Genomic DNA, 50,447 nt, shown 5'->3' with positions numbered 1-50,447 from the left:
CAACCTCGGACTCCACCACACCAGCACAGGATGGGCCCTGCCCAAGGCGTGAAAACGCCACGACCAGAACCCAAGATTTTCATCAGGCTTCTAGGGCATGTTTGAGAAGTCGGGTGGGTGATGTCCCGCAGCTGATGAGCAGGTCGAGCGCGACGGCTCAGCGGCAAGCGTGGCAAGACGGACGGCCTGCCTCATCCTGGTTGGCTGTGGCTGGTCGTCCGGCGCCGCCAGGCGCCGCCGATCAGTCGTCGCGCCCCGCCCGACTTCTCAAACATGCCCTAGCATGACCGGATGATCGAGGTCCGGTTGGCCGTCCCGGCGGACGGGGACGCGCTCGGGCGGATTCACTCCGCTTCCTGGGCGGTCGCCTACGCTCCCTTTTTCGATCCCGAGTTCGCCGCACGGGGCGTGGAAGACCGGCTGGGGCGTTGGCACGACCGGATCGCCGACGAGGACGGCACCTTGCTCATCGCCTCCGTCGACGGCCGACCGCTCGCCCTGTCCTACTGCGTACCGTCGCCGACCCGGCCGGGATTCGCGGAGATCTTCAGCTTCTACAGCCACCCGGACGGCTGGGGCACCGGAGTGGCCGCCGAACTGATGACCCACACTTTGCGCCACCTGCAAGAACGCGGATTCACCCACGTCCATCTGTGGACGCTGCGGGACACCCCGCAGTCCCGCCGGTTCTACAGCAAGTCCGGGTTCGCCGAGACCGGCGCCGTGACCACGCACGACTTCGGCGACGGGAACCCCCTGGAGCAGGTCGAATATCAGCGGGCCTGCTCCTGACACCCGCCGCGAGACGATCTTTCGCACCCGCGCCGGAGTGTGATCGAATCAAGCGGCATGAGGGGATTCATCACCGATCCGACCGGCCGTGCCGGGCTGCGCCTGAGTGTTGACGTACCCGAACCGACGCAGAAGCCGAACGAGGCTTTGGTGCAGGTGCGCGCGTTCGCCGTGAACAACGACGAGGCCACCTTGATCTCCCGCCGGCCGGACGGCTGGCGCCCCGGCCAGGACGTCGCCGGGGTCGTGGTCCGGGCGGCCGCCGACGGCAGCGGCCCGGCGCCGGGCGTCCGGGTGGCCTGCTACCTGGACCAGGAGGGCTGGGCCGAGCGGGTCGCGGTACCGACCCACTGCGTCGCCGAACTCGACGACGCGGTGTCCTTCGAGCAGGCCGCCGCGCTGCCCGTCGCCGGGCTCACCGCGCTGCGGGCGCTGCGGGTCGGCGGCGCGGTCCTGGGCCGTCAGGTGCTGGTCACCGGGGCCACCGGCGGGGTCGGGCAGTTCGCGGTGCAGCTCGCGGTGGCCGCCGGCGCGACGGTGACCGCGCTGGTCAGCGGCCCGGAACGGATCGAGGACGCGCGGGCGCTCGGCGCGCACCGGGTCGTGACGTCGCTGGACGACGCCTCGCTCGGGCCGTTCCATCTGGTGCTGGAGGGTGTCGGCGGCGACGTGCTGGCCGCGGCGGTGCGGCACGTGGTCCCCGGCGGGCACGTGGCCTGGTTCGGCAACCCGGGGCGGCGCACCACCGAGATCAGCCTCGCCGACTTCTACGCGCAGGGCTGGAACGCGCACATCGTCGGCTTCATCAGCCCGCACCCCGAACAGACCAAGGGCGAGGACCTGGCGATCCTGGCGGACCTGGTCGCCGACGGCCGCCTGAGGCCGCGGATCGGCCTGGTGCTGGACTGGGAGCGGACCCCCGAAGTGTTCGAGCAGATGGCTGCCCGGGCGTTCCGCGGCAAGGCAGTGCTGACCCTAGACAGCAAACCCACCAGCGTTGGGTAGAACGGGATCACCTATGAACTCTCATCAGGCCCAGCAAGAAGGCACTCGGCAGGACGGCATCTGGCTCAGGTTCCTGTCCGGCCCGGACGTCGAGGAACTGGGCATCGGCCAGGCGGAGATCATCGACGCCGTCGAGAACGTCGTCGCCGCGCACGGCCGCGGCGAGACCGTGTTCGAGCCGCGCACGCACCTCGTCCCGAACAACGGCGGCGTCGGGCACTTCAACGTCCTGCGCGGGCACGTCTCCACCCTCGGCGAGCACGGCGTCAGCGGGGTGAAGGTGGTCGGCGACTTCGTGCCGAACTTCCAGCTCGGGCTGCCCAGCGAGCTGGCGCTGCTCACCCTCTACGACCCCACCAACGGCATCCCGCGCGCCATCATCGACGCCACCTTCATCACCGAGGCCCGCACCGGCGCCATGACCGCGGTCGGCGCCCGGCACCTGGCCCGCCCCGATGCCCGCGTCCTCGGCCACGTCGGCGCGCGCGGCACCGCGTTCTCCAACGTCACGATGCTCGACTCGCTGTTCGACCTCGACGAGATCCGGGTGACGAGCCGGCGTCCGGAATCGCGCGAGGCCTTCGCCGACCAACTGCGCGCGGCCACCGCCACGCCGGTGCGCGTCGTGGACAGCGCCGCCGAGGCCTTCGACGGCGCGGACATCCTGGTCGAGGCCACGCGGCTCACCGAGCCGTCGCCGCTGCTGCATCCCGGGCTGGTGAAACGGGGGGCGTTCGTCGTGCCGTACGGAACGGTCAGCGCCGTCTCGGAGGACTTGCTGGACGTGATGGACAAGGTCGTCGTCGACGACTGGCGCGAGGCCCGGTCCGGGCGGTTCGGCGCGCTGCGGCACCACGTGGACAGCGGGAAGCTGTCCGAGCGGACGCTTCACGCCGAGCTCGGCGCGGTGGTTTCGGGGCAGAAGCCCGGACGGGAGAGTCCGGAGGAGCGGATTCTGCTGTGGCACCGCGGGCTGTCCATTCTCGACGTCGCGGTCGGTCAGCTGATTCTGGACCGGGCTCAGCAGGCTGATGTCGGCACGATGTTGCGGTATCGGTGACATGACGCGCTATCGCCTCGACATCGGGTCGGCTGCGGACCTCGGAGCAGCTGCGGTCCTGCGGATCGCCCGGGCAGGTGCTGTGCCAGGGCTGTCGGCGGAGCTGACCGAACGGATCGCCGCACGGCGGGTCCGAGTTCGGCGCGCGCTGAAGTCCGGGGACCCGGTGTACGGCGTCAACACCGGGATGGGAGCGCTCAGCGAACGTCGGCTCGGCGAGGCGGAACAGGCGCGGCATCAGGAAGCGTTGATGCTCGCGCGGTCTGCGGGCGGCGCGCCGTGGCTGACGAGGGAGGAGACGCGCGCGGTCCTCGCAGTGCGGCTGCGGACGTTCCTCAACAACGACAGCGGTGTCAGCGCGGCGCTGTGCGAGCAGCTGGCCGCGATGCTCGCGCACGATGTCCTTCCGGCGATTCCGCGCAGCGGCCTGGGCAGCGCCGGCGAGATCCTGGCGCTGGCGCACCTGGCCGCGCCGATCAGTGGTCGGGGCATGGTTCTGGCCGATTCGGGGCCGGTCCCGGCTGAGACGGCGCTCGCGGCTGCCGGTCTCGCGCCGCTGCGGCTGGGTCCCAAGGAGGGCGTGGCCCTGATTCAGGGCGTGCCGGTGACGACGGCTTTGGCGATCATGCGCGCCGAGGATGCACGTGCGCTGCTGCGTCAGAGCTTGGCGATCGTGGCTGCGGAGTTCGCTTTGACCGGCGCGGCGTACGACGCGATCGATCCTGTGCTGGCGCGGGGAGACGAAGTACTGCGGCGGGTGAGCGCGGAGCTGTTCACGCTGGCCGGTACGCAGGCAACGCCGCGTGCGCTGCAACCGCCGGTGTCGTTCCGGGTCTCCGGCCAGGTGCTGGCCCACCTGGACCGCGCGGTGACGATGCTGGATGCGGCCGTCTCGCGCGCGCTGGAAGGCATCACCGACTCCCCGGCGTACGTGGAGCAGGAAGACGGCTCCGGCCGTTTCCTGGGCACGGCGGGCTTCCACGGTTACGACCTCGCGGCACACCTGCACATCCTGACGGTGGCCGTGATCGGGGCCGCGGAGCTCGGGGCGACGCGGCTGCACCGGATGCTCGATCCCAAGACCAGCGGCCTGAACGCACAGCTCTCCCCCGACCCCGGCCCGCACACCGGGCTGTCGCCGGTGCACAAGCGCGCGGTCGGTGTGGTCCACGCGCTGCGGCGGCTCGCCGTGCCCTCCACTGTCGGAACGATGGAGACGTCGGCGGGGCAGGAGGACGCGCAGACGTTCTCGGTGGAGGCCGCGGAGGACTGCCGACTGGCCGGCGAGGGGTTGCGCGAGGTGCTGGCATGCGAGTTGCTGGCCGTGCATCAAGCCCAGGGCTTGGGCGCGCGGCTCCCGCATGATGCGGAGCGGTTGGCCGGGGCGCTGGACGCAGCGGCGGCCGTGCTGCCGTCCGGGACCGAGGACCGGTTCTTCGGGCAGGACGTCACGAGGTTGGTGGAGCTGCTGGCGCAGGGCTGGCCGGGCTACAGCTTCTCAGGGCTGGACGAAGTGGTAGCCGGCTTCGAGGAGTTGCGGCAGGAACCTCTGTAACGCGGCGACTGTTTGGGAGCGGTCGCCGCCGCCGTCGTGTTCCAGGATGATCGAGCCGGTTTTGGTGTGGCTAAGGACGTTCTGGACGATGTGATCGGTGCCAGGGCGTGACCAGTCGCGCGGGTCGACGGACCAGTCCAGGGGGCGCAAGCCCAGCTTGGCGCAGACCTGGAAGACGGTCGGCGACCAGTTGCCGCCGGGGGCCCGGAATAGGACCGGCTGCTTAGCGCCGCCTTTGGTGATGGCGTCGTTGGTCCGCTCTATTTCCGCGGTCACGTGCGCGGCGGTCATCTTGGACAGGTTCGGATGAGTCCAGGTGTGGTTCGCCACCAGGTGACCCGCGGCGCTGACCTCTGCAACCAGCGACGCGTGCTTGTCGGCGCTCTCACCGATCATGCAGAAGGTCGCCGGGATCTTGTACTGCGCCAGCAGCGCCAACACCTGCGGGGTGTATTTGGAGCTGGGGCCGTCGTCGATGGTCAGGGCTATCGCCTTGTCACCCTCGTGCACATAGAACTGCGGATGCCCCGCCGCCGGCGGCGCATCGGAGGTGTGGCCGCCGGGCGCAGTGTTGGAAACGTCGGACCCGCTGGGGTCCTGCCCCGGGAACGGCGCCCCGCCCATCGCGCTGCTCGGATGAGACGTCGGGCCCCCGCCGGAGGTGGCACTGGACCCGGTCGGCGTCGTGGCGCCGGGCGCCGTGGAGCCGCCGGGTTTCGTCGCACCGGCCAACCCCGTAGCAGCCGCCGTGGCGCCCTTGGACGCACAGCCGCCCAGCAACATCACCCCACCGAAGCCCAACAGCAACCGCCGCGACATCCCGCCGCCAAACGGAAGCCGGGCATCGCCGGGGAGCTGCAGAGGATCACGACCCGATGCGTTCATGCCAATGGGACGCGCCGGCCCCGCAGCGGGTTGAGTTCGATGAGGACTTTCTTTGACACCCCACCTCCGCCTACGACGCGGACGGCGACCGGATCTCCCAGACCACCGCGACCGGCGAGTCCATCAAGTGGACCTACGACCCGGACGGCCGGATAGCCTCGTCCATCGATCCACGCGGCACCGGCGGCACCCCGGCCGCCTACGGCTACGACGCGGCCGGGAACCCCACCACCGTCACCGCCCCGCTCGGCGGCGTGCGGTCGACCGTCTTCGACGGCGACAACCGTCAGACCTCGACGACCGACCTGGCCGGCGAGGCCACCGCCTACACCTACGACGCCGACGGCAACCAGACCGCCGCCGGAGCCACCACCTTCACCTATGACGCCTTCGGCACCCAGACTGTCAACGCACTGACGAGCACCGCCCCGGTCCAGCCGTTCGGCTACACCGGCGCCCTCACCAAACCTGCCCTCACCGGCAAAAGCGGCGCCTGGGGCACCTTCTTCGACACCTACGTCCCGGTCCGCCCCGACTACCGGCTCTACCACATCGCCGACCTGCTGCGGCAAGAAGGCTGCCCGCAGCTCGCCGGGCAGATCGCCATCGACGGCATCAGTGGCCTGACCGGCTGGGAACGCGACGCGGCGGCTGTCGACGCGGCCGCAGCCGACAACAGCGCGACGGCGCCCGCGGCCGGTTCCAATCCGGCTATCGCACTGCTGGGCAAGTACCAAGACATCAAGGACTACATCGCTGCCGGACCGCCGGGAGCCTTCGACGCGGACTTCCTCAACTTCCAAGGAAACGCGAAGAAGGGAACCGCCGGAGTCGGATCATGGAACTGGACACGCAACAAGCGCTACATCGACGACGCCTTGACCGCCAGCAAGGAAGTGCGATTGGTGACCGATCCGAACACTCACATCTACGAAAAGGGAAACGTTTATCAGCGCGAGCTTAAGTATCTCAAGGACAACGGCTACGGATGGGTTCCAGTAGACGACCATTGGGTAGTTGTCGGGGTCCGACCTTGAGGAGGCGGGCACAATGAGCAAGCGGGCATCTGGCTCCGTGGGGAAAGAGTTCGCCGGTCAGGTCGCACAGGCCTTCGCCGGAGTGGCCGAGGAGTTCGGGTTGGAGGGGCCCGAGGAGAGTGACGTCGTCCTTCCCAGCGTCTTGTTCTCCATCGGAGTCCTGAAATACGAGATCGTCCACGACTCGCACAGCCATTCGGTCGAGACCCGGGTCGCCTTCGAACTGGAGGCATCCCGCCTGACCGTCGGGCTGGGAAATCTGGTGCCCGCCGCGGGCCTGGGACCTGCCGAACAAGTCAAAGACAGCGCCCATACGGTATGGAACATGATGCGTTCACTGGATACCCAGGTCGACTTCGTCAAAAGACTTCACCCACTTCTCGTTTCCGATGGCGCCCAAGATCTGATCCGCAAAGCCGGCGCCCGAGAATGGCGCCGGCGGTGACAACACGGGTGACGAGGCGGGTGTCGGGTCAAGGCGTCGCGCGTACGTCAGCACCCTGATCAAGCGCCTCGGCCCGCTGCCGTGACCGCGGCCCGCGTTCCGCACGGCCGGCAGGACGCGGGTCTGTCGTGTGGTGCCCGAGGCGTCACGCTCCGTCAGTACCGACCGTTAGAGTTTGTCTCCTCCCGCCTGCGCCCGGAGCCGCCCTGATGACCGCTGCCGACACCACCGCGGATGACACCCGAACCGACGCCAGCACGCCCGAAACCCAGCCCGCCTCGCGCCTCGGGCGTATCAAAGCCCTGTTCTCCCCGGACGCGGTCCCGCGGCACGAGGTCGACGACCTCGCCGCCGACCCCTACGTCGCGACCTGGACGCGCGGCTACGCCGAGGTCGCGGCAGCCAGTTTCTGGAGCAACGCACGCCGGATGCCGGAGCTGCTGCGGCTGACGCTGCGCACCGCGGCCGAGGTGTCGCGGTGGCGGGTGGTCACGCTGGTGGTGCTGCAGGCGTTCTCCGGGGTGTTCCAGGCCCTGGGGCTGCTGGCGACCACCGGGGTGCTGGCGGCGTTGTTCACCGGCCGTCCGACACCGGACCGGATCGCCGCGGCGCTGCCGTCGCTGATCCTCATCGCCGCCTTCACCGCCGCGACCGCGCTCGCCTCCAACATCAGCTCCCTGATGCAGTCGCAGCTGAGTCCGGCGATGGACGCCGCGGCGCTGGCGCGGATCCAGGAACTGTGCACCGGGGTGGAGCTGGTCGCGTTCGACCAGGCCGGCTGGTTCGACGAGGAGAACGCGGCCGAGCGCGGCGCGGTGTCCCCGCACTTCATGTTGCAGGCCACCGTGCGGATCCTGGCCGCGCTGGCCACGGTCGGGTCGGCGATCCTGGTGGTGGCGTTCGTGAACCCGCTGCTGCTGCCGCTGATCCTGGTCACGATCGTGCCGCGCTGGTGGGCCGCGGTGCGGGTGGCGCGCATGGACTACAAGGTGTTCGTCCGGCAGTCCGAGGGACGCCGCCGGGTGAATCAGATCGCGTACATCGGGCAGTCCATCAGCCAGGCCGCCGAGGTCCGCGCGCTGAGCATGTCGCCGTACCTGACCGGCCGCTACCGGCACATCTCCCGGCGCATCCTGGCAGAGAACATCGCCCTGCAACGCGCCGAGACGATGTCCCAGATCCTCGGCGACACCGTCGCCGGGATCGCGGTCGCCGCGGTGTACACGGTGCTGGGGCTGCTGCTGTGGAAAAGCGAGATCCCGCTGGCCGCCGGCGGCACCGCGGTCATCGCCATCGGCCGGGCGCAGGCCTCCCTGATGCAGATGATCACGAGCGTCAACTCCCTGTTCGCCGAGGGCTTGTACTTCGACGGCTACGTGAAGTTCTGCAGGAAGGCCGAAACGCTTCTGCCCGCTCCCGGTGCCGTCGCGGTCCCCGAGGACTTCAAGGCCATCACCGTCGAGGACGTCACCTTCAGCTACGAAGGAGCCGAGAAACCCGCGCTGAGCAACGCCTCGCTCACCATCGCCCGGGGCCAGGTCGTCGCCCTGGTCGGGGAGAACGGCGCGGCCAAGACCACGCTGGCCAAGCTGCTGGGCCGGGGCTACCTCCCGGACGCCGGCACGATCCGCTGGGACGGCCTGGACACCGCGCAGATGGACCCGAACCAGCTCCGCCAGCGCATCGCCTACATCGGGCAGGACGGTGCGCGCTTCCCCTTCACAGCGCGGGAGAACATCCGCGTCGGCGACTGGACCCGCGCCGACGACCCGGCCGCCATCGAGTCCGCGGCCGAAGCCTCCGGCGCCCACGAGTTCATCAGCGCCCTGCCGAACGGCTACGCCACCCTGATGGACCGCTCCCTGTCCTGGGGCACGAACGTCTCCGGCGGCCAGCACCAGCGCATCAACCTGGCGCGCGGCTTCTACCGCCAAGGCGTCCTGGTCATCGCCGACGAACCGACCTCCAACCTCGACGCGGCGGCCGAGATCGACTTCTACAACAGGCTCCGCTCCTACGGCGGCACCATCGTCATGGTCACCCACCGCCTGAACGCCGTCCAGGCCTGCGCCGACCACATCTACGTGCTCGAACACGGCCGCATCTCCGCGCACGGCACCCACGCCGAGCTCATGGCCGACCCGGCCGGCGGCTGGTACCGCGACAGCTACCTGCTTCAGCAGAACTCCTTCACCAGCCGCGCCGGAGAGCCTGGGACCGCCTCGACGACCGACTAGAAGAGCGCCGCCAGCTTGCCATCCATCCCGCGGTGAGTACCGTCGCTCCCCCGGCGACAGCCATGGCCCGGCCGGTGCCGGCCAGGCTCGCGACCGCGCCGACCAGCACCGGCCCCAGCCCTTGGAGCGTCATGAGTCCGGAGCTCAGCAGGCCGAAGGCCTGGCCCTGGTTGCCGGGCGGCAGCGCTTCCAGGAAGGGGCGTTGCAGGCCGATCGCGTAGGAGAAGCCTGTCGTCGAGGTGAGGAGAAGCAGAGCACAGACGACCGCGGACGGATCGGCGGCGAGGCCGAGCAGCGGCAGTCCCATCACGGCGACCAGCGGGACGACGAGCGCCTCGCGCGCACTCGGGCGCAGCAGGCGTCCGACGACGAGATCGCCGAGCAGCATTCCGGTGGGACCGCACGCCATCAGCAGACCGTAGGTCCCGACCGCGAAGCCCCGCTGGCCCGCGTAGGAGACGACCAGGCTCTCGGCTCCGGCGACGAAGCCGCACGGCAGCCACTGGGCCAGCGACAGGCGGCGCACCGTCCGGTCGCGCATCAGGCGCCCGGCGCCGGACCAGCTGGCCGACAGGACTGCGCCGGGCGGGCTACCCGGGGCCGGCAGGTCGGGCAGGCGGAGCCGGATGGCGGCCGCGCAGGCGGCGTTCAGGACCGCGGCCACGACCAGCGCCTGGCCGGTGCCCAGCGCCGCGATGACGGCGCCGCCGACGGCCAGGGCGACCAGTTGCGCGCCCGAGGAGGCCATATTCATCAGCGAGCGGCCCAGGACGTAGGCGTCGCCAGTGAGCAGGTCGGAGGCCAGGCGGCTCGTCGCGCCGCCGAAGACCGGCGTCAGGACGGCGACGGCGGCGACCACGCCGAGCGCCGCAGCCGTCGGCATCCGCACCAGGCCCAGGAGCGCCGCAGCGGCGCACTGGAGCAGGAAGCCGGCGGTGAGGAGCGGGCGGGGGCGGAGGCGGTCGGCCAGGGCGCCGAGCAGCATTGAGCCCGGGAGCTGCGGGAGGAAGCCGACGCCGAAGGCGAGGGCGCTGAGGAGTGGGGAGTGTGAGGCTCTGAAGATGAGGACGGACAGTGTGGTGATGCGCAGGGTTTCGGCGCTGATGCCGAGCACGCGGGTTGAGAAGAGGAGGCGGAACTGCGGCTGGGCCAGGACTTCGCGGTAGGTGGTGTGGTGGTGCGTTGCGGGGGTTGGGGCGGTGGTGGCTGTGGCTGCGGCGGCTTCCATATCGGCAGACTGGCCTGGCCGCGCGCCACGGAGCGAGAGATTCGTCCCTGGACGTAAATATGCACGCCGGAGACGTAGCCTGGTCCTGTGATCCGCTTCGAGGTCGGCACCGAGGACCTGCTCCACAGCCGCTTCGCCATCTCCCCGGCGTTCGAGCTCGACTCGCTGCTGCGGCTGCTTGCGGGCGGCGGAAGACTGCCGACATCTTCAGCGTCCCGGCTGCGCTCGACCTTCGAGAGCCTGCGGCGCGAGACCGACCTCGACATGGTCCTGGCGCTACAGTCGGACCGGATCGGCGCGGACTTCGTCGCGCCCCCTCCCGCCGGGCTGACCCAGACCTGGGACGACGACCTCGCGGTGATCCGTGCGACGCCCCTACCCCTGGCGCGCGCCGAGATCGCGTACTGCCTGGCCGCACAACCCGCCACCGCCACCGCCGCCACCGATCCTCGAATGCGCACCCGGCTCGACGCCCCCGATGTGATCGCACGCCTGGCCGAGGCGCTGGACCAGGCCTGGCGCGTGCTGGTCGCCCCGGACTGGCTGCAACTCCGCGCGATCTGCGAGCGCGACGTCGTGCACCGCGCGGGCGTCCTCGGCCGCGCCGGATGGAGCGCGGCCATCGCGGACCTGCACACCGCCCTGCGCTGGCACGACGACGGCATCGAGGTGTCCGGCATCTCGGCCGAGCCGCAGGTCATCCCCCTGAACGGGCACGGCCTGCTACTGGTCCCCTCGGCCTACATCTGGCCCCACGCCGCAGCGCACACCTCCGGCGACTGGCCCAAGACCCTGATCTACCCGGCCCGAGGCATCGCAGCACTCTGGGAAACCCCCGAACCCCGAACACCCGGAGCCCTGACAGACCTCCTGGGCCGCAGCCGCGCCCTCATCCTCACCGCCCTGTCGAGCCCCGCCGGCACCACCCACCTGGCACGCTCCCTGAGCATGACAACCGGCGCCGTCGGCGACCACCTGGCGGTCCTCCGACGCGCCGGCCTCGTGCACCGAGCCCGCGACGGCCGGGTGGTGCTGTACGCGCGGACCGCGATCGGGGATGCGTTGGTCGCCGCGACGAACGGCTGAGCGCTGGCGATCAGGCTGACGCCAGCGCTGCCGAGCCGAGGTCCCAGCACGAGCCTCGGCACTCGACTATGCGCCGCGCTTCGATAGTCGAGTCGAGGTCCAAGCACGGGCCTCAGCACCCGACTTTGCGGCTGGCACGGTAGTCAGGTCGACGCCAGCGCTCCCCCGGCACTGCCGAGGCGACATCTCGGCGCGAACCTCGGCGCCCGACTGTGCGGCTGGCACGGTAGTCGGGTCGATGCCAGACCGCTCCCCCGGCACTACCGAGCCGACATCTCGGCGCGAGCCTCGGCGCCCGACTGTACAGCGGGCTCCGATAGTCGCACTGCCCCGGCCACCACCGAGCCGAGGGCCGGCGCAGCGCTCGACGCCCGGCTGTGCCGCTGTCCGGATGTCCGCCTGTGCCTCAGCCAGTCAGCGGCGAGCCTCGATGGTCAGCCCACCCGTCGTCACCGTCCGCAAATGCTCCCCGGCCAGCACATCATGCGGGTACCCGAGCTCGATCGCGCTCACCGCCTCCAGCCGCGCCAGCTGCTCGGCCGTGAACTCGACATCCAGCGCCCCCAGATTCGCCACCAGTTGCTCCGGCGTGCGCGCCCCGATGACCGGCGCCGTCACCGCCGGATTCCGCAACGTCCACGCCAGCGCGACCTGCGCCGCCGTGTGCCCCGCCTCCGCCGCGGTCTCGCGCACCGCGTCGGCGATGGCGAGGGTGCGCTCGGTGACCATCCCCAGCGCGGCGTTGAAGCTCTTCCGATTGCTCTCGCCGGGGGCGGCGTCGGCGGGGGCCAGGTCGGCGCGGCTGTACTTGCCGGTGAGCACGCCGCCGCCCAGCGCCGAGAACGGCGTCACCCCGAGCCCCATGGCGCGCGCCATCGGGATCAGGTCGCGGTCGGCGCCGCGGTTGATGAGGCTGTACTCGATCTGCAGTGCGACCAGTGGCGACCAGCCGCGCAGATCGGCGATCGCCTGCATCCGCGAGATCTCCCACGCCGGGGCGTTGGACATCGCCACGTACAGCACCTTGCCTTGCCGGACCAGGTCGTCCAGGCCGCGCAGGATCTCCTCGACCGGGGTCGTGAAGTCCCACACGTGCAGGAAGAGCACGTCGATGTAGTCCGTCTCCAGCCGCCGCAGGCTGGTCTCCACCGAGGCGAACAGGTTCTTGCGGTGCGCGCCGCCGGAGTTCGGGTCCCCGGGACGGCGCGACGTCGTGTACTTCGTCGCCAGCACCAGGCTCTCGCGGCGGTCGCGGGCGAACGCGCCGACCATGCGCTCGGCGGTGCCGCCGGTGTACGTGGCGGCGGTGTCGATGAAGTTGCCGCCGCGCTCGACGTACGTGTCGAACAACGTGCGGGCGTCGTCCTCCTCCGCGCCCCAGCCCCACTCGGTGCCGAAGGTCGCCGTGCCCAGGGCCAGCGGGGACACCCGCAGCCCGGAGCGGCCCAGCAGCCGGTACGTGTCGAGGGTGAGCGACATCGTGTCCTCCAGTGCTCGTGATCGTCGTACTCGTGATCGTCGTACTCGCGATCGTCGTGATCGTTGTCGAGCACCAGCCTGCGACGACGCCGAACCGGCGGTAAGGGAAGCGCCTTCCTGGGAACACGAGTCCTACCCAGCCTGTTGGAACCACCCATGATCACCAGCACCGTGGACGTGACCCAGGAGCTGGCCGCCTTCCTGCGGACCCGGCGCGAACGCCTGGATCCGCAGGACTTCGGCCTCCCAGCACGCCGCCAGGCCCGCCGCACCCCGGGCCTGCGCCGCGAGGAGGTCGCCGAACTGGCCGGGATCAGCGTCGACTACATCGTGCGCCTAGAACAGGCCCGCGGCCTGCGGCCCTCGGCGGACGTCGTGGAGGCCCTGGCCAGCGCGCTGCGCCTGGGCCCCGAAGAGCGCGCCTACCTCTTCGGGCTGACCCAGCAACGCCCCCGCGACCCCGACAAGCTCGCCACCACCGCCGAGCCGTCGCTGGCCCGGCTGGTCGCCGACCTCGCGCCACTGCCTGCGATGGTGATGAACCACCGCTACGACATCCTGGCGTGGAACAGCGAGATGGCCGGGCTGCTGCTGGACTTCGACGCCCTGCCGCCGTCGCAGCGCAATGCGATGTGGCTGTGCCTGATGCACCCGCGGACCCGCGAGTTCTACGTCGACCGCGAACACGTGGTCCGCGAAGGCGTCGCTCACCTGCGCACCGCGTGGGCCGCGCATCCGGAGGACGAGGCGCTGACCGACCTCATCGCCGAGTTCATCACCGGCGACGAGGAATTCGCGCGCCTCTGGAACGAAGGCGACGTCAGACTCAACGGCCGCGGACGCAAGGTGATCCGGCACCCCGAGGTCGGCCCGCTCACCGTGGACTTCGAAACGCTGACGCCGCTTCAGGATCCGGAACAACTGCTGGTGATCTACCGCGCCGCCGACGACGCGAGCCAGTCGGCGTTGGACCTCATCGCAAAGGCGAGGCGGGGGTCGGAACAACGCGGGTGACCACGGACTTCTCGACGATCAGCAGCTTGTGCACCGCCGGGCCGATGTCGTCCTTCCATCCGTCGCTGTCGTACACAGCGGCATAGAGCGCTTCCCGCTCAGCCTCGTCCTCGAAGCGCCGGATCCAGACGTAGCCGTCGTCGTCCTCCTCGTCGATGAACGAGGCGGTGACCGTCATGCCCTTCGACTGCTGGAAGGGCATGACCACGTCCTCCATGTAGCGCACCCACTCATCGCGACGGCCGGGCTGGACCTGATAGCGGCGGATCTCGTAGAACATCAGGGTTCTTCTCTCTGTTCTCTGTTCTCTGTGTTCTGTGTTCTGTTCTCTACGTTCTGTTCTCTGTGTTCTGATTCCGAGTCAGCCCGCGATACGCAGAACGAGCTTGCCCCGCGAGCGCCCCGCCTCGCCCCGGACGTGCGCCTCGCCGGCCTGCTCCAGCGGGAACACCGCCTCGACCTCGACCGCGACGTGACCGGCGTCGATGAGCCCGGCGATCGCGGCCAGCGCCGGTCCGTCCGGCTCGACCAGGAACGGCGTGACGCGCACGCCGCGCTCGGCAGCGGCCTCGGCCAGCTCCGGCGAGACACCGGCCGGGATGGCGACGAGCAGCCCGCCGGGCCGCAGCGTCTGCACCGAGCGCAGCGACGTCTTGTCGTGGGCGTCGCCGACGAGATCGATGACGACGTCGAGATCCTGCACCGCGTCCTCGAAGCGGACCGCGGTGTAGTCGATCACCTCATCGGCCCCGATTTCCCGCAGCCACTCGTGCCGGCCGGCGCTGGCGGTCGCGACGACGTGCGCGCCGGCGTGCTTGGCGAGCTGCACGGCGAAGTGCCCGACACCGCCGGCCGCGGCGTGCACGAGCACGCGCTGCCCGGCCTGCACCTTCGCGGTGTCCACCAGCGCCTGCCACGCGGTCAGCGCGGCCAGCGGCACGGCGGCGGCCTGCTCGTGGGTCGCGGTCTCCGGCTTGCGCGCGAACTGCCGGGCCGGCGCGGTGACGTACTCGCTGTAGCCGTTGGCCGCGCGCGGGAACCACGGCATGCCGTACACCTCGTCGCCGACCTCCAGCGTCGTCACACCGAAGCCGACGGCCTCGACCACGCCGGAGACGTCCCAGCCGAGCACGAACGGAGGCGCGCCGAGCACCCCGGCCATGCCGCTGCCCGCGCGGGTCTTCCAGTCGACGGGGTTGATGCCGGCGGCGTGGACCCGCACCAACACCTCGGTCGGCAGCGGCTCGGGCTTGGGGATCCGGACGAGCTTCAGGACCTCGGGGCCGCCGAACTCGTCCTGGACGATCGCGCGCATCGTCGTTTCGGACATGGGTCATCTCCTTGAATGCATACCTGGGAAAGGGTTCTTCCGGCGTTTCCACCGACCAGGAATGAAGCTATCTCCAGAGATGTACTTACCTGCAAGGTCCACAGCTTCCCTTTGGAAACCAACCAGGTGAGAGCCTATTTTTGGGAGGCTGCCTTGTCCGTCATCACCAATCCGGCGAGCGCCGCCGCCGAGAGCACGAGAATGAACACGGCGTACCCGCGCGCGGTGTCGATGAGTCCTCCGCCGTGGACGACGAGCACCCCGGCGACGACTGAGGGTACTGCCATACCGAGGTAGCAGATGATGTAGAGGACGGACAGCACGCCGGATCGCTCGTGCGGCGCCGCGCGCAGGACGACCGTGCGGATGCCGCCCTGGAAGCCGGCGCCGAATCCGAGGCCGGCGACCAGCGTGCTGCCGAAGAAGCCGAGCGTCGAGCCGCTGCTGATCGCGACCAGCGTGGCCACCGCCGAGACCGCGAGGACCGCGATGCCCAGCACCATGACCCGGCGTGGCGGCGTGCGGTCGAGGACGAGCGCGGACAGCGACCCGGTCACCGCGAGCAGGAACAGGCCGAGGCCTGCCACGACGGTCGAGGTCGAACCGGACAGGTGCCGGGCGAGGGCCGGACCGAGCGATCCGTAGAAGCCGGCGAGCGCCCAGACGGCGAACAGGATCGGCGCCGCCGCGAGGACGGGGCCGCGCAGGCCGGAGGGCACGGCCAGTTCCGGGCGGAGCGCCGCGCGTGCGCCGGGCTTGCGACTGACGGTCTCCGGCATCCGCACCACCGCCACGCCCTGCACCACGAACACGGTGACGAGGACCAGGTACACCAGGTGCGTCGGCGCCGGAGCGTACTGGACGAGCCATCCGGACAGCAGCGCCCCGACTCCGGTGCCGATGCCGGGCGCGGCGGCGTTGGCGAGGGTGCCGCGGCCGCGGTCGACGTCGAGCATCGCCGCTCCCAACGCGCCGATGGCGCCGCCGGTGGCGATGCCTTGGAGGACGCGGCCGAGCAGGAGCGTTCCGACGCCTCCGGCCGTGGTGAGGACGAGCGCGGCGGCGATTTGGAGCGCGAGTGCCGCGAGGAGGACGGGACGGCGGCCGATGTGGTCGGACAGGCGGCCGGCGATGAGGAGGGAGAGGAGGACGGCGATCGCGTAGATGCCGAAGACGATGGTGGTGGTGATCGGTGAGAAGTGCCATTCCGCCGCGTAGGTCGCGTAGAGCGGGGTCGGGGCGCTGGAGGCGGCGAGGAACGAGACGACGATCGAGGCCAGCAGGATCAGGGTGCCTGTGCCTGTGCCTGTGCCAGTGCCAGTGCCGGTGCCGGTGGCGAGGCCGGGGCTGGGGCCAGTGCTGGGACGACTTGCGGGCCGTACAAGGTTTTCAGTCGCGCTTTCAGCCTTGCTTTCAGCGCGTTGTTCGATGGAAGAGGTCACGCTTCTAGCCTGCTGACGTCGGCAGATCCCCACGAGTGGCAGAAGTGCCTATCTTCGTTAGAATACCGCCATGGTCCTCCACCGAGTCGCCGTGCTGGCACTGGACGGGATGGCCCCGCTCGACCTCGCCATCCCGCTTCAGGTCTTCGGCTCGCGCGCACAGAACGCCTACCAGGTCTCGGTCTGCGGGCCGGCCAGTTCCGTCTCGGGCGCCGGCGGCCTCGCCGTGGCGGTCGCCGGCGGACTCGATGTGCTGGCCGCGGCCGACACGGTGATCGTGCCGGGCTTCGACCCGGAGCCCGGGGCGCCGCGCGAGCCGTTGCCCCCGGCGGTCGCCGAGGCGCTGGCCACGGCCCGCGACCGGGGCCGCCGGGTGGTGTCGATCTGCACTGGCGCATTCGCCCTGGCCGAGGTCGGCCTGCTCGACGGGCTGCACGCCACCACGCACTGGCAGCACACTGACGAGCTCGAGGAGCGCTACCCGGCCGTGCACGTGGAGCGCGACGTGCTCTACGTCGACGAGGGCGACATCCTCACGTCGGCCGGGGTGTGCTGCGGCATCGACCTGTGCCTGCACATCGTGCGCCGGGATCTCGGCGCCGGCGTGGCCAACGAGATCGCCCGCCGCATGGTCGCCGCCCCGCACCGCGAGGGCGGCCAGGCGCAGTACGTACCCGCACCCGTCGCGGACGCCGGCGACACAGGGCTCGCGGACACCCGAGCGTGGGCCCTGGAGCACCTCGACGAGCCGCTGAGCGTCACACGCCTCGCGGGGCACGCCGCCATGTCCGAGCGCTCGTTCCTCCGCCGCTTCGTCGAGGAGACAGGCACGACGCCGCTGCAGTGGCTGGTCGGCGCGCGCCTGAGCCTGGCCCGCGAGCTGCTGGAGACCACCGACCACTCCATCGACCTGGTCGCGCACGACTGCGGCCTGGGCTCGGCCGCCAACCTGCGCCTGCACTTCCGGCGCGCGCTGAACACGACGCCGACGGCGTACCGGCGGGCTTTCAGCCGCGCGGTCGCGGGCTCGGGAGCGTGAGGGCGGCGGCGGCAAATGGGGATGCCGGGTGATCCAGTCCCCTGGCACACTCCCAGGAATGGACTGGTCCAGGGACTTCTACTCGACGACCGGACGCTGGTGGGGCCCTGCGGAGTCGGGCGTCACGGAGCGGGACCACGAACGCGTGGCGCTGGTACGGACGGCCTCGGCTGCCACGTCCGAGGCCACGACCATGCTTGAGCTCGGCTGCGGCTACGGGAGCACGGCGGCGCTGGCGGCACGGAGCGGCTTCCAGGTCCTCGGCATCGACATCAGCGACCGCCTTCAGTTCGCGCGGCGTTACCTGGACGAGGCCGCGCCGGGCACGCTGGGCTTCGCCTACGCGGACTTCTACCGCTTCGCCGCGCGCCGACGGTTCGACGTCATCTGTTACTGGAACGGGTTCGGTATCGGGACGGACGCCGACCAACGCGTCCTGCTGCGGCGGATCGCGCAGGAGTGGCTGGCCCCCGGCGGCGTGGCGCTCATCGACGTCGCCAACCCCCTGGCGTGGTCCCGCTGGGCCGGCGAAGTCGAGCACAAGGCGGCACGCCCGCAGGACGGGTACCGCTACGCGCTGACCGAGCGCATCGACTTCGACCCGATCGGCTGCCGCTACATCGACACGTGGTGGGAGCAGGACCATCCCGAGCGGGCCCACACACAGACGGGACGCTGCTACACACCGGCCGACTTCGAGCTGCTGCTGGCAGGCACCGGGCTGACGCTCAACGCGGCATACGTCAACGGCGTGGCGATCGGCGACGACGGCGACGCTGCTTCGCGTGCGGGTCTGCTGACCGAACGGCACGAGTGGCTTGCCGTGCTGAGGGCAGACGATGCGGGCTGCGCAGGCGACTGACGCGCGCGAACGCCGCGCTGTGCCTTGCTCGGCAGCTCCGGAAGCGTATATCGGCCTTACGACCCTGGACCATCGCAGCACCCTATGTAAGACTTCTACGTATGGACGAAGTCCGTGTGACTCTTGCCGTGGCCGCCGTACTGAAGGCGTTCCTTGAGGATGCCGCCGAGCCGCGTTACGGATACGACCTGATGCGGCAGACAGGCTTCGCGAGCGGCAAGCTCTACCCCGTACTTGCCCGCCTGGAAAGGGCTGGATGGCTGGTCAAGGAGATCGAAAGCGTCGATCCAGCCCTCGTGGGACGGCCCGCGCGCCGCCTGTACCGACTCAGCGCCGAGGGCGCGGACGCCGCCGAGCGCGCGCTCGCCGGCGTTAACGATCTGGTACGCCTTCCAGCTCCGCGGCTGGTCGGCCGTCCGGAAGCAGGACCGGCATGAACGCGCTGACGGTAGCGGCGCTCGCCGCGGCAGCCGGACTCGCGAGCACCGCGCTGGGAGAACTGACGAGTAAGGAAGTCCGAGGTCGGCTGGACAAGATACCCGTCGCCATCTTACGGCTGGCCGGCCGCCGCCTTGGCACGGCAGTCCGTGACGACCTGCTCGACGAGTGGAGCGCCGAGCTCCACGAGATCATGCAAGGCCCGGATGCGTTGCCCGTAACCCGCGTGCTGGTCGGCACACGCTTCGCCCTCGGGCTGCTCACCGCCGGCCCTCGCATCGAGAAGGAGCTGGCGACAGCCGATGAGGCGGTGGGAGACCACCGAGGAGAGTTGCCGCCAAGCTTCCAACAGGCGATGCCCGGCGTCCTGGTCCAATCGGAAGAGCTTCGCCTCGCGGCCTGCTACTTGCCGACGGTGCTGCGTACCACGGGTGCAACATCGGCAAGGGAACACGAACTCGTCATCAGGGGCGGCTGGTACGACACCATTCCCATCGACCAGGGCCGCACCGGGCTCGTAGTCGGCAACGTCGTCGTCCCTGGGACAGCCTCCCGCGAGCACATTGCCACCGAGATGGACATCATGGTGCGACTCAGGGCGATCGTCCGAGCCCGCGCGTCTCGAAACGTGCCACCCGCGGAGCTCTTGCGGCACGTCAGCCGTCGCGCAAACGCATTAGGACGCCGCTACCCAATATCTGCGGTCACGACCTTGGTGTACTGCGTCCATGACGCTGAGCACCAGACCCTGACCTACGCCAACGCCGGGCACATCCCTCCCATGATGCGATTGCCGAACGGCAGTGTGCTGACACTCGACGAAAACACAGGCTCGCCACTCGACGCGGGACAGCACAGTTGGCTTGAGACATCCGTGGCCGCTCCGGCAGGATCCTTCGTTGCGTTCTACACGAAGGGCCTGCTCCAGCGCGGCGTCAACGATCTTCCTGCCTTGCTGGCCCAAGACCCTGACCAGGGACCGGCAACGACCGGCGCCGGTCCCGTCGACCTGGTCCGTGACCTGATCCTGGCGGCTGCGCGTCCTGCTGAGAGCGACACTGCACACGACCTCGCGCTCATGGTCGCCCACATCCCGCTGCCAGGCACCACCCAGTACTCGCCGTTCCAGGCCACCTCAGCTGCTTGACCTGCCACGCCCCCGCAGCGTGCCATCCCTGCCCGCCGCCGGCCGCATCACCCCAACTGCGCCGCAAGCTCCCCGACCATCTCCCCGAACCCACCAACCACCAACGAAAGGTGCCCCTCTGCCGGCCGCAGCCGCTCGGTGGCGCCGCCGACGTGGCTCGCCAGCCAGCGGCCGTGGGCGAAGGGGACCATGCGGTCCTCGGCGCCCTGCCAGATGGCGACGGGGGTCTGGATGCGCGCGAGGTCGAAGCCCCAGTCGGCGATGAAGGCCAGGTCGTCGTCGCGCCAGCCCGCGACGCCTTCGGAGACCGACCTGCGGAAGGCTTCGGCCGCGTACTCGGCGAAGGCGTCGGTCAGGGCCTTGCGGTCGACCTCCGAGATGAGGTCGCCGAGGGCCGCCGCGATCTGCGGCCCCTGCACGTCGGCCATGGCGGCCGCCTGCTCGCTCAGGTACGCCGTCAGCGGCTCCGCGCCGGTGGTGGCCGCGGCGAACTCGTCGACGTTCTCCGCACCCATCCCGTCCAGCCAGTCCAGCCCCTCGGCGTGGAACGGCGCGACGCCGGCCAGCGTCGCCGCCGCCACGCAGCGCCCCGGCAGCAGCGCGGCGCACGCCAGGGCGTGCGGGCCGCCGCCGGACCAGCCGACGGTCACGAAGCGCTCGGCGCCCAGTTCGTCCAGCAGGGCGGCGGTGTCCTCGGCGGCCGAGGCGACCGTGCGGCCCGGCTGCGGCGACGAGCCGGCGTACCCGGGGCGGCTGTAGACGACGGTCCGCAGGCCATGCCGCGCCGCGGCCTCGACCAGCGGATCGAACACGATCGCCGCGAACGGCGTGCCGTGGTGGAAGACCAGCGGCGTCCCGTCCTCGGGGCCCGCCACCAAGTACTCCAGAGTCCGACCGTCCGCGAGGCGAAGATTGTTCATGCTGAGGAAACTACCTCAGAATCCGGGCGGCGGAATCGAGTAATCCGAGCCCCAATGAGCCGAAAACAGGAACCGCCGCGCCCCCGACGAATCCAACGAATCCGAACCGGGAGCGCAGCGGTATCCAGCGCTTACAGCACTTACAGTGCGTACAGCGCTACTGAACCGTGTAGTGGTACGGGAAAGCGGCGAGCTCATCCCCGGTCGGCGAAGGACCGTTGTTGCTCAGCGCCGTGGCGTCGTCGAGGTACACCACCCCCGACACCGCGCTCCCCGCCACCTGGCTCGGCGTCACCGTCAGCGTCAACGTAGCGTCGCCGCCCGGCTGCACGACCACCGGCGTGAACGCGGCGTTCGGGTTCACGCCGAGCTGCCACAAGTCCCCGGTGTTCGACACCGCGTCGCCGTTGAACGCCTGGCTCACGGCCGTCATCGACACCGTCGCGGTGGAGGTCGCGGTACCGCTCGTCCCGCCGAACGCCCCGCTCGGCTGCGGGACGACGTCCCAGTCCCCCTGCGTGACGCTCCCGCCGAGCCGCGGAGCCTGGTAGCTCGCGAACGCGTCGTCGCCCACGGCCGTGGATCCGACGTCCGGCTCGCCGTTGAACGGCGACGAGTCGAACTGGACCGGCGCCGTCGACGTGACCGACATCGAGACCTGGCTCGTCCGCGTCGGCACGATCCACTGCGGCACCGGCGCGACCCCGGACAGCGGCAGCGTCAGGTTCGCCGACGGCGTCGTCGAGGCCAGCGGCATGGTGACGGACTGGTCCAGCCGCGGATCCAGGAAGTAGGACTCAATACCCTGCGACGAGTTGTGAACCGTGAAGCTCATCGTCACCGGCTTGCCCCGCGCAGCGACCCCGCCCTGCGGAACACCGCCGGCCACAGCCCCGACGCCGTGGAAGTCGACCTCCCCATGGAGAGTCGTGTCCAGGGCGTCGCCGTTGACCGGGTTGGTGAAGGTGACGATGACCGTCCACTGACCCGCCTGCGGACTCAGCACACTGACCTGCGTTCCGGAACTCGCGACAGTCTGCTGATTCGCCCCGCTGCCCTCCTGCGTGAGGTTCGAGGCACGCGCCGGGTTCTGGCCGTCCGGCGACACCAGGTACACGAAGTACGGGTCCGTCCGGTGCCCGGCCAGCGCAGTACGAACGTCCAGCGCCGGCTTCCCAGCCGGGACGTTCACGACGAAGAACTCGCTCTGCGCCGGAACACCGCCGCGACCGTTGCCGCCCTGGATGTCCGAGGAGAACGTCCCCACGCCACCGTTCATCGCCACCACAGACCGCAGCGTCATCGGGATGGAGCTACGCCCCGACTGCGGCGAGCTGATCGCCAGCGACGCGCTCAGATCCCCGGCACTCGCCGGCGTCTTCGCGCTCACGGCTATGGTCGTGGACTGACCCGGCCGCAGCGTCACAGTGGACGGACTCACCTGGCAGAACGGCACGAACCGCGACACCGCGGCGTTGAACAGCACCTTCCCGGTGTAGCCGTGCGCGGTGTTGTCATCGGAGATCACCGCGGTCCACGTGCCCGGCACCGGATTGTGCACGTCCACGTGCCCGTGGTTGCCGTTCCCGTTCGGCAGGCTGTTCGCGGTGAGCTTGCCGTTCGGGTCGAGCAGCACCAGGTTCACCGAATCCTGCTGGACACCGGGCCAGGCTATGTTCGAGTCCAGACGATCCTGCCCCGGCGGCACCTGGAACGTCACCTTGACGTAGTTGTTCGTGACGCCACGCTGGTCGACGTAGGTCGACCCGCCGTTCGCCAGCTGCGCGGTCCGGTTCGCCACCACGCTGGTCGGGCTGAGCGTCCGCCCGGCCAGGCTGACGGTCTGCGTGCTGCTGCCGGTGTTCGTCAGGCTGGTCGTGAAGTGCTGCACCGCGCCGGGAGCCGCGGTCGCGTCGAACTGGTCGGCACCCATGATCAGGGTGTTGCCACTCGCGACGCCGTTGCCGTCCGGAGTGTGCACGGACTTGGCCGCCTCGACCGCGCGATAGGCGTCCACCAGCCCCGAGCCCTGCTCGGAGCCGACCACGTCCAGGTCGTCCGCGGTGCTCTCGATCAGCTCGTCCACCAGCGCCGGGGTCGGGCTGGCGCCGGCGTGGCCGGAGCGGTAGGCCTGGATGACGAGCGCCGCGACACCGGCGACCAGCGGGCCGGACTCACTGGTACCGCCCTCCTGCAACACCGGACTCGGCTTTCGCAGAGTGTTCACACAGTCGGGCGCGATGGTCTTGTCCGGAGTGCAGATCATCCAGTCCAGGTCCCCGGGCGCGACGACGGAGATGCTGCGTCCCTGCTCGGTGGCACCGCCGGACGACAGGGAGCTGATGTTGTCGCTGACGTATCCGGTCGCCCCGATGTCGTCGTAGCCCTTGAAGTCGTCCTGCGCGTAGGAGCGGAACGTGGTCGACGCCCCGACGGCGATGACGCCGGGCTGCGAGGCCGGCGACCAGATCGTGTTCTGGTTCCCCGCGTCGTACGACGGGACCGTGATGGTGACGCCGGCGGCCATCGCGGCCGCGTTGGCGGCCTTGATCAGGTCGGCGCTGGTGTCCGGCATCGGGAAGCTGCCGGCCTCCTCGTTCAGGACATTGACATGGTCGACGGTGACCGCGTAGTCGATGGCCTCCAGGAAGGCCGACGTCGTGGTGAGGTCGTTCTCGCCGTAGACCTTGTAGGCGTCCAGCGTCACGCCGGGCGCGACGCCCTCCAGCCGGATGAGGCAGGGCTTGCCGAGCGCCGAGGACGTGTAGTCCTGCAGGTTGTAGACGTGGTCGCCCTGCGCCGCGATCATCCCGTCGTCGAGCATGGACTCGATCTCGTTGCCGGCGAAGACGGTCCCGCCCTCGCCGGTGAAGTCCTGGTAGTCGGCGATGACGTGCGAGCCGTCGGGCCGGATCAGGTCCGGGGTGTTGACGTCCATCTCGGCGGCGATGTCGCCGACGGTGACGCCGGCGCCGGTGTAGCCGAGCGAGCGGGCGGTCTTGGCACCGGGCACGTCGGAGTCGGCCTTGACGGACTCCAGCGCCTCCGGGTTCAGCTGCACGCCGCCGTTCGCGGCGCAGGTCCCCGACGGGAGGGTCACGGACGACGCCGCACGTACCGCGCCGTTGCCCTTGCTCGCGCCGTTGCTGGTGCCCGTGGCCGCTGCCGCAGGCAGAGCCGGCAGGGTCAGGCCGCTCCGCACCTTGATCGCCGCGTCCGGCACGACCTCGGCGACGCTCGGATCGCTGCGCAGCGCCTGTTCCTCCGCCGGCGAGACGGTCGCACTCAGGGCATTGATAACGGTCAGCGACCGCACGTTCCGGCCGCCCGAAGACTTGAGCGATCTGAGCAACGGTGCCTGGGCGGAGTCGGTCGCCGCCCGGTCGGCGGCGTGCGAGGCCATGACCACGATCACCGGCAGGCCCACGGTGGTGGACGGTGCGGCGGAGGCGGACGCGGCGCCCACGGGTATCCCCGTGACAGTGAGCGCCGCCGCGCACAAGCAGGTCAACACGGCGCTCCGGCGCCGACGAAGGAGGGGCATGTACTCTCCGATTCGGTATCAGGGCACTGTGGCTGATGGTGCCCGGCCACCGATTCTGGCCCCGGTCCGACGATCGCGCTAGAACCCCAGAGTGCTGACACTCCTTACATCCGGTCGAACCACTCCGGTCACTTCCAGTCGAAGCGGTAGGCCCGGTAGGTGTTCACGCCGGCGGGGAACTCGGCGCTGAAGACCACCGCACCGGTCCGGTCGAACTCCGAGACGTACGGCAGCGCGCCCCAGCCCACGAACACCCGGCCACCGCGCTCCGGCTGCGCGTTGCCCTGCGAGGACGCGGTGAGCCCGGCGGGCTGCGCGTCGGAGCGAATCAGGGTCGCGACATGCTTGCGGGGGTCGAGCTGCACGGTGACGACCCGGCTGTAGGGGTAGTCGGCGACGGCGCCGCTGCCGGTGTTGGCGATACCGGCGGACTCGTTGTCGAAGAAGCTGTAGCGGCCGCCGCCCAGCGGCTCCGGGTCGTGCTGCCAGGCGAAGAAGGACCCTGCGGTGTTCAGCTCCTGGCCGGCGGCGGTCCGGAGCTTGAAGGAGCTGGCCTTGCCGCCCAGCTGCCACAGCACCTTGCCGGTCGCGTGCGAGATCTCGTAGGCGGTCCAGGTGTTGCGCGCGTCCACGAGCAGGTTGTCGCCGTCCACCTTGACGGCGTTGATGTGGAACCAGTCCCAGGGGGTGTCCGGGGACGCCGGCAGTGGCTGCTCGCTCTGCGAGTAGGGGACGTGGTCGGCGCTGTTCCACTGGAAGAGCACCTTGCCGGTCGCGATGTCGATCTCCTGCACGACGCCGTCGATCACCTTCTGGTGCGACGAGCCGCCGATGGAGGTGAGGTCGGCGGTCTTCTGCGTGTAGGCGAGGATCAGCGCGGTGTTGCGCGGGGTGATGACGAACTCGTGGCCGTCGGCGGTATAGCCGTTGCCGGCGCGGACTTCGGCGATCTGGTGGTAGCTCGCGTCGTAGATGACGTCGGTGCCGGACGCCAGCCCGCCGAGGCCGGTCCCCTCCCACCAGGTCAGCACCGGCTTGCCGTGGTAGGTCTGCGCACGGAAGTCCGCTGCGGACAACCCGGCCGGGACCTGGTGCGACCAGACGGTCTTCCTGCCGTCCGGGCTCAGGATCTCCACGCCGTTGGCGTACTTGGCGTCGGAGGAGGAGGGCGCGACGAAGATGTCGCCGTGTCCGGCGCCGGACGCGTCGGTCAGGACGGTCCAGGCCGGCAGCTGCGGCGCGGCCGAGGCAGAGGCGGCGGCGGCAGAGGCGGCGGCGGCCGGGACGACGCCGACGATCAGGGCGGCGGCCGCCGCCGTGGCGAGAGCGGCGGCCCGGACGTTCGTTCGAGGAGTGCGCATTCGGCGACGGTAACCAGCTGACCAGCGGCGCAGACAACGGCAGCCGGAGCGTGAGATGCCCTCAACCGGAATGTGAGAACGCGCCGGTCAGGCGCAGCACCTCGGCCACCGGCAGCCCCGGCGACCGGTGCCCGCCGCGTCCGATCATGGTCTGCGACGCGAACAGCACGTTGAGCACGGCCTCCTCCACCGCCTCGACGACCGCCTCGTAGAACGCGTCCATCCGGTTCCAGGGGATGAACCGCAGCGCGCCGTAACCCGGCTCGCCGTCGGGGAATCCCATGCCGCGGCCGAACGCGTCCTCGTTCGCGGTGGAGAACGCGAGGAACAGGTCGCCGGAGAAGTGCGAGCCGGTCGTCCCGGTGCGGGCCAGCCCGAGCGGGACGCGCCGGGCCAGCGCGGTGCACTGCTGCGGGAGCAGCGGGGCGTCGGTGGCGATGACGACGATGACCGAACCGGAGCCCGGCGGCTGGCGGCGCCCGGCGTCCTCCATCGGGTTGTCCTCGGACAGCGCGGGTCCGACGTGCGTACCGCAGATCGTCAGTTCCCTGCGAGACCCGAAGTTGGCCTGGAGGAACGCGCCGACCGTGTACGTCTCGGCGCCGTAGCCGACGCGGCGCGAGGCGGTGCCGTTGCCGCCCTTGAAGCCGTAGCAGTTCATGCCGGTGCCGCCGCCGACGGAGCCCTCGGCGACCGGGCCGGGGCGGGCCGCGTCGATCGCGGCGACGGCGTGGTGCGGCTGGACCGTGGGGGCGTTGATGGCGTTCAGGTAGCCGTCCCACGTCTCGGCGACGACCGGCAGCAGCCATTCGTCAGCGACGTGCGGCTTCTCGCGGACCGTCCAGTCGATCACGCCGCGGTGCGCCGCGCCGATGGCGTGCGTGTTGGTGATCAGGACCGGCAGGCGCAGGGTGCCGGTCTCACTGAGCCAGGCCGTGCCGGTCATCTCGCCGTTGCCGTTGAGCGAGTACCAGCCGGCGGCGCAGGGCTGCTCGACGGTCTCCGGCGGGCGCGGCAGGATCGCGGTGACACCGGTGCGGACCGCGTCACCCTCGATGAGCGTGGTCTCGCCGATGTGGACGCCCGCGACGTCGGTGATCGCGTTGTGCGGCCCCGGGGTGCCGGGCAGGGGCAGGCCGAGGGCTCGGGCCCGAAGGCGTTCGGCACCGGTCATCAGAGTCCTTCCACGGCGGTCAGGTCGCAGCCCGTGGCGTCGGCGGCGTAGGCCAGCAGGATCGTCTCGGCGGCGCGGACGTCCAGCGGCGGCACGGCCTGGGTCAGGTGCAGCCCGAGGCCGTCCTCGAGCAGGACCAGGCTGCGGGCGATGGTGTTCGGGTCGCGGGACAGGGTGAACACCCCGACCGCCGCTCCGGCCTCCAGGATCGCGGCGTACACCGCGACCTGCCGCTCGTAGAGCCGGACGTGCTGCGCCGAATATGCGGGATCGCGACGGGCGAACGTACCCAGCTCCAGCAGCAACCGGACCAGCTCATCGTCGCTCCCGGCCGGCAGGCCCGAGCGGATCATGCCGACCAGACGCCGCCGGGGGTCCGGTTCGACGCGGGCGGCCGTCTCCCGGTCGACGCAGAACCTTTCGACGGCCTCGCGTTGCACCTCGCGCAGGACGTCGGTCAGCGTCGGGAAGTAGTACTGGACCGCGCCGGGGGTCATCTCGGCCTGGTCGGCGACGTCGCGCATGCGCAGCCCGGCGACGCCGCGCTCCAGGACCGCCTGGCGCGCCGCCTCGACGAGCTCGGCGCGCTTCTCGTGGGCTCTACTCGGTCTCCCCATGGTTCTGAATTCTCTTGATATTTTCCAGAGAACGCAAGTCGTGATCGCCGGTCACCGAACCATGCACCCCCTGGAACAGGGGTTACTCACTCGTTATCACCGAGAGTCTTGACGTCAGCCCGCACCGAGTTCTTTGATGCTCCTTCAAAGAACTCCGATGGAAGGACGCCTCATGACTGCTTCAGGCACGTCCCCGTCCCGTTCCACCGAAACCGCCGAGGACGGCCACCCTCCCCGGCTGCACCGCGGGCTGAAGATGCTCGGAACCCTGTTCATCACGCTGTCGGCCACCACCCCGGCCTCGTCCGTGTTCATCATCAGCCCCGGCGTCGTCGGCCAGGCCGGGACCGGCGCGTTCTGGGCGTTCGCGGTGGCCGGCGTCGTCGGTGTCTTCATGGCCCTGGTGTACGCCGAGCTGTCCTCGGCGTTCCCGCTGTCCGGCGGCGAGTACGCGATCACCGCCCGCGCGCTCGGCCGGCTGCCGGGCTTCGTGGTGCTGGGGCTGATCCTGGTCACGCAGCTGCTGATCGTCGCGGTCATCGCGCTCGGCGTGGGGACGTACCTGGAGGTGCTGTTCCCGCATCTGGACGTCGCGGTCACCGCCGCCGTCACGACACTGCTGGCCACGGCCCTGGCGGTCTTCGACGTCAAGCTGAACGCCTGGGTCACCGGCATCTTCCTGGCCATCGAGATGATCGCCCTGATCGTCGTCAGCGCCCTGGGCTTCTTCCACCCCAAGCGCTCCCTCGCCGACCTGATAGCGCACCCGGTGGCCGCCGCAGCCGGCGGCTCGACGGTGACCGCAGTCGGCGTTGGCACCATCGGCGCGGCCACCGCCGTCGCCATCTTCGCCTACAACGGCTACGGCTCAGCGGTCTACTTCGGCGAGGAGACGAAGGACGCCCCCCGCAGCATCGCCAGAACCATCCTGTGGGCCCTGGCCATCGCGGTCCTGGCCGAGCTGATCCCGACCACCGCAGTCCTGATCGGCGCCCCGAACCTGCCCAGCCTGTTCGGCGCGGACAACATGATGAAGTACTTCATCACCGCGACCTCGAACTCAACAGTCAACGACGCGATCAGCCTGGCCATCGCCATCGCGATCTTCAACGCGGTCCTGGCGATCATCCTGGTGACCGCCCGCATGGTCTTCTCCACCGGCCGCGACGCAGCCTGGCCATCCCCGGTGAGCAAAGCACTGGCAGCGATCCACCCGAAGTTCGGCAGCCCCTGGATCGCCACCATCGCCACCGGCGTGGTCAGCGCCGGCTTCTGCTTCGCCGACGACACCTTCCTCCTGGTGGTGACCTCGACAACGATCATCGCCGTCTACGCCGCCCTGGCCCTGTCCTCCATCGCCGGCCGCCGCAACGGCACCACCACCCACGCCGCCTACCGCATGCCCGCCTGGCCGGTGGCACCGGTGCTGGCACTGGGCGCGATCGGATACGTGGTCTACGAGAACTTCCAGGACCCGAAGGTCGGCCGCCCGAGCCTGTGGACAACGCTGGGCATCGCGGCGGTGTCGGCGGTGTACTACCTGGCGGTGGTGCGGCGGCGGGGCGGTTGGGAGCTGAAGGGGGCTGAGGACGAGTAGGGGGTGCGGGCGGCGCTGGCGGGGGCTCGGTGTGCTGCGCGAGTGCGGTCGGCCTGGAGCTTCAAAGGCGATTTACGGATTCGCCTAAGGTTTGGTGACCTCGCAGGGGGACGCAGTTCGGCTGAGCGGCGCGGGTTGCGCTGGCGGCCGGCGGTCGGGAGCGGTGAGCGGGGCCGGTGTGACCAGGTTGCTGGTTCCGGTGAGAACCGGTGCCGTGGTGGTTGCGGGTGGCGACGGGGCTGCGCGACCGGCCATGTGGCTAGGGGGTCCGAAGGACCATGTGGGGTGTTGGTTCTGGGTCCCTCGCCGCGTCGACGGGCGAAGCCAACCTGTCCGGGCCGGTGGTGTCCAGCCGAACGAGGCCTGACCACAGCAGCAGCGATCCGGCTGGACACCGCCAGACCGGACTGGTTCCGTTTACGGCGACGACGCGGCGAGGGACCCAGAACCTCGGCGACCACAAGCAGCGACTGCCACCGGCCAGCGCGGCGCAGGCAACAGCGTGAAGTAGAGCCGAACAGTCGCGGGCCGCCGCCAAACAGCAGCACGCGCGGGTCGCCCCCTCGCTGTAGAGTGCCCGCCGGAGGCCTCGAGGCGCCCACCAAACGCGGCCGCCAGCCGCCAGACCAAACGCGTGCGCAGTGACTAGGACCCGTGCGTGGTCGTGGACGCGAAAACCGCCGGCCGTCAACGCTTCCTGGTGGTGCGAGTCGGGCCGGGCGGCATTTTGTTAGGGCATTGTCGCCCCTTATAAATAGATATAGCACGCGCCACCGACAGCCACCCGCCGCCAACGCGTCACTGGCACCGACTCCAACCGCCTCGCGGTCGTGCACACCTGCACCGCCGGCCGCCAACGCACCGCAGCGCGAGTCGGACCATCGCGCGGTCGTGCCCACGAAAACCGGCGGCCGCCAGCGCAACCAGCCGGGCTCAACCGAACTGCGTCCCCCCGCGAGGTCACCAAACCTTAGGCGAAGCCGTAAAAATCGCCTGTAAACCACGCCCCAACCGCACCCGCCAGCGCATCGTCACCCACCAAGCACCCCCGCTACTCCTCAACCAACCACCGGTCGAGCAGCGCCAAGTTCTCGTCAGTCCCCGGAATCCCCATCTGCACGCATCGTGCCAGCGCGCTGTCGCGGCTCGCGTTCGCCAGGTCCGCTGCCGACGAGCCCTGCGGGCCGCCGCGCCAGTAGCCCGACAGCTCATAGCCTCGCAGGACGAACTTCACCTGGCTCACCGTGACCGGGATGCCCGCCTCGTAGCAGCGCTGTGCCACGGCGCCGGCCACGGACTCCACTACGTACGGTTGGCCTGCTGCGAGCAGGTCTCTGACCTCTGCGTGGATCTGCTCGAACAGGCCGCGGTAGGTCGCCGGGGCGAGTTTGGGCATGCCGGTGGTGGAGTGCACTGCCGTGATGAATGCGGCCAGGTCCGGGTCCAGGCCTTCGGTGGCGTCCGGCGTCGGGACTGGCCGGCTGTGGCGCGCCGGGTCCAGGACGTATCCCGGTGTCGCGAAGTCCACCACCAGCGGCTGGTCGTCCAGGGTCAACGTCAGCGAGCCCAGGACGTCGCCGAACGCTCCGTAGCCGAACCACTGGCCGCCGACGGTTTGGCCGCGGCCGAACTTCTTCATGAGTTGGCTGGCGATGCTGGCGTGCGAGACCGCCTTCGGTGACTTGCGGACCAGGTCCTCGATGAACTCCTCGATACCCTCCGGCAGCCCGCTGGACTGCGAGAGCTGCGACAGCCCGCCGTCCGCGGCGACGCCCACGCTGCTCGCCGAACGCTGCAAGCCCAACAGCTGCCGAGTGAACTCCTCGTCGGAGACGACCAGATCGCAAGCTGCGCGGTAGGCATGCGCGACCGGGCTGCTCGACACACTCACCGTCCGCCGATCATGGCTGCGCAAACGCAGCATCACCGCCGTGAAGTCCGCATCCGCGCTCATGACGATCACCTCGTCATAGCGAACCGGATGCGCAAGAATGTCCAGAATATCCATCACCATGTGGATGTCCGCGCTGCTCTTACCGTGCTGCGTCAGCGAAGGGCAGTCCACGACCCGGAACCCGGCGCGCGTGAAGAACGCACGGAAGCCCTTGGTGTCCTGCACCGGGTTCAAGTAGCAGTTACGAGTGAGCAGCAAGCGCCGCGCCGTCCCCTGCGATTCGGGCTCAAGACCCTCCGCCGGACCCTCGCCGCTAGGGACCTGAACCACCTCTGGAACGCGACTCAACCAACCCAGCCAAGCCTCCGGCGACCGACTGAACACCTCCGCCGCACGCGGACTGGAGTCCCGCAATCCGATAAACACGTTGTCGAAGTCGACGAACAACGCCGAACGCAAAACCTTGCCGTTCGCTTCCCCACCTGTCAGCACGCTTCCCCCTCAGCCGAAATCCCCATCAGGATTCTGACGGACCGAGGACCCCGCCGGGAACAGGAGAAGTGGGTGCGCTACCCCCTATTCGGGAAAGCGCACCCACCACAATGGGGCTTGGCCAGACCGCAGCCAGACCTCAGGCAGACCTCAGCCAGGACCCGGACAGAGCTCAGCCAGAGCCCAACCAAGGCCGACGCCTTACGGCTTACGGCCTACGGCCTACCACCAACGGCCGACTACTTCGTGTTCAACGCCGTGTCGTCAAGCACGAAGCTGGTCGTACCGCCGTTCTTGTCGGTCTCCGTACCGGTGAACCGCACCGTGACGCTCTGACCCGCATAAGCCGAAACATCACTGCTGTGCTGCACGTACCCACTCGCCTTGTCCAAGTTGCTGAAGCTCGCAAGCGTCGTGAGCACGGTGCCCGACGAGTTCAGCAGCTGAACGGTGAACGTGTCCGGCTTGGCGCTGGACGTGCTCTCCGTCGTGTCGACATGCAGCCAGTACGACAGCGTCGCCGTGCACCCGGACGGAATCGTCACCTTCTGCGAAACCGTGTCGGTGTCACTGCTGCCGTTCCCGTTCAGCCACGCCTCCCACGACCCCGAGTGCGGCGGCTCCCCGCTCGTGCTGTTGGTGATCGGGTTGAAGCCGAGCGAGGACGTGCCGGTCCAGCCGCTCCCGGTGCCGCTCTCGAAACCGGGGTTGACCAACAGCTGCGCCGCGGTGCAACCGCCGCCCGAGGACGACGTCACCGTCACCGTGTAAGTGGCGGTGTGAGTACCGGACGAAGCCGTGCCGGTGATGGTGATCGGGTAGGTCCCGGCAGCCGTCGTGGAACTCGTCGCCACGCTCAGCGTCGAGCTGCCGCCGGAGGTGACCGACGCCGGGCTGAAGCTGACCGTGGACCCCACCGGCCCGCCGCTGGCGCTCAGCGCGACGGACTCGGCGCTGCCGGACGTGACCGCGGTGGACACGGTCGCGGTCGCGGTGCCGCCGGCGGCGACGGAGGCCGAGGACGGGGACGCCGAGAGCGAGAAGTCGCTCGACGACCCGCTCTGCCCCGGGATGAACGTCCACGTCTTCGTCGTGCTGGAGCTGCTACCGGCCTTGACCTTGCCCGACGAGTCGTTGATGTACTTCTTGCCGGACTGGATGTCGGTGAACGTCAGGTCGGTGTTGTACGACCACTGCTGGCTCGGCCCCGCCGTGCACTTCTGCATCGAGATCTGCGACGTCGAGTAGTCCGCGCAGAGGTGGTTGATCTGCAGGAACGTGCCGTCGAACGTGAACTGCTGGCCCGCCGAGCTGTCGCACGCCGCGGTCACCAGCAGCACCCCGGACGAGGAGCTGTCGTTCGGGTCGGTCATGCACTTGCCGGTCGAGACGTTCTTGTACTGCCCGACGGTGATCGTCGGCTTCGCGCCGCCGTAGCACGCGCCGGTGCTGGTGTTGAAGATCGGCTCGGAGGTCACCGTCTCGTTCGACGGCGGGTTGACGATCACCGGCTCCATGGACGGCGTGCCGTCGGAGTTGTAGTTGGTCAGCGCGTCCTCGCATTCGATGGCATTGAACGCGTTGCCGCCCTGCCCGCCCAGCCACAGGTCGAGGTGCCGCAGGTTGGGACCGCCGTTGGGCCCGTGGCCGGTCCAGTCCGCGCTGCACTCCTCGCAGCTGTCCTCCATGATGAAGTACTTGCCGACGCGCGGGACGTAGACGATCGTCCCGGGCGGCTGCTCGCTGGAGTCCGTGGCGAAGGTGATCGGATCGGAGTAGGTGCCGGTCCCGCCGGCGGTCTGGTGGATCTGCGGATAGGAGATGACGCCGCCCGGAGGCGTGTTGTCCCACCAACCGTAGAAGGTGAGGAACGTCTGCTCGGTGGTGCCCGATGCCGCCGCCCGGACTGCCTGGACCGTCTGGGCCGCCGGTGCGGCCGGGGTTTTGCCGGTCGCCTGCGCCGGGGCCGCGATCAGGCCGAGGGCCGCACCGATGCCCAGACAGAGGGCTGCGAGCGCCGTGAGCAGGCGCCGTGGGGGTGTCTTCATTGCTGGTTCCCCTTTCGTCGGAAGGGCTGTGGGGACGCGGCCGCGATGGGGCGAGAAGGCGGCCGCAGGTGGAACGTGGCGGTGGCGCTGGGCAGCTTGACCAGCGGGGATGCCGACGCACCGTTTTCGTTAGTAACCTTTCCTAACCAGAAAGGAGAGTAAGCAGCATCCTGCGGAGCGTCAAGACGCAGACGTCACCACTTCATGGCGCGCCTTCATGGCGCGCCTTCGTGGCACGCCTTCATGGCGCGGCTCCATCGCGCGGCTTTATCGCGCGGCGCCGCCTCCGAGTTCACCCCGGACCGCGTCCCACGCGGCGGCGGAAAGCATGGTGCTGACGGGCTCCAGGAGCCGATACATCGCCGGACCGTAGCGAGCGGCCAGATCGGCGTTGTGCTGGAACACGTCGAGCTCGTTCGCTGCGGTGATCTCCAGAAACGCGCGGAGATCCTCGGCGGCCGGCTGGAGGTCGGCTTGTGCGAAGCGGTCCCGGAACACCGGACGCTCGCCGGCGCGCAGGCGCGGGTAGGTCGCCGCGCGGTCGCAGCTGGCATAGAGATGGACCAGGGCCTCGGGGCGTTCACCGATCAGGTCGACCAGGACGCGACGGTCGCTCAGATTAAGCAGAGATGGCATAAAGCCGTCGGTGCCATACGTCGCGTGACACAGGCCTGCCGTCTGCACCTCAGTCGGCGCGCCCCAGTCCGCGAGGCGGCGGCTGACGCGCTCCAGATGGTTGAGGAGCGTGCCGCCGGGGTGCGGCATGTCCGCGGCGCCGTGTGCACGCAGGAACTCGTCGATGGCCGGGCGGTTGTCGGATGCGGGTTCGCTCAGAATCTCGCTCACGTCACGCGTTCTACTCGCCGGTACAACCGAGCGCAACCAAACGTGACCGAGATTGTTAAAGCACACACCAAATTCGGGGCGGCTCGCGGGTGTAAGTCTCGTACCACGCGACTACAGCCTGACAACATCATCAAGCAGTTCACTCTCTCCGACGCTCCGTGAGTCCGCGGACAACGCGGTGGCCTGCTTGCGCACTGTCACCCATTCGACAACCCTCCCCGACCAGCGTCAGACCCCGTCGGATCCCGCCAGAATCTCGCCGCGCAAAGCGACATCACAGGTACTCAGCGTACGAATCCGACCCGCGCGCCGGCCCCCACGCCGCGCAGTCGTCCGAGCACAAACCGCACTGAACCGACCCGCCCCAGGTCATCCAACCGCCGAATGCCACGTTTCCGAATCGTTACGGCCCGGTGGCGAGATTTGGACCGCACACCCCTGGCGCTCACCGGGCCGTGCCCCATACTTTTTCAATCCTCCAAAAGAGCAATTCGTTGGCCGCCCTGACAAAGACGCGTGAGGGCTGTCCCGCGTCAAGCCTGTCCGCACCGCCACCTGCCGCCAGGATGCCGCGCGAGAACCGCGGATCCGCCACAGAACAAGCAGACGATGGTGTGCGCCTTCGGCACCCTTTAAGGAAAAGCAACGATGAGAAGCCTGATCATCCGGACCATGACGGCCGGCACCGTCGCGGCACTCGCTCTGGGGGCTTGCAGCAGTAACTCCGGCGGATCGGCGAAGGGGCGCTCGCCCTTCGTCGGCGTGATCCTTCCGGACACCACGTCCTCCGCGCGCTGGGAGACCGAGGACCGGCCGGCCCTCACGGCCGCGTTCAAGGCCAAGGGCGTGCGCTACGACATCCAGAACGCGCAGGGCGACAAGAGCCAGTTCCAGGCGATCGCCGACCGGATGCTCAAAGAGGGCGTCAACGTGCTGGTCATCGTCGACCTGGACGCCACCTCCGGCTCGGCGGTGCTGGCGCAGGCCCGGGCCCAGGGCGTGGCCACCGTCGACTACGACCGCCTCACGCTCGGCGGCGGCGCCGACTACTACGTCAGCTTCGACAACGTCGACGTCGGCGAGCAGCAGGGCCAGGGCCTCACGCAGTGCCTGGCGGGCGTGGTCAAGCCGGTCGTGGCCGAGGTGAACGGCGCCCCGACGGACAACAACGCGACGCTGTTCGCGCAGGGCTACAACTCCATCCTCGCCCCGCGCTACGCCGACGGCAGCTACATCAAGGGCCCGAACCAGTCCATCGCCGGCTGGGACAACACCCTCGCGGGCAAGACCTTCTCGCAGATGCTCACCGCGAACCCGAACATCAGCGGCGTCCTGGTCGCCAACGACGGCATGGCCCAGTCGGTCATCGCGGTCCTGAAGGCGCACCACCTCAACGGCAAGGTCCCAGTCACCGGCCAGGACGCGACCGTCGCCGGGCTGCAGTCGGTGCTGGACGGCGACCAGTGCATGACGGTCTTCAAGGACCCCGCGAAGGAGGCCGCGGCCGGCGCCGAACTGGCCATCGACCTGGCCACCGGCGCTCCGGCGAACACCGCCACCGCGATGGTCCCCGACACCGTCACCGGCAAGCTCGTCAAGTCCGTGATGCTGACGCCGGAGGCCATCGTCAAGGCGAACATCAGCGACGTCATCGACTCCGGCGCGGCGACCAAGGCCCAGGTGTGCACGCCGCAGTTCGCGGCGGAGTGCACGGCGGCCGGGGTCAACTGACGAACCCACCGCAGGCACAGGGTCCTGGTGCACGACCGCGCACCAGGACCCCTCAGGCTCCTTCAGAACCCGCTAGCCGCTTCCCGGCCAGGTCAGCCGATCGGTCAGCTCGGCCAGCCCGGCCAGCCCGGTCAACCGATCGCCGCCGCGAACACGTGCAGCGGCGAGGACGTCCCGCCCGGCAGCGTCACCGACTGCACGGTCTTGCCGGCCTGAAGCGCCACGCTGTCGTAGAAGATGGAAGCCTTCCACGGCGACTTGCCGCTGGAGGTGTTGCCGTACGCGGAGGTCACCGCGACCTGGGAGCCGGGGAACGGCGAGGTCGAGGCCCAGTCCCCGAACCCGAGCGTGAACTGCTGCGTGCTCCCGTCGGTGTAGGTGATCGTCGCGGTGCCCGAGGACTGCCCGTTGGCCGCGGCGCCCAGGAAGCCCAGCGTCGCGCCGCTGCCGGAGAGGCTGAACGAGCGGCCGTCGGCCTCGACGTTGTCCGAGGTCCCCGCCGCCGCGCTCGGCCAGGTGAAGGCGAGCCCGCCGAACGTGAACTGGCCTCCCGGGTTCAGCCCGGCAGCAGCCAGCGCCTGCGCGGAGAAGCTGTTGCCGCCGCCGTCGATGTTGCCGGGGCCGTGGTTCGCGTCATCGGTGATCGACACGTTGTTGAACCCGGCGGTCAGCGACGGATAGGCCACGGTGGTCTGCGTGCCCGAGATCCCGGCCTGCGCGCCGCCGACGGTCTCCGTCACCCCGATCACGTGCGGCCCCGGCTGCTGCGCCGCCGGCACCGTCACCGACCACGTCGTCGAGACCGTGGCCCCGGCCGCGACCGTGGCGAAGGTGTCCGGCGTGCTGTTGGCGGCGGTCCAGCCAGCCGGCAGCGTCAGGCCGAGCGCCACGTTGCTCAGCACCGCCGAGGACGGGTTCGCCAGCGTCGTGGTCACCGTGCCCGACGCGCCGGGCTCCAGCGCCGGCGGCGCCGTGATCGCCAGGTGGTCGGACTTGATGGACATGGCGAACACGTGCATCGCCGGGATCCCGCCGTGCGGCTGCGCACTGCCGGCCGGCAGCGTGATCGACTGCACGGTCTTGGTCGGGTCGAGCGTCACCGGGAAGTAGTCGATCGTCGCCGCCCACCCGGTCTGGTTCCCCGGCTGGTTGCCGTACGGGGCGCGGATCGCGACGTCGCCGCCGGTCGGCGGGGTGCCGTTGGCCCAGTCGCCGAAGGCGACCGTGTAGGGCTGCGTGCTGCCGTCGGTGTAGGTGATCGTGCCGCTGCCGCTGCTGGGTCCCCAGGTGCTGGTCCCCAACAGGCCCAGCGTCGAGCCCGAGCCGGTGATGTCGATGGTCTGCCCGGCGGCGACCACGTTGTCACTTTGTCCGACCTGCCGGTCCGGCCAGGTGAACGTGAGGCCGTCGTGCACCAGCGGCGCGCCGGGCGTCACGCCGACCGAGGCCAGCGCCTGCGCCGAGTAGCTCGCGCCGGCGCCGTCCAGATCGGCACCGCCCCGGTTGCTGTCGTTGGTGATCGCGTCGTTGTTGAACGCGGCCGGCAGCGACGTGTACGGCACCGCCAGCTGCTGGAAGCCGACGCTGTCGTGCTTGCCGCGGACCGTGGCGTCGGCGTTCAGCGTGTACGTGCCGCCGGCGCCGCTCGGCACCGTCACCGACCAGGTGGTGGTCACCTTCTGGCCGGCCGCGACGTGTGCGAAGGTCGACGGGCTGGTCGCCGTCGCGGTCCAGCCGGCGGGCAGGTCGAGGCTCATCGCGACGTCGCTCACCGCGCCGGACGCGCCGGACGCACCCGACCCGCCGGACGCGGCCGAGGCGGTGTTGGTGAACGTCGTGCTCACCGTCGAGGCCTGACCGGGCTGCGCGAGCGCCGGGGTGGTGACGGACACCGCGTGGCCGACGACGATCGGCGTCGAACCGCTGACGCCGTTGACCGTGACGGTGATGTCCGCGGCTCCGGTACCGACCGCCGTGACGAGTCCCTTGGCGTCGACAGTAGCCACGCGCGGGTCGCTGCTGTGGTAGCTCACGTGCGCCTTGGACAGGTCGGCGAAGCTGCCGTCGGCAGCGGCGGCCTCGACGATGTTGTCGGCGGTAACGCTCATGTTCCGGTCCTGCGGAACGGAGCCCACACCGGTGGTGTCGTCGGCGATCCACGGGTTCTTGCCGGTGAGGTCGAGCGTCTGGCCGACCTGGAAGTCGACCTGGTCCGGCTGCACGGACACGGTGCGGACGCGCTGCGCCAGCGCCCCGGTCACCGCGACGTCCACGCCGCCGCGCAGGTCGGTGGCGTCGGCTCCGACCTGGAAGGCGTAGCTGCCGTCGTAGACCACGGAGTTCATGGTGGCCGGGTTCCAGATGCCCAGGTCGGAGATCTGCGCGGTGATGGTGAGCCGCTGGCTCTCCCCCGGCTTGAGGACCTTGCTCTTCTGGAAGCCGACCAGCTGTTCCTTCGGGAAGGTCTGGCCGGCGACGGTGAACTTCGGCGCGGCGTAGAGCTGCGCGACGGTGCTGCCGGCGGTGGTGCCGGTGTTCTTCACCGTGACCGTGACGCTCTGGGTGCCGTTGGCGTCCGCGCTGTGCTTCTCGGCATGGACGCCGGAGAAGGAGAACGTCGAGTAGCTCAGGCCGTAGCCGAACGGGTAGGTCGGGGTGCCGGTGAAGTACATGTAGGTACGGCCCAGGCCGCCGGTCTCGGCCGGGGTGAGGCCGTAGTTCGACATCGCCGGAAGCTGCGAGTCGTCGGCGTACCAGGTGAAGTCGAGGTGCCCGTCCGGGTTCTGCGTGCCGAAGAGCACGTCGGCCAGCGCGGTGCCCTGGCTCTCGCCGTTGAAGCCGCTGAACACGACCGAGGCGAAGTCCTTCTGGACGTCGTCGATCTGGACCGGGCCGCCGGACTGGATCGCCAGCACCATGCGGGAGTTGCCGACTGCCGCGACCTGGTTGATCAGCGAGTCGTAGTTGCCGGGCATGGCGATGGTCGTGCGGTCCTTGCCCTCGTCGGCGATCTTCTGGTTGGTGCCGACGAAGACGACGACCGCGTCGGCGCTCGCGACGTCGCTGAGCGTCTGCGCCGAGCACGTCGCCGCGGTGGTGGCGTCGGTGGAGGTGCCGCAGGCATCGAACGTCACGGTCGCGCCGGGATTGGCCTTCTGGACCGCGGCGGTGATGCCCTGCACGGCGCTGACCTGGAGCGTGGGGTCACTGGAGTAGTTGCCGAGGGTCACCGCGTTCGCCATGTCGCCGACGATCACGATCTTGTTGGTGGTGGCCGCGGACAGCGGGAGCAGCGGCTTGGTGGCGCCGGCCGCCGGCTGGTTCTTCAGCAGCACCAGCGAGTTGTCGGCGATCTTGGTGGCCAGCGCCTGGTGCGCCGGGCTCTGGATCTGCGCCTTGGTGATGGACGTGTAAGGGTTCGAACCCGCCGGGTCGAACTCGCCGGTCTCCATGCGCACGGTGAAGATCTTGACCAGCGCGTTGTCGATGACACCCTCGCTGAGCACCCCGGCGTTGATCGCGGCCGTCATGTCGGCGTACGTGTTCTCACCGCCGGCGCAGTTCAGATCGGTGCCGGCGCGCAGCGCGTACGCCTGGCCGCCGGCCTGGGCCGGGACGGTCGTGCCGGTAGCGGTGTTCGTCCAGGTGCCGGTCGAGCTCTTGCCGTCGGTGCTCCAGCCGGGCGGGGCCCAGTTGTGGCCGCTCGGGAAGGTCTGGTAGGTGGTGCCGATGGCGCCGCAGTCGGAGGTGATGTAGCCGTTGAAGCCGTACTGGCGCTGTGCGAGCTGGTTCGCGGTGTAGGTGTCGGCGACGCTCGGGGTGCCGTTGATGGCGTTGTAGGACGTCATCAGGCCTGAGACATGCGCGTTCTCGATCAGGGACGCGAACTGCTTGGTGTAGTAGTCGTGCAGGTCGGTGTCGCTGACGTTGGAGGAGACGCCGGTGCGGTCCTGCTCGACGTTGTTCAGCGCGTAGTGCTTCGCCGTCGCCGCGACCTTGAGGTATCCGGTCTCGGACTTGCCGCTCGGGGTGTTGCCCTCGTAGCCGTTGACGAAGGCGCCGGCCATCTGCGAGACGAGGTACGGGTCCTCGCCGAAAGCCTCGTCGGTGCGGCCCCAGCGGGGGTCGCGGTCCATGTTCACGGTCGGGGCCCAGAACGTCAGGCTGCCGTAGTCGCTCGCCGAGGGGCCGAGATTGTTCTGGTTCACGCCGAACAGGGACTTGTCCAGGAAGCCGCGGGCCTCGTCGGAGATCGCGGTGGTCTCCTGGTAGATCAGGCTCGGGTCCCAGGACATGGTGCTGGCGAAGTTGGTCGGGAAGCTGGTCGAGCGGACGGCGCTGCCGTTGCCGTTGTTGTTCTGGTTGGCTCCCAGGGTGTTGACGCCGTGCTGGCCCTCGCTCCAGTACGTGTACTGCTGAACGCCCAGGCGCGGGATCGCCGGGCCGCTGTTGGTGCTCAGCTGGGCGACCTTCTCCGGCAGCGTCATGCGGGAGACCAGGTCTGCGGCGCGCGCCTCGGCGCTGTAATGCGTGTCGAGGTAGATCGGCAGCTGGGTTCTGCTGTTTGCGGCGTCCCCTGCCGCCGGGGCGTTCGCGGCTCCGGCGGACGAGGCCGGCGCCGCGGTCACCGCGATGCCCAGCCCGACCGCGAGGGCGACGGTGGCCTGGGCCGTCCTGCGCAGTCCGGGCCGTTTGGTGCGTCTGTGCTGTTCCATTGCGCCTCCGTAGTGGATGCCTGCTGGAGCACTAGCCGCCCCTCACATTCAGCCGACTATGCGCGAAAGTCAAGAACTCTGAAACAACTTCCGCGCCAGTTTTGACTAGGACGAGATTTACTCCGTTGCTATGGTTCTGGCGTGCACCCCACTGCCATCGATGCGGAGACCGCGGCCGAGACCCCGATCAACCTGCACAATCTGGGGCGGGTCCGGGTGCTGCAGGCGCTCGCCGACCACCCCCGGCTGTCCCGGGCCGAGCTGGTGCGGCGGACCGGGCTGGCCCGGGCCACCGTGGCCTCAGTGGTCTTCGACCTGATCGCGGCGGGGGTGGTGCGCGAGACCGCGGAGGCGGCGCCGTCGGGTCAGCGCACCGGCCGGCCGCCGCAGCTGGTCTCGCTGGAACCGGACGCCGCCTACGCGGTCGGGCTGGACGTCGGACACGATCACGTGCGCGCCATTGTGACCGATGTCGTCGGAACATCGCGCTGGGACCGCTCGGAGGCGATCGCCGTCGACGACGATCCGGAGCGCGCCCTGGACACCGCGGTGCGGCTGATCGCCGCGGCGATCGACGACACCGGCGTGCCGCCGCAGAAGATCCTCGGGCTGGGCCTGGGCATCGCCTGCCCCGTCGACAAGGTCACCGGCGGACTCCAGGCCGAGGGCATCATGCCGGGCTGGGTCGGCACCCGCCCCGCGGACGTACTCGCGGCGCGCACCGGCCTGCCGACGCAGATCATCAACGACGCCAACGCCGGCGTCCTGGCCGAACGCCGCTTCGGCGCGGCCCGCGACTGCGCGAACGTGGTCTACGTCCGCCTGGCCGCCGGCATCGGCGCGGGCATGATGAGCGACGGCCGCATGCTCCTGGGCCACCTCGGCCTGGCCGGCGAACTCGGCCACGTGACGGTGGAGCCGGACGGCGCGCTGTGCCGCTGCGGCAGCCGCGGCTGCCTGGAGACCGTCGCGAGCCCGGCGGCGATCGCCGCGCTGCTGGCGCGCAGCTGGGGCCAGCCGGTCACCGGCGCCGACCTGCCGGACCTCCTGCGCCGAGGCGACCGCGGCACCCTGCGCGCCCTGGAGGACGCCGGCGAGGCGGTGGGGCGCGCGCTGTCGGCGGCGGTCTCCCTGCTGAACCCGCAGCTCGTGGTGATCGGCGGCGACCTGGTCGGGGCCGGCGACGCCCTGCTCGACCCGATCCGCCGCACGCTGCGCCGCGGAACGATGGGCTCGCTGCACCAGCGGCTGCGGATCGTGCCGAGCACGCTCGGGGACAGCGCGGGGGTGTTGGGGGCGGCGGCGCTGGTTTTGGAGGGGGTGCCGGAGCGGTTGGGGCTTGATCTGCCGGCTCGGTCGGAGATTCGGTAGCCGCCCGAGTCCGGTTTCCGGCGGCCCTGATCACACGTGGCCGCCGCGGCGCCGGTGTTTCATCATGTTTCACGGCCTCGGGTGAAACGCAGCGAGTTCGACCCCTGCCTGTCCACGGCCGGCCTGAAACACCGGCTGTAACATCCGCAGCGTCATTGACCGGATACGCGGCGTGCGGCGAGCATCCGGTGCATCAGCACTTTGACGCCCCGGAAAGGGACCAGACATGCGCAGATCGCTTCGCACCGTCGCCGCCGCCTTCACCGCTGTGACCGCCGCCGTCGCCGCGCCCGCCGCCGCGGCCGCGCAGAACACCCGCGCAGCGGTTCCCAACCCCTACGGGGATCCACATCTGGTCTCCATGTTCGACGGCAAGACCCTGACCGGGTGGACGCAGGCGGCGGCCGGCGAGTGGTCCGTGGTGGGCGGCGCGATCCACGGCAACGGCACCGCCCGCGGCTGGATCTACTACAACGTGCAGCAGGCCGGCACCTTCCGCTGGATCTTCAACGTCCGCCAGGTCAGCGGCAACCACGCGCCGACCGTCCTGATCTGGGGGACGACGGCCCCGCTGCGCGACGCGCTCAGCGCGATCCAGTTCCAGCCGCCGAACGGCGGCCACTGGGACTACCGTCCGGGGCACAACAACGGCGGCGGCAGCGAGTTCAAGCAGCTGCCCCACACGAAGATCCCGACCTCCGCCTGGGCCCAGTGCGAGCTCATCGCCAACCAGTCCACCGGGATCGCCCGGATGGCCTGCTGCCCGCTGGCGCCGGGCGCGGCCACCTGCAAGGCCACGGAGGTGCTGGACTTCAAGGATCCGACGGCCGGCCGCGTCGGCCCGCTGGCGATCCAGGTCCACAACGCCGGGATCCATGACGAGTACCGGAGCCTGTATCTGGAATCACCGGTGGTGCAGAGCCCCGACGCGTTCATCACGACGAAGTGAGCGAGCCGCGTCACCACGGGGACCACGGGGACCACGGGGACCACGGGGGCTGATACGCCCTCCGGCCGAACAGGCTCACAGCCCCGGCGGTGGCGCCGTCGACGTGCCGACCATCAGCCGCACGGGCAGCACGCACCATCGCGGCGCGGCTGCGGAGGTTCCGGTGGCGGCCCGCAGCAACGCCATCGCCGTCCGGCCCGCGCGGCCGAGCGGCGGGACGACCGTCGTCAGGCGGGGCGTGCCGGCGGCGGCCAGCGGGACGCCGTCGAAACCGGCGACGCTGATCCGCCCCGGGACGTCGATCCGCAGTTCCCGCAGGCGCACCAGGGCGCCCAGAGCCATGAGGTCGTTGAACGCGATGACCGCGGTGACGTTCTCGCGCAGCGCGCGGTCGGCGACCTGAGCACCGGAGGTGAAGTACGGCGGATACCGGCCGAGGTCGACGATACGCAGCCCCGCCGCCTGACTGGACACCGCCAGGCCGCGTCGGCGCTCGGCGTCGGCGAACGACGCGCGCGGGCCGCCGGCGTAGCCGATCCGCCGGTGGCCCAGGGACGCCAGATGCGCCACCATGCGGCGCATGCCGTCCAGGTAGTCGACGACGACACCCGGCAGCCCCGGGATCAGACGGTTGAACAGCACGGTACGGCCGGGGACGCACAGGGCTCGCAGACGGTCGTCGGGCAGCCGGGACGACAGCAGGACCAGGGAGTCCACCTGGCCGGCGATCATCCGGATCAGGTCGGCCTCGGCGGCCGGATCCTCCGCGGCGTCCAGGGACAGCACGTGCTGTCCGGCCGGGACCGAGGCCGAGCGCATCCCGTAGAGCACCGCCGGATAGAACGGGTTCGCCAGGTCGGGGAGCACCGCGCCGACGAAACCGATGCGACCGGCGGCCGACGCCGCCGCGCCCGCCGCCGCACCGGCGGAACGGGGACGGCGCGAGGGGTAGCCCAGGCGGAGCGCCGTGTCCACGACCCGGCTGCGGGTCCGTTCCGCGACCAGGTGCGGGCTGTTCAGGGCCCGCGAGACGGTCGCGATCGACACCTCGGCCTGCCGCGCCACCTCTCGGATAGTCGCTGCCATCCCCAGGGCCTTTCGCTCGTGGACGTGTGGTGCCGTCCGTTCGTGAGCGCACGATTCGTCTGACCATCATGCCCTGCGGCAGCGCGAATCAACCCCTCTGTCACGCGATGCTCAGGCCCGCCCCTGGTGACAGGACCACGATGAGCTCTATCTCCCCGGGCCGCCGATGTAACACACTGAAACATCGGATGGCTGCCCGGTCTGATCAGTCGAGATGGAACACCTCAGTCAGCGGCACCATCCCCGCATCCGCCGCCCCGCCGTCCAGCCCCTCGAAATACCGCGCCATCTCCGCCTGCCAGCGCGCGTTCACGTCGGTCGCGGCCATGCCGGCGAGCGCCGCGGCGAAGTCGTCGGTCTCCAGGTAGCCGACCAGCAGGCCGTCCGGCTGGAGGAACAGGGAGTAGTTCCGCCAGCCGGACGCGCTCAGTGCCGCCAGCATCTCGGGCCACACCGCCTCGTGCCGTGCTCGGTACTCGGCGGCGAGTTCGGCCTTCACCTTCAACAGGAAACAGACGCGCTGCATGCGTCGCAGCCTACGACGCGCCTGACTCCGCGCCCACGATCTCGTGCCTACGTCACCGACAACCCCGCCAGCTGCATCGCGTAGGTCCCCGGCTGGATCGCGCTCAGGCGGTTCGCCGTGACCCGCACATACCGCGCCTGCGTGCTCGCGAACCCGAACGTCTGCCCGCCGCCGGCGCTGGGCTGCGGATACCAGCGCCTGGTCACGACGGTGGTCCAGTTCGTGCCGTCCGGGGAGACCTGAATCGTGAACGCCGACGGGAAGCCCATCCCGGTGTCCGGCTCGTCGTCGCGCGGCCAGAGCGTGACATGGCTGATCAGCGACGTCCCGCCGAGGTCCACCTGAGCCCACTGCGTGGTGTTCGGCGAGTTCGAGTCGGCGCTGGTCCAGCCCGAGGACGCACCCTGATCGGTGTGGTGGGTACCGTTCGTCAGGTTGGCGGTCAGCCACCCGACGGCGGTGTCCTCCACCGAGCTCGACGTGCTCGCCGGCCGCCCGAGCGCCAGGTCGCCGCCCAGCGCCTCGATCTCAGCGAGCTGCATCACGTAGTTCCCCTGCGCGTCGGTGCCCAGGTTCGTCCCGGTGACCTTCACGTACCGCGCCGTCGTCGTGGCGAAGGGGAAGGTCTGGTCCTGATCCCCGGGTTTCGGATAGCCGGTCTGGGTGCTCACGGTGGTCCAGTTCGTGCCGTCCGTGGACACCTGAACCGTGAAGTCCACCGGGAACCCGACGCCGACGTTCCCCGCATCGTCACGCGGATAGAGGTCCACGCGGTCCAGCGGACGCGCCGAGCCGAGGTCCAGCTGCACCCACTCGGTGTGGTTGGCCGTGTTCCCGCTCTGGCTGCTCCAGCCCAGGGCGCTCGCCGTCGAGGAGCGCTGGCCGTCGACCGCCGCCCGGATCCCCCAGCCGCCGGTCTCGGCGGAGCTGGACGCGGTGATCGCCGAGGACTCGGCCGGGTCCACGGACGTCGGCATCACCCGGGCGTTCCAGAAGTTCACGCTCGCCCCGCCGGTGACCAGACCGACGTCACCCATGCTGAACGCGGTGTCGGTGACCGTCAGCACCGGTGCCTGGCCGGTCCCGGAGTAGATCGTCAGGGTGTTGCCTCGCGCGACCACCCGCAGATGCGTCCGCTGCCCGGAGACGTAGCCCGGGACGTTCGCCGAGGCCAGCGTGGTCCCGCTGCGGTAGACGAACAGCTGGCCGTTGTCCCGTTGCGCGATCAGGTACCCGGAGTCCATATCGGTCCCGTTCACCGAGTGCACCATCAGGCCGGCCCAGTTGGAGTGGTCACCCCCTTCCACGCTGCTGATCTGCAGGTCCACGCTGGCCGAAACGTCGCCGTAGCCGCGGCCCCGGACGTAGGAGACGTAGCCCCAGTTCGCGGAGCTGGACTGCGTGTACTCCGCGCCGCTGGTGGACCAGGACCCGCTGGTGTGCGTCCAGAAGTGGTCGCCGCCGCTGAAGTCGTCGGTGAACGGCAGCGCGAGGTCGCCGGTCGCCGCGTCGAGTTCGTCGAGCAGCTGCTTGTGCCGGGCCTCGACGTCCCAGCCGGAGGTGTCGTACGAGGTCGCGTTCGTGATCAGCGTCTCGGTCAGGGTGCGGGCCGCGTCCGGCTTCACCGCAGAGAGCTGGTGCAGCAGCTCGTAGTCCTGGATCCCCGAGGTCTGCGCCTCGCTGCGCACGCTGTCGTAGACCGTGTAGTCGGCCTTGTCCGGATAGACGATCCAGTGGTCCCCGGTCTGCGCGTCGTTGAACGTGTCGGCGGCCGGGTAGGGGGCCGAGAAGTCGTCGTGCCAGTAGTTCCAGCCCCAGTGCAGGTAGCCGACGCCGCCGATCTGCCACACCAGCCACGGGATGAGCCGGGTCTCGTCGAGGTAGTTGCTCGTGAACCGGTTCATGTACATGCCCTGCGGCGAGATGCAGGTGTAGAGCCACAGGTTCTTTCCGTTGATCCGGAAGTTCTGGTAGAGCGCGACGTCGGAGGCGTAGACCGGGGTCTGCGGGGTCTCGGTCGTCAGGTAGCCGGCGTCACCGGTGAAGGTGTTGGCCTGCGCCTCGTTGGTGAGCGGGTTCGGGAAGTACTTGTCGTAGATGGCGTAGAACCAGTTCGCCGCCGTGGCCTGCTGGCTGGCGTAGGGCTCGTCCAGGCCGCTCATGTAGAAGTGGTTCGTCCAGCCCATGGCGTCCAGGTGCGCCTTCAGGGCGGGGAAGAACGCGTTGAGCCACTTGGTGGTGTCCGGGCAGCCGTTCGCCGGGCCGGCGTTCACCGGGCAGAGCACGTGCTCGACCGCGCCGCTGACGCCGTTCGCCGGGACCAGGGTGTCCACCTGCTCGTCGGCGCCGCCGAGGGTCGGGCTCGGTTCGAGCAGCGTGGGCGTGTAAATGTACTGCATCGCCCCGCTGCTCACGAACAGGTTCACGAAGCGGTCGAAGGTGCTCCAGCCGAAGGTGAAGTCGCCCGAGGCGTCGACCGTCGTGTCCGGGATCGCCAGCGCCTCGGCGTCGGCGTAGATCACGTTGTTGCGGTGCTTGGCCATGTCCTTGGCGATGTTGCCCTCGACGGTCCACCAGTCGGGGTCGTACATCTGCACCCCGTACTCGTTGGGGACGTCGGCCTCGGTGCCCGTGTAGTCCCAGCCCGCGGAGCCGAACCAGTTGTTCATCTGGAACGTGGACTGGTCGGTCGGCGGGATCGTGGAGCCGTAGACCGTCACGGTGACCGGCACCATCGCGGGGCCGCGGTTGCTCATCACGACCGCGCCGCCCAGGTACACGCCGGGCGTCTGGCCGGCCGGGACGTAGACCTCGTAGTAGCTGGCGAAGGTGGTGTTCGCGGCGACCGACTGGGGACTGTCGTCCATCAGGGCGTCGTAGTAGGCCGTTCCGCCGTCGGGCGGGGTCTGGACGTGGCCGACCTTCTGGATGTTGGGGATGTTGTACTCGTACCGCGCGGTGATCCCGGAGGCGGGGATGGTCGCTCCGCCGGGACCGATCAGCGGCGACGCGATGACCGTGACGCCGCTCAGCGCCGACGACGACCGCACCAGGATCTGCTCGGCCTCGTAGTCGTTGCGCGCGGCGTACAGGTTGATGCTCGTCGGCGTGCCGGCGGGCGGGGTCGAGGAGGTGAAGGGGCGGTCGGTCGCGTCCAGGGTCCACACGGTGGGGCTGTGGGAGGAGGCGGCGGCCGCGGCGTGCGGCGAGCTCAGGGCGGTCAGCGACCAGGCTGACAGCGTCAGGCTCAACAGGAGGCGCAAGGACGTGCCCTGACGTATGCGCATAGGGACTCCGAGCAGGAGACGGTGTGGGGTGGGGAGTCGCAAAGTGCTGAAACGATTCATACCCCGGACAAACCGGCATCTAACCAGAGCCCTGACTCGAACGGCGCATTGTCGGGCGAGGGCCGGATCGGCTTTGGTTTGAATCGTTTTTAGCACTCGCCGCCGCTGGCACCCGCCGCCGTCAGCCCGGCGTCGAATCCGCGAAGGTGAAGAGCTTCCGCGCGTCGATCCGCACGCCGAACGCCCCGGCCAGCCCCTCCATCCACTCCTGGAATCCGGGCTGCTTCGGCAGGTAGTGGTCCAGCATCGCCTGCCGAAGCTCCGCGCACTCCGGACCGTGCAGGTCGAACAGCTCGGCCCGGCCGTGCACCGTCACCGCCAGCTCCTCCCCCGGCAGGTACGTCGCGCTGACCGCCGGGCGCGCCTTGAGGTGCCGGATGCGCACCGCGTCCGGGCCCGAGCTGAACCACCATGCGCCGTGCAGGAAGTAGCCGTCGAACGGGCCGGTGAGCGGGCGGCCGTCGGCGGTCACGGTCGCCACGGTGATCAGACACATGCCTTGCAGGCGTGCGGCGAGCGCCGTGGCGTCCATCCGACGATCAGCTGTGATGATGTCCCGCATGTGCGGCCCGGCGGCCGCCGCGCTGGCGTCGAGAAGCTGTTGCAACGCGGCCAGTTCTTCGGTGGTTTCGAGCATGGTGCGAATATGTCACGCCGCGGCGACAAGATCAGACAGCTGCGGGTACTTCGGCGTCGTCAACACTGAGCTGCTCGTCCGGCGGCGCCGGCCGGCCCTTGATCGCCGGGATGATCAGCGCGGCCAGCGACGCCAGCACCGCGGCCACGACCAGCAGCCAGAACACGTTCGTGTAGCCGGAGTCCTTCGGGATCGGGTTGGCGGCGGTGACGCCGGAGGCCAGCATGCTGGCCGCCACGCCGCTGCCGATCGCGCCGCCGATGGTGCGGATGTTGGCGTTCATGCCGCTGGCCACGCCGACCTGCGAGGCCGGGACCGACTGGACCACGATCGCGGACATCGAGGAGAACGCCAGGCCGATGCCGACGCCGAGCAGGCCGGAGGCCACGTAGATCTGCCAGCCCTGCGAATGTCCGAGGGCGAGCGCCGCGAAGCCGGGGATGCTGACCACGCAGCCGAGCACCAGCACGGCCTTCAGGCCGATGCGCTTGGCCAGCGGGGCGGCGGCGATGCCGAGCAGGAACATGAAGACCGTCATCGGCAGCAGGTAGACGCCGGACTGGGTGATGCTGGCGCTCAGGCCGTAGCCGGCGACCTTCCTCGGGGTCTGCACGAGCTGCGGCAGGAACGTCATCACGGTGTACATGCCGACGCCGAACAGCAGCGCCACGACGTTGGTGGTCCACACCGCCGGCAGCCGCATCATCCGCATGTCGATCAGCGGGGCGCTGGACTTCAGCTCGGTCCAGATCCACAGCGGCAGGCAGACCACGGCGCCGACGAACAGGCCGATCACCTTCGTCGAGCCCCAGCCCCAGGTCGGGCCTTCGCTGACGGCCAACAGCAGCATCACGAGCCAGGCCGAGAGCAGCACGGCCGCACCCCAGCTGATCTTCCCGGGCGTGCGCACCGGCGACTCGGGCACCCACAGCCAGCAGGCGATCGTCGCGATCGCGGTCAGGACCATCGGGATCCAGAACAGCCAGTGGTAGTTCAGGTGCGTGACGATCGGGCCGGCGATCAGCAGGCCCAGGCCGCCGCCGACGGCCACGGTGGCCGAGCCCAGGCCGATCGCGGCGTTCACCTTCTCGGCCGGGAACTCGTCGCGGATGATGCCGAAGGACAGCGGCAGCAGGCCGCCCCCGAGGCCCTGGATCGCGCGGGCCAGGATCATCAGGCCGACCGTGTGCGACAGTGCCGCCAGGCCGGAGCCGACGGTCAGCGCGAGCAGCGTGATGACCAGCATCCGCTCCTTGCCGACCTTGTCGCCGATCCGGCCGAGGATCGGGGTGGCCACGGAGGCGGCCAGCAGGTAGGCCGTCATCAGCCACGTCGCAGTGTCCTGCGTCGTGTGCAGGGCCGTGATGAAGGTGGCCAGGACCGGGGCGACGAGCGACTGCAGGACCGCGTAGGCGGAGATCCCTATGAGCAGGACCGCGAATATGACGTTGTAGTGGGGACGCGAGGCGTCCGCCGGACGTCTGGGCATGGTGCGACGGCTCCAGATCGGA

General features: G+C 69.9%; 37 protein-coding genes and 1 pseudogene. 18 read left to right on the top strand and 20 right to left on the bottom strand.

The features are described 5' to 3' along the window. The first annotated feature begins 291 nt into the window (after positions 1–291). The 4 genes from ABH920_RS20475 to ABH920_RS20460 are packed head-to-tail and all read left to right on the top strand — an operon-like array spanning position 292 to position 4,412. Positions 292–792, top strand: a complete 501-nt coding sequence (locus ABH920_RS20475) for an N-acetyltransferase family protein (RefSeq protein WP_370350644.1) — start codon at positions 292–294, stop codon at positions 790–792. Between the two features lie 57 nt (positions 793–849). Continuing rightward, positions 850–1,797, top strand: coding sequence for a zinc-binding dehydrogenase (locus ABH920_RS20470; RefSeq protein WP_370350643.1), 948 nt, complete (start codon positions 850–852; stop codon positions 1,795–1,797). A gap of 13 nt (positions 1,798–1,810) precedes the next feature. Continuing rightward, positions 1,811–2,857: an ornithine cyclodeaminase family protein gene (locus tag ABH920_RS20465; protein ID WP_370350642.1), complete on the top strand. Its 1,047-nt coding sequence runs from the start codon at positions 1,811–1,813 to the stop codon at positions 2,855–2,857. A 1-nt stretch (position 2,858) separates the two neighbouring features. After that, a complete protein-coding gene (locus ABH920_RS20460; protein WP_370350641.1) occupies positions 2,859–4,412 on the top strand; it encodes an aromatic amino acid lyase in 1,554 nt (517 codons plus the stop codon). On the opposite strand, the gene ABH920_RS20455 is transcribed toward ABH920_RS20460, so the two are convergent. Beyond that, a complete protein-coding gene (locus ABH920_RS20455) occupies positions 4,356–5,195 on the bottom strand; it encodes a polysaccharide deacetylase family protein (RefSeq protein ID WP_370350640.1) in 840 nt (279 codons plus the stop codon). The genes ABH920_RS20460 and ABH920_RS20455 overlap by 57 nt on opposite strands. A 185-nt stretch (positions 5,196–5,380) precedes the next feature. On the opposite strand from ABH920_RS20455, the pseudogene ABH920_RS20450 reads away from it, so the two are divergent. The 4 genes and pseudogenes from ABH920_RS20450 to ABH920_RS20435 form a co-directional block, all read left to right on the top strand. Next, a pseudogene (locus tag ABH920_RS20450) lies at positions 5,381–5,551 on the top strand (RHS repeat domain-containing protein); the annotation flags it as partial. Then, positions 5,552–6,334, top strand: coding sequence for an RHS repeat domain-containing protein (locus tag ABH920_RS20445; protein WP_370350639.1), 783 nt, complete (start codon positions 5,552–5,554; stop codon positions 6,332–6,334). A gap of 13 nt (positions 6,335–6,347) precedes the next feature. After that, a complete protein-coding gene (locus tag ABH920_RS20440) occupies positions 6,348–6,779 on the top strand; it encodes a hypothetical protein (protein WP_370350638.1) in 432 nt (143 codons plus the stop codon). A 209-nt stretch (positions 6,780–6,988) separates the two neighbouring features. After that, a complete protein-coding gene (locus ABH920_RS20435) occupies positions 6,989–9,016 on the top strand; it encodes an ABC transporter ATP-binding protein (RefSeq protein ID WP_370350637.1) in 2,028 nt (675 codons plus the stop codon). Here ABH920_RS20435 and ABH920_RS20430 read toward each other — a convergent pair. Further along, the gene (locus tag ABH920_RS20430) at positions 8,970–10,244 is read right to left on the bottom strand and encodes an MFS transporter (RefSeq protein WP_370350636.1); all 1,275 of its coding nucleotides are present in this window, start codon (positions 10,242–10,244) and stop codon (positions 8,970–8,972) included. The two genes, ABH920_RS20435 and ABH920_RS20430, sit on opposite strands and share 47 nt — an antisense overlap. 87 nt (positions 10,245–10,331) lie before the next feature. Here ABH920_RS20430 and ABH920_RS20425 point away from each other — a divergent pair, with 87 nt between their 5' ends. Further along, a complete protein-coding gene (locus tag ABH920_RS20425) occupies positions 10,332–11,330 on the top strand; it encodes a winged helix-turn-helix domain-containing protein (RefSeq protein ID WP_370350635.1) in 999 nt (332 codons plus the stop codon). A 414-nt stretch (positions 11,331–11,744) separates the two neighbouring features. Here the strand turns inward: ABH920_RS20425 and ABH920_RS20420 are convergent, their stop codons facing one another. Beyond that, positions 11,745–12,809, bottom strand: coding sequence for an aldo/keto reductase (locus ABH920_RS20420; RefSeq protein ID WP_370350634.1), 1,065 nt, complete (start codon positions 12,807–12,809; stop codon positions 11,745–11,747). 156 nt (positions 12,810–12,965) lie between these two features. Here ABH920_RS20420 and ABH920_RS20415 point away from each other — a divergent pair, with 156 nt between their 5' ends. After that, positions 12,966–13,823, top strand: coding sequence for a helix-turn-helix transcriptional regulator (locus ABH920_RS20415; protein ID WP_370350633.1), 858 nt, complete (start codon positions 12,966–12,968; stop codon positions 13,821–13,823). Here the strand turns inward: ABH920_RS20415 and ABH920_RS20410 are convergent. The 3 genes from ABH920_RS20410 to ABH920_RS20400 all read right to left on the bottom strand — a co-directional run bounded on the left by ABH920_RS20410 (position 13,783) and on the right by ABH920_RS20400 (position 16,595). Next, the gene (locus tag ABH920_RS20410; protein ID WP_370350632.1) at positions 13,783–14,103 is read right to left on the bottom strand and encodes an NIPSNAP family protein; all 321 of its coding nucleotides are present in this window, start codon (positions 14,101–14,103) and stop codon (positions 13,783–13,785) included. The two genes, ABH920_RS20415 and ABH920_RS20410, sit on opposite strands and share 41 nt — an antisense overlap. A gap of 81 nt (positions 14,104–14,184) precedes the next feature. Next, entirely contained in the window at positions 14,185–15,153 is a 969-nt protein-coding gene (locus ABH920_RS20405) for an NADP-dependent oxidoreductase (RefSeq protein WP_370350631.1), read from the bottom strand. A gap of 134 nt (positions 15,154–15,287) precedes the next feature. Continuing rightward, entirely contained in the window at positions 15,288–16,595 is a 1,308-nt protein-coding gene (locus ABH920_RS20400) for an MFS transporter (protein WP_370350630.1), read from the bottom strand. 70 nt (positions 16,596–16,665) lie between these two features. Here ABH920_RS20400 and ABH920_RS20395 point away from each other — a divergent pair, with 70 nt between their 5' ends. The 4 genes from ABH920_RS20395 to ABH920_RS20380 all read left to right on the top strand — a co-directional run bounded on the left by ABH920_RS20395 (position 16,666) and on the right by ABH920_RS20380 (position 20,081). Then, positions 16,666–17,634, top strand: a complete 969-nt coding sequence (locus ABH920_RS20395; RefSeq protein ID WP_370350629.1) for a GlxA family transcriptional regulator — start codon at positions 16,666–16,668, stop codon at positions 17,632–17,634. A gap of 58 nt (positions 17,635–17,692) precedes the next feature. After that, on the top strand, positions 17,693–18,496 hold the full coding sequence (locus ABH920_RS20390) for a class I SAM-dependent methyltransferase (protein ID WP_370350628.1): 804 nt from the start codon (positions 17,693–17,695) through the stop codon (positions 18,494–18,496). Between the two features lie 101 nt (positions 18,497–18,597). Next, the gene (locus tag ABH920_RS20385; RefSeq protein ID WP_370350627.1) at positions 18,598–18,933 is read left to right on the top strand and encodes a PadR family transcriptional regulator; all 336 of its coding nucleotides are present in this window, start codon (positions 18,598–18,600) and stop codon (positions 18,931–18,933) included. Next, the gene (locus ABH920_RS20380; RefSeq protein ID WP_370350626.1) at positions 18,930–20,081 is read left to right on the top strand and encodes a PP2C family protein-serine/threonine phosphatase; all 1,152 of its coding nucleotides are present in this window, start codon (positions 18,930–18,932) and stop codon (positions 20,079–20,081) included. Before ABH920_RS20385 ends, ABH920_RS20380 begins: the two co-directional genes overlap by 4 nt. A gap of 47 nt (positions 20,082–20,128) precedes the next feature. On the opposite strand, the gene ABH920_RS20375 is transcribed toward ABH920_RS20380, so the two are convergent. The 5 genes from ABH920_RS20375 to ABH920_RS20355 form a co-directional block, all read right to left on the bottom strand. Beyond that, complete coding sequence (locus tag ABH920_RS20375; protein ID WP_370350625.1) at positions 20,129–21,001, bottom strand: alpha/beta fold hydrolase; 873 nt, start codon at positions 20,999–21,001, stop codon at positions 20,129–20,131. Positions 21,002–21,158: 157 nt separating this feature from the next. Continuing rightward, entirely contained in the window at positions 21,159–24,467 is a 3,309-nt protein-coding gene (locus tag ABH920_RS20370) for a hypothetical protein (RefSeq protein ID WP_370350624.1), read from the bottom strand. A gap of 206 nt (positions 24,468–24,673) precedes the next feature. Beyond that, the gene (locus ABH920_RS20365; protein WP_370350623.1) at positions 24,674–25,906 is read right to left on the bottom strand and encodes an arylsulfotransferase family protein; all 1,233 of its coding nucleotides are present in this window, start codon (positions 25,904–25,906) and stop codon (positions 24,674–24,676) included. Between the two features lie 61 nt (positions 25,907–25,967). Then, positions 25,968–27,080, bottom strand: a complete 1,113-nt coding sequence (locus tag ABH920_RS20360; protein ID WP_370350622.1) for a P1 family peptidase — start codon at positions 27,078–27,080, stop codon at positions 25,968–25,970. Beyond that, positions 27,080–27,697 (bottom strand): TetR/AcrR family transcriptional regulator, encoded by a 618-nt coding sequence (locus ABH920_RS20355; protein ID WP_370350621.1) that lies wholly within the window; start codon positions 27,695–27,697, stop codon positions 27,080–27,082. The genes ABH920_RS20360 and ABH920_RS20355 overlap by 1 nt, the downstream gene beginning before the upstream one ends. Before the next feature lie 172 nt (positions 27,698–27,869). Here ABH920_RS20355 and ABH920_RS20350 point away from each other — a divergent pair, with 172 nt between their 5' ends. Beyond that, positions 27,870–29,294, top strand: coding sequence for an APC family permease (locus tag ABH920_RS20350; protein WP_370350620.1), 1,425 nt, complete (start codon positions 27,870–27,872; stop codon positions 29,292–29,294). A gap of 1,051 nt (positions 29,295–30,345) precedes the next feature. Here the strand turns inward: ABH920_RS20350 and ABH920_RS20345 are convergent. The 3 genes from ABH920_RS20345 to ABH920_RS20335 all read right to left on the bottom strand — a co-directional run bounded on the left by ABH920_RS20345 (position 30,346) and on the right by ABH920_RS20335 (position 34,574). After that, positions 30,346–31,680, bottom strand: a complete 1,335-nt coding sequence (locus ABH920_RS20345) for an NYN domain-containing protein (RefSeq protein WP_370350619.1) — start codon at positions 31,678–31,680, stop codon at positions 30,346–30,348. Positions 31,681–31,919: 239 nt separating this feature from the next. Beyond that, positions 31,920–33,728 (bottom strand): ricin-type beta-trefoil lectin domain protein, encoded by a 1,809-nt coding sequence (locus ABH920_RS20340; RefSeq protein ID WP_370350618.1) that lies wholly within the window; start codon positions 33,726–33,728, stop codon positions 31,920–31,922. 267 nt (positions 33,729–33,995) lie between these two features. Beyond that, positions 33,996–34,574 carry a DUF6817 domain-containing protein gene (locus ABH920_RS20335; protein ID WP_370350617.1) on the bottom strand — a complete coding sequence of 193 codons (579 nt, stop codon included), beginning with the start codon at positions 34,572–34,574 and terminating at the stop codon, positions 33,996–33,998. A gap of 648 nt (positions 34,575–35,222) precedes the next feature. On the opposite strand from ABH920_RS20335, the gene ABH920_RS20330 reads away from it, so the two are divergent. After that, positions 35,223–36,305: a sugar ABC transporter substrate-binding protein gene (locus ABH920_RS20330; protein ID WP_370350616.1), complete on the top strand. Its 1,083-nt coding sequence runs from the start codon at positions 35,223–35,225 to the stop codon at positions 36,303–36,305. Between the two features lie 131 nt (positions 36,306–36,436). Here the strand turns inward: ABH920_RS20330 and ABH920_RS20325 are convergent, their stop codons facing one another. Continuing rightward, positions 36,437–41,020: a glycoside hydrolase family 3 C-terminal domain-containing protein gene (locus tag ABH920_RS20325; protein WP_370350615.1), complete on the bottom strand. Its 4,584-nt coding sequence runs from the start codon at positions 41,018–41,020 to the stop codon at positions 36,437–36,439. A 141-nt stretch (positions 41,021–41,161) separates the two neighbouring features. Here ABH920_RS20325 and ABH920_RS20320 point away from each other — a divergent pair, with 141 nt between their 5' ends. Together ABH920_RS20320 and ABH920_RS20315 are read left to right on the top strand one after the other, a co-directional pair. Then, on the top strand, positions 41,162–42,391 hold the full coding sequence (locus ABH920_RS20320) for an ROK family transcriptional regulator (RefSeq protein WP_370350614.1): 1,230 nt from the start codon (positions 41,162–41,164) through the stop codon (positions 42,389–42,391). Between the two features lie 226 nt (positions 42,392–42,617). Continuing rightward, the gene (locus tag ABH920_RS20315; RefSeq protein WP_370350613.1) at positions 42,618–43,340 is read left to right on the top strand and encodes a family 16 glycoside hydrolase; all 723 of its coding nucleotides are present in this window, start codon (positions 42,618–42,620) and stop codon (positions 43,338–43,340) included. A gap of 75 nt (positions 43,341–43,415) precedes the next feature. Here the strand turns inward: ABH920_RS20315 and ABH920_RS20310 are convergent, their stop codons facing one another. From ABH920_RS20310 to ABH920_RS20290, 5 genes are all read right to left on the bottom strand, one after another. Further along, positions 43,416–44,426, bottom strand: coding sequence for a LacI family DNA-binding transcriptional regulator (locus tag ABH920_RS20310; protein WP_370350612.1), 1,011 nt, complete (start codon positions 44,424–44,426; stop codon positions 43,416–43,418). A 205-nt stretch (positions 44,427–44,631) separates the two neighbouring features. Continuing rightward, on the bottom strand, positions 44,632–44,952 hold the full coding sequence (locus ABH920_RS20305) for an L-rhamnose mutarotase (protein WP_370350611.1): 321 nt from the start codon (positions 44,950–44,952) through the stop codon (positions 44,632–44,634). Positions 44,953–44,999: 47 nt separating this feature from the next. After that, positions 45,000–48,239 carry a discoidin domain-containing protein gene (locus tag ABH920_RS20300; protein WP_370350610.1) on the bottom strand — a complete coding sequence of 1,080 codons (3,240 nt, stop codon included), beginning with the start codon at positions 48,237–48,239 and terminating at the stop codon, positions 45,000–45,002. A gap of 181 nt (positions 48,240–48,420) precedes the next feature. After that, positions 48,421–48,936: a pyridoxamine 5'-phosphate oxidase family protein gene (locus tag ABH920_RS20295; RefSeq protein ID WP_370350609.1), complete on the bottom strand. Its 516-nt coding sequence runs from the start codon at positions 48,934–48,936 to the stop codon at positions 48,421–48,423. A gap of 31 nt (positions 48,937–48,967) precedes the next feature. Continuing rightward, complete coding sequence (locus ABH920_RS20290; RefSeq protein WP_370350608.1) at positions 48,968–50,425, bottom strand: MFS transporter; 1,458 nt, start codon at positions 50,423–50,425, stop codon at positions 48,968–48,970. Positions 50,426–50,447: the final 22 nt, after the last annotated feature.

The organism is Catenulispora sp. EB89, from assembly GCF_041261445.1.
Classification (GTDB): domain Bacteria; phylum Actinomycetota; class Actinomycetes; order Streptomycetales; family Catenulisporaceae; genus Catenulispora.
This window is presented reverse-complemented; position numbering and strand designations above follow the sequence as displayed.

Bases quoted from the DNA above. Each gene is read 5' to 3' on its own strand.
- ABH920_RS20475 (WP_370350644.1), top strand. From the start codon at position 292: ATGATCGAGGTCCGGTTGGCCGTCCCGGCGGACGGGGACGCGCTCGGG.
- ABH920_RS20470 (WP_370350643.1), top strand. From the start codon at position 850: ATGAGGGGATTCATCACCGATCCGACCGGCCGTGCCGGGCTGCGCCTG.
- ABH920_RS20465 (WP_370350642.1), top strand. From the start codon at position 1,811: ATGAACTCTCATCAGGCCCAGCAAGAAGGCACTCGGCAGGACGGCATC.
- ABH920_RS20460 (WP_370350641.1), top strand. From the start codon at position 2,859: ATGACGCGCTATCGCCTCGACATCGGGTCGGCTGCGGACCTCGGAGCA.
- ABH920_RS20455 (WP_370350640.1), bottom strand. From the start codon at position 5,195: ATGTTGCTGGGCGGCTGTGCGTCCAAGGGCGCCACGGCGGCTGCTACG.
- ABH920_RS20440 (WP_370350638.1), top strand. From the start codon at position 6,348: ATGAGCAAGCGGGCATCTGGCTCCGTGGGGAAAGAGTTCGCCGGTCAG.
- ABH920_RS20435 (WP_370350637.1), top strand. From the start codon at position 6,989: ATGACCGCTGCCGACACCACCGCGGATGACACCCGAACCGACGCCAGC.
- ABH920_RS20430 (WP_370350636.1), bottom strand. From the start codon at position 10,244: ATGGAAGCCGCCGCAGCCACAGCCACCACCGCCCCAACCCCCGCAACG.
- ABH920_RS20420 (WP_370350634.1), bottom strand. From the start codon at position 12,809: ATGTCGCTCACCCTCGACACGTACCGGCTGCTGGGCCGCTCCGGGCTG.
- ABH920_RS20415 (WP_370350633.1), top strand. From the start codon at position 12,966: ATGATCACCAGCACCGTGGACGTGACCCAGGAGCTGGCCGCCTTCCTG.
- ABH920_RS20410 (WP_370350632.1), bottom strand. From the start codon at position 14,103: ATGTTCTACGAGATCCGCCGCTATCAGGTCCAGCCCGGCCGTCGCGAT.
- ABH920_RS20405 (WP_370350631.1), bottom strand. From the start codon at position 15,153: ATGTCCGAAACGACGATGCGCGCGATCGTCCAGGACGAGTTCGGCGGC.
- ABH920_RS20395 (WP_370350629.1), top strand. From the start codon at position 16,666: ATGGTCCTCCACCGAGTCGCCGTGCTGGCACTGGACGGGATGGCCCCG.
- ABH920_RS20390 (WP_370350628.1), top strand. From the start codon at position 17,693: ATGGACTGGTCCAGGGACTTCTACTCGACGACCGGACGCTGGTGGGGC.
- ABH920_RS20385 (WP_370350627.1), top strand. From the start codon at position 18,598: ATGGACGAAGTCCGTGTGACTCTTGCCGTGGCCGCCGTACTGAAGGCG.
- ABH920_RS20380 (WP_370350626.1), top strand. From the start codon at position 18,930: ATGAACGCGCTGACGGTAGCGGCGCTCGCCGCGGCAGCCGGACTCGCG.
- ABH920_RS20375 (WP_370350625.1), bottom strand. From the start codon at position 21,001: ATGAACAATCTTCGCCTCGCGGACGGTCGGACTCTGGAGTACTTGGTG.
- ABH920_RS20365 (WP_370350623.1), bottom strand. From the start codon at position 25,906: ATGCGCACTCCTCGAACGAACGTCCGGGCCGCCGCTCTCGCCACGGCG.
- ABH920_RS20360 (WP_370350622.1), bottom strand. From the start codon at position 27,080: ATGACCGGTGCCGAACGCCTTCGGGCCCGAGCCCTCGGCCTGCCCCTG.
- ABH920_RS20355 (WP_370350621.1), bottom strand. From the start codon at position 27,697: ATGGGGAGACCGAGTAGAGCCCACGAGAAGCGCGCCGAGCTCGTCGAG.
- ABH920_RS20350 (WP_370350620.1), top strand. From the start codon at position 27,870: ATGACTGCTTCAGGCACGTCCCCGTCCCGTTCCACCGAAACCGCCGAG.
- ABH920_RS20340 (WP_370350618.1), bottom strand. From the start codon at position 33,728: ATGAAGACACCCCCACGGCGCCTGCTCACGGCGCTCGCAGCCCTCTGT.
- ABH920_RS20330 (WP_370350616.1), top strand. From the start codon at position 35,223: ATGAGAAGCCTGATCATCCGGACCATGACGGCCGGCACCGTCGCGGCA.
- ABH920_RS20325 (WP_370350615.1), bottom strand. From the start codon at position 41,020: ATGGAACAGCACAGACGCACCAAACGGCCCGGACTGCGCAGGACGGCC.
- ABH920_RS20315 (WP_370350613.1), top strand. From the start codon at position 42,618: ATGCGCAGATCGCTTCGCACCGTCGCCGCCGCCTTCACCGCTGTGACC.
- ABH920_RS20310 (WP_370350612.1), bottom strand. From the start codon at position 44,426: ATGGCAGCGACTATCCGAGAGGTGGCGCGGCAGGCCGAGGTGTCGATC.
- ABH920_RS20305 (WP_370350611.1), bottom strand. From the start codon at position 44,952: ATGCAGCGCGTCTGTTTCCTGTTGAAGGTGAAGGCCGAACTCGCCGCC.
- ABH920_RS20300 (WP_370350610.1), bottom strand. From the start codon at position 48,239: ATGCGCATACGTCAGGGCACGTCCTTGCGCCTCCTGTTGAGCCTGACG.
- ABH920_RS20295 (WP_370350609.1), bottom strand. From the start codon at position 48,936: ATGCTCGAAACCACCGAAGAACTGGCCGCGTTGCAACAGCTTCTCGAC.
- ABH920_RS20290 (WP_370350608.1), bottom strand. From the start codon at position 50,425: ATGCCCAGACGTCCGGCGGACGCCTCGCGTCCCCACTACAACGTCATA.